Origin of the sequence: Pantoea sp. JGM49 (genome assembly GCF_018257655.1) — a bacterium.
In the GTDB taxonomy this organism is placed as follows: domain Bacteria; phylum Pseudomonadota; class Gammaproteobacteria; order Enterobacterales; family Enterobacteriaceae; genus Pantoea; species Pantoea communis.
The window spans coordinates 345518-403188 of the sequence record NZ_JAERJM010000004.1 but is presented as its reverse complement, the minus strand read 5'-3'; the positions used below and the strand labels follow the sequence as shown (position 1 = coordinate 403188).

The window sequence follows — 57671 nt, the reverse complement described above, 5'->3', positions numbered from 1 at the left end:
AAACACAGCCAAGCCAAGCGGGCAAAAAAAAGCCGGCGGATTAGCCGGCGTTGTACGAATCAAATGTGCTATGCAGTAATTCTAAAAAAGGAAGTAAGACAATATGGAGCGCAACGCCCATCGCTTGACGTTGCATTCACCTGCGAGAGAGAGTTTGCCCCTGTTAGGCGATCCACTTATTGATATCGATCAGGTTTTTCCCGCTTTTTTGCTTACAGCACCTTATTTAACAGCGGGTTAACGCTTATAACCTGAGACTTACATTACAACCAGTTGCGTCGTTTGAGCCATATCGCCACGCCCACCACCATCACCAGCAGTAGTACGCAGAACGCGGTAAAGCCCAGCGGCCAACTACCACCCGGAATACCGCCAAGGTTGACGCCAAACAATCCTGTCAGGAATGTCGCTGGCAGGAAAATCATCGCCATCAGCGACATGGTATAGGTGCGGCGGTTCATCGACTCTGCCAGTAAAGACGCGACTTCATCGGCCAAAATCCCGGTACGCGCTACGCCTGCATTGAGGTCATCCAGTCCGCGTCCCAGACGATCAGCAACGTCCTGCATACGACGACGGTCGTCATCATTCATCCACGGCAGTTTTTCACTTGCCAGACGGGCATATACATCACGTTGCGGCGCCATATAACGACGCATCACGATCAGTTGCTTACGCAGCAGCGCTAACTCGCCGCGTGCCGGAACCTGCTGATCCATCAACGCATCTTCCAGCTCGATAATTTTGTCGTGCATCTCTTCGATAAATTCGCTGGCGTGATCGGTGAGCGCATCGCAAACATCCACCAGCCAGCTACCGCCATCCACCGGGCCGTTACCGTTTTGCAAATCAGCCAGCACTTCGTCAATGGCATACACTTTGCGGCGACGCGTGGAGACGATCACTTTGTCGTTGATAAACACGCGCATGGCGACGAGTTGATCCGGTCGTGAATCGGCGTTGTGATTGACACTGCGCAGCACTATCATAAAACCGTCGCCCAGGCGCGTGACGCGTGGGCGCATGCTGTCGCCCGCTAACGCATCACGCACGGAATCGGGGATCAGCGGGGTATTTTGCAGCCACTCGGCACTTTGCCGTTGGGTGTAGTTCAGATGCAGCCAGCACGGACGCTCACAGTTGATGACATCTTTATCTTCAATCGGGATAACCCCGCCTTTGCCGTCGAGCTGGCAGGAGATAATGGCATCCGAAACTTTTAACGCTTTTCCTTCAATGACGTTCACTGACTCGCCTCACTTTCAAAATCAATACGATACAGTCTAGCGTGGCGCAGACGAGTTGCAATCATCAGGCTGTGAGCAAAGATGACAAGATAAAGGTGAGCATCCGCAGAAAGCGAGAGCGGCGACATCGTCATTGGATGCGTCTCCTTAATCCGTTGCTACGGTTATGGAGACGCACACAATCACACCACTCTGCTGATTAGCGTCGTTATATCAGTGCTTTTCGATCCACAGTTCGCGGCTGTAGGCGACATCTTCGGGATTGGTGATCGGATAACCTTTGACCCACGGTTTGATCAGTCGCCCGTTGGTATATTGGTAGATCGGGGCGATCGGTGCCTGATCGGCAATGATCTGCTCCGCTTTGTTGTAATCGGTATTGCGGGCAGCCACGCTGGTTTCCATGCTGGCTTTGGTCAGCACCGCATCATAATCCGCGCTGTGGAAACGGGCGATATTGCCGGTGTGTGTTGAGGTCAGCAAACTCAGGAAAGTGGAAGGTTCATTGTAATCCCCGACCCATGACGCACGAATCACGTCAAAGTTACCGCTGTTGCGGCTGTCGATGTAGGTTTTCCACTCCTGGTTTTGCAGCGTAACGTCCACTCCAAGGTTCTTTTTCCACATCGACGCCACGGCGATGGCAATCTTCTGATGGCTTTCCGAGGTGTTATACAGCAGCGTCAAATGCAGCGGCTTGCCGGGACCGTAGCCCGCCGACGTCAGCAGCGCTTTTGCCTGTGCATTCAATTCCTGCTGGCTGTGCTGTTGCAGATAACTTTGCTGAGGTGTAAAGCCTGCGGTGACATCCGGTGTAAAGTGCCAGGCCGGTTTCTCCCCGGTACCCAACACTTTCTCGGCAATAATGCGACGATCGATGCTCCATGACAGCGCTTTACGCACGCGCACATCGGCGGTCGGGCCCTTTTCGGTGTTAAAGGCGTAGTAATAGGTGCCCAACTGATCCGGCGTATACACCTGGCCCGGCAGCTCTTTTTTCAGCAGCGCATACATATTTTTCGGGAAAGATTCGGTGATATCGATATCGCCCGCGCGGTAACGTTTGGTGGCGCTGGACTCTTCATTGATGGGGATAAAGGTCACTTTGGTGAGTACGGAATGGCTGTTGTCCCAGTAGTGTTGATTGCGCACCAACACAATTTTTTCGTTCACCACGCGATCCTGCAATTGATAGGCGCCGTTGCCCACCAGTTTACCAGGCGACGTCCAGCTATCAGGATTTTGCTCAATCACCTTCTGCGATACCGGATACATCGCGGCATTGGCTACCATGCTCGGAAACCACGGCACCGGGCGTGACAATGTCACCTTGAGATGATTGGCATCGGTGGCTGTGACACCCAATTTATCGGCACTCATTTGCCCTTTGGTGATGGCATCCGCGTTTTCGATACCGCTCAGCGCGGCAAACCACGCAAAGGGAGAACTGTTTTTCGGCTCCACCAGGCGCTGCCAGCTATAAACGAAGTCCTGCGCTGTCACCGGTTCGCCATTTGACCAGCGCGCATCTTTACGCAGCGTGAAGATCCAGGTTTTGTTGTCGTTGCTGTGCCAGCTTTCTGCCACGCCCGGCACGATTTTGCCGTGTGCGTCCTGATTGGTCAGCCCTTCAAACAGATCGCGCATCACCTGAATTTCTGGCAGCCCCACGGCTTTAATCGGATCCAGCGAAGCGGGTTCGTCTTTAATATGGCGAACAATTTCCTGAGTCGGCGCTAACTGTGCGCCCGTTGGCACATTAGCAGCAAACACCGGTGAGAAAACACCAGCAATCATTACGGCGGCCAGCGTCTTGCGGAAAGTTAATGTCATCACCACTCCTTTACCCAAAAAAATGGCGACTGCGAAGGGGTCTGCGTCGCCAGCGTCTTTGGTGACTCTATCGCAAATTGCTGATTGATATATAGCTATTTCCCTGTCTGCTGTTTACCGTTATGTTGAGGCTGAATTGTCGGTCACATTTTTAAATCCTGAAGCGCCTTGCTATCCATGCGCTCATTGCACGATTTCAGAGAGGAATGTCATGTCGTCACATCATCCCCGCCCGCTGCGCGGCAAACTCGACGCGGTCTGGCAACAATATGGGCAATCGGTGCTCGGCGCACCGCTGCTGTGGTTCCCGGCCCCGGCGGACGATGCCGACAGTGGGTTGATCATTGCCGGCACGCACGGTGATGAAAATGCCGCCGTCGCGACCTTATCCGGTGCGATGCGCACGCTGCCGGAGCCACTGCGCCGCCATCATGTGGTGCTAGCGGTGAATCCGGATGGTTGCCAGTTGGGGCTGCGTGCCAATGCCAACGGCGTCGATCTCAACCGCAATTTCCCGGCCGCCAACTGGCAAAATGGCGACACGGTATATCGCTGGAACAGCGCAGCGGACGAACGTGATGTGGTGCTGTCGACGGGCAGCAACCCCGCTTCCGAGCCGGAAACGCGCGCGCTATGTCAGTTGATCCACCAAATCAAGCCGCGCTGGGTGGTGTCCTGGCATGAGCCTCTGGCCTGCATTGACGACCCGCACCACAGCCACCTTGCGCAGTGGCTGGCAGAACAAACGCAATTACCGGTGGTGAGCAGCGTCGGCTATGCCACGCCAGGTTCTTTTGGCAGCTGGTGCGACGATCTCGGCTTGTTGTGCATAACCGCCGAGATGCCGCCCATTTCAGTGGATGAAGCGACTGAAGTGTACCTTGATGCGATGATTAACCTGCTGCGCTGGCAGCCGCAGGCTTAAGCACGCCGTGTGAAAAATGCAGCGACGGCTCAACATCGGCAGCTAGCCAGGTTGGGCCGTCAAGATCGGCGAATTTTGCGATCGGTGTCAGCGGTAACGCCGCGCGGATCGCCCTTGAAGTACACAGCATACAGCCGAGCATCACTGCAAACCCTTGCTGACGTGCCTCTTTTGCCAGCGCCAGGGCTTCCGTCAATCCACCGGTTTTATCCAGCTTGATATTCACCATCTCATAGCGCCCTTTCAACTGCGCCAGATTCTCCCGGGTGTGACAACTCTCATCCGCACAGATAGGAAGTGGGTGGACAAAGTTCGCCAATGCGGCATCTTCGGCTGCCGGAAGCGGTTGTTCGAGCATCGCAATGTTTAAATCTGCCAGTAGCTGACAGCGCGCCGCCAGCCCTTCTGCCTGCCAGGACTCATTGGCATCCACAATTAACGTCGCTTCCGGTACGGCACTGCGAATCGCCACCAGACGTTCACTGATCAAATGATGATCGAGTTTTATCTTCAGTAGACGCGCACCATGTTGCCACAACGCTAACGCGCTGCTGGCCATCGCTTCCGGTGTATCGATACTCACCGTATGCGCCGTTATGATTTCCTCTGCCAACTCAACACCGCACAGCGCCTGCAAACTTTTATTCTGTTGCTGGCGTTCCAGATCCCATAAGGCACAGTCAAGCGCATTCCGCGCTGCACCGGCCGCTAATGCCTGTTGCAACTCCGCTCGCGTCATACCATTTTGTATCGCAGGCAACTGCGTGGCAATTTGTTGCAGCACTGAGTCTTCACTTTCGCCATAGCGTGCGTAAGGAGTCCCTTCACCTACCCCTTTCAGGCCGTCCTGTTCAATCTCGACCACCACAACATGCGCTTCCGTCCTGCTGCCGCGTGAAATAACAAACGGCGAATGTAACGGCCAGGCCTCTGGATAACTCTTCACTGTTCTCATTAATTCTCCTTAAATCCGTGGCTTAATTGCGATGTGCTTCTGCTATCGCGACGAAATGCGCTCGTAAACCCTTCAAAATTATGTCATAAACAAACGCTATATCTGCTCTGGCAGGCTTAATGCCAGACTTTTTCATCGCTAAAAGGAAATCGTATGTCTCAGAATGTTCACTTTCAGGGCAATCCGGTCCCGGTTGCAGGTCACTTCCCGCAGGCTGGCGAACAGGCAAAAGCTTTCTCTCTGGTCGCAAAGGACCTGAGTGACGTCTCCCTTTCTCAGTATGCAGGTAAACGCAAAGTTCTGAACATTTTCCCAAGTATTGATACCGGCGTGTGCGCGGCATCAGTGCGCAAGTTCAACGAGCGTTCTGGCGAATCCAGCAACACTGTGGTGCTGTGCATCTCTGCCGATCTGCCGTTTGCCCAGTCTCGTTTCTGCGGTGCAGAAAACGTGAGCAACGTGGTGACCCTGTCTGCGCTGCGCGGTGCTGAGTTCAAAGAAGATTACGGTGTGGCGATTGCTGATGGCCCACTGAAAGGCCTGACTGCCCGTGCAGTAGTGGTACTGGATGAAAACGACAAAGTGATTTACAGCGAATTGGTGAACGAAATCACCGAAGAGCCCAACTATGATGCGGCACTGGCTGCACTGAAGTAAGTATTAAGATGATGTGATAAGGGCGCACTTCATAAAGTGCGCCCTTTTTTATGGCAGTGAGATAAGCGCTGTAAAATTACTCGCTCTCGCCGCGCTTCTGCCCCAACCCGTATTCTCGCAGTTTATTGGCAATCGCGGTATGCGACACTCCCAGGCGTTTTGCCAGTTTGCGCGTGCTTGGGTAAGACAAGTAGAGCCGCGTCAGCACCGAACGTTCGAAACGGCTGGTGATCTCATCCAGCGAACCTTCCATCGCTTCTTCGCCCAGCGTCACGTCTAACGCCTGCTCAGGCAGAATGATGTCCTGAGGACGTAACTCGTAGCCTTCCAGCTGCGTCAGTGCGCGATACAGCGCATTTTTCAACTGCCGCACATTACCCGGCCAGTTATAGCGTGTCAGGAACGGTGCCAGCTGCGGTGACAAACGCGGACGCGGCAGTCCCTGCTCATCGGCAAATCGCGCCACAAACATCTCTGTTAGCGGCAGGATGTCCAGCGGGCGCTCACGTAAAGGCGGCAAATTGAGCGTCAGTACATTAAGGCGGTAAAACAGGTCTTCACGGAACTCACCCCGTTGCACCAGCTCGATCAGGTTCTTCTGCGTGGCACAAATGACGCGCACATCCACATGCACTTCATGTTCTTCACCCACGCGACGGAAAGTGCCATCGTTGAGGAAGCGCAGCAGTTTTGTCTGCATGCGCGGTGACATCTCACCAATCTCATCCAGCAGCACCGAGCCGCCATTGGCCTGTTCAAAGAAACCTTTCTTGCCTTCCAGCGCGTTCGGATAAGCGCCCGCCGCGTGACCAAACAGCTCACTCTCGGCCACATCATCCGGCAGAGACGCACAGTTAAGCGCCAGAAAAGGTTTTTTACCGCGTGCGCTGCGCAGATGGCAGGCGCGTGCCAGCATATCTTTGCCGGTGCCAGTATCGCCGACAATCAGCAGTGGCGCGTCGTGCATCGCCAGTTTACGAGCCTGATCGATCACCTGACGCATTTTTGGCGTCACCGCCACGATGTGGTCAAATTCCGACTCATCCGTCACGGTGAGATTTTGCAGCTGACGGCCCATACGGGCGGTGGATTTCAGCGTGATCATTGCGCCGACGGGCTGATCGCTCTGCCCCTCTTCTTCCGCCAGATAAATTGGTCGGGCTTCCATCAGGAAATCACGGCCCTGAATAACAACGTGATGTGCCTGGGCTTCCACACGCTCATTCTCGATCCAGCGCTGGAAATTGAAACCGGTGATCAGAGTCGCGGCGTTCTGATTACGCAGCTTCTGTTCATCGAGATTAAACAGGTTTTGCGCTGCCGGGTTGGCGAGTTCCACCTTGCATTTAAGGTCGATAGAGAACACCGGCTCCGGCATAGCAATGAGTAATGCACTTAACGCGCGATGTTCACGCTCAGAAGGCATGTAGCTAACGGTGCGCACATCTGTTACGCCAGGTGTACGACGGATTTCCGCCATCAGTGTACTGAAGGGTTCGAATTCAAGGGCAGAAAAGTTGAGATAGATGCGACCGAGCGGCGCAATTTCAATACCGCGCAGGTCGATGTTGCGCGCAACCAGCAGGTCGAGTAGCTCGCGCGCCAGACCGATGCGGTCCTGGCAGAAAACTTCCAAACGCATTGCGATGAGCCTTAGTCAGGTTTTGATTTTAGTGATAATACGCTAACTTGCAGCGCCTCAGAAGGGGGCTGTCATGAAAAGTTGACAGTTTGAGGCAGGTGACGCGAAGAAGTGTAGCGGAACGACGCACAATAATCCCGCCAAATATCACATTTAACAAAGATAGTTTCACCTTTCACCCAGTTAGCAGCGTGAAAGGTGAACAAAGAGATGTTATTTAGCAGCCTGCCCTGCTTTATCCCCACTCTTAGACAGGGATTCTTTCAGCTGAACCAGTAATTCCCGACGGAAATCCCCAAGACGCGGCTTATCATCTTCCAGCCAGGGCAGTGGACGGCATAATTCCATGGCTTTGATGCCTAATCTCGCGGTCAGCAAACCGGCACCGATACCCTGTGCAGCGCGTGCCGAAAGGCGGGCCGCGATATCCTGCGACATCCAATCCATCCCCACTTCACGCACCAGTTCTGAGGCACCGGCGAAGGCCATATTCAGCAATACCAGGCGAAACAGGCGGATGCGGCTGAAATAGCCCAACTCAATGCCATAAATAGCCGCAATACGGTTGACCAGCCGCAGGTTACGCCAGGCAATAAACGCCATGTCCACCAGCGCCAGTGGGCTCACCGCAATCATCAGTGTCGATTCCGCAGCGTGGCGGCTGATCTCACGATGCGCCTGACGATCCAGCACCGGTTGCACCAGTTGCGCGTAAAGCATCACTATTTCACGATCGTTATGAGTTTCATGCAGCGCCGCGTGCCAGCGCTGCAAAGCCGGATGCGCCTGATCGAGCTGCGCCTGCTGGGCCAGCTTTTCGCAAAATGCACGGCCTTTACCGATACCGTGGCTGTGCAGTAATTCCCGCCCGATATCCCGCTCTTCGGCTCGCTGGCGCAGTCGATAAAGACGACGCCATTCGCCAATTAATGCCCCGGCTCCGGCAATCACAATCAGGCCTCCAGCCACACCGGTGCCGAGTGAGAACCAATCACGCGTGATCCAGGCATCGTGCATCCACTGAGCGCCCTGCGCGACCACGCTGATGCCAAAAATCCCCAGACCCAGACCGACCAGCTTGCGCCAGAGACTGCGTTTGGGGCGTAGCGCGGCCTCAACCACTTTTTCACCTTCGCCCTCTGCCGGCGGCTCTGACTCTTGAGTGGCAAGAAACGCGCTCTCGCTTTCCTTACTAAAAGTTTGCGCCGCACGTAGCGGTTTCTGCGCCTCATCTTCGAGCGGTCGTGCAAAATCAATGCGCGGTTTTAATGGGGTTTCGTCGCTCATCGCAATTTATCTCCAAGTAAAAATTCCAGCGCGGCATCCATGCGAATGTGCGGCAGCGGCCGATCGACATCCAACTGCTGCGGCCGGAACTGTTCAAACTGAAATCCCTGCTGCTGCCAGAACTGATACCCGGGCAAACGTGGCGGCACTTCGCCGGGATAGAAGGTCAGCGCTTCGCCGTCATGAAGACGATGACCGCGCAGCGCGGGCAGCTTTTCGCCACGATGATCCACCAGCCCACTTTCGGTGGCCTGCACCGACGCCAGTCCAAGACAATCCATGCTGATCCCTTCAAACGCCGCGTTTTGCCAGGCATCCTGAACCAGCTGTTGTAACAGCGACACCATATTGGCGTGCTGATCGGCCGTGATATGGTCGGCTTTGGTGGCGGCAAACAAGAGTTTGTCAATCACCGGGGAAAACAGACGACGGAACAACGTGCGCTGCCCGTAATGGAAGCTTTGCATCAACTGCGTCAGTGCCAGCCGCATATCATTGAACGCCTGCGGCCCGCTGTTTAACGGTTGCAGACAATCCACCAGCACGATCTGGCGGTCAAATCGCAGAAAATAATTTTTGTAGAAACCCTTCACCACATGCTGGCAGTAGTAGTTAAAGCGTTGTTGCAGCACGGCAAAGTTACTGCCTGCGGGAGCCTGCAACAGCTTGCTGGCGTGAATCTCATCCAGCTGTGGCCAGGGGAAGAACTGCAGTGCCGGGGCACCTGCCATATCGCCCGGCAGCACGAAGCGGCCAGGCTGGATAAAGTGCAATCCCTCGGTTTTGCACTGATGCAGATAATCCGTCCAGGCCGCGGCAATATCCGCCAGACGATTTTCGTCCGCTGCAGCAAAAGGATCGAGATCCTGAGATAGGCTATGCCAGCGCGCCGCCCATTGCTGGCGATCGCCCTGCAGCAAGCCCATCATCTGTCGTGACCAGCTGAGGTAATCCTGCGCCAGCATCGGCAGATCGAGCAGCCATTCACCAGGGTAATCGACAATTTCCAGATAGAGCGTGGCGGTATCTTTGAAGTGGCGCAGCAGTGATTGCTCTGGCAGATAGCGCAGCGCCAGACGCATTTCACTGACGCCGCGTGTCGGCGTTGGCCAGATGGGAGGCGTGCCATAGAGTTGCGCCAGCCCTTCGTCATAGGTAAAACGTGGCGTGCCCAGCTCACGCTGCGGCACACGTTTGACGCCCAGCAGGCGCTCTTCACGCACAACGGAAAACAGCGGCAAACGGGCGCCGCTGTGTACATTGAGAAGTTGGTTCACCAGCGAGGTGATAAAGGCGGTTTTGCCGCTGCGGCTCAGCCCCGTTACGGCAAGGCGTAAGTGGCGGTCAACACCGCGATTCATCAACGCCGCCAGTTCATTTTGCAGTCTTTTCATCCATCTCCCTGACGAAACGTGCTGACAGGCGTTTGAATACCTTACTCAGCAACGGTTCCAGGGCGGCCGCCAGAAGCAGGCGCAACGGGCGACGCGCCACCGATTTCACTGCCCAGCCAGCTAATCCGCCGGGCCCATAGGTTACTGCACTGATGATGATGAATTTCCCCGCCGACTTCAACGCAGGTGTTGCGCGGCGGCGCAGAGCAGTCATACGCGAATTGTACATCTCCACTCCTTAAGAATATGCGGTGAAGCGGACCCGCAGTGGGCCCGGCGGAAAAAATCAGATTTGACGGAAGCGGCTGCGCACGCTGAAGGTCTCGGAGGTGACGTAGCGTTCGATATCTCGCACGTTACGCTCATCACTGTTCAACGATGTTTCCAGCTCATCCAGTAAATCAAGTGCAGTTGGCGTATGCTGGTCTGGTGCATCTGCGGGCTTTTCATCCAGCACAAAGCCCAGGATGAAGTACGCCACCACGGTAAACATGAACAACCCGAAAAACAGCGACAGCACCACAATCACACGTAACAGGCGCACCGGAATATCCAGATATTCCGCCAGACCGGCACAGACGCCGCGCACTTTGCCTTGCTGCGGGATGCGCCACAATTTGCGGCCATTCATCATGGTTGCCTCCAGTTTGGATGCTCCGCATCCAGAATGGCTTCGAGTGCTTCCACACGTTCACGCATGCGGCGCGCGTCTTGCGTCAGCTGTTGCAGACGCTGCATATCGCCTGATGACAGTTCCGCGCCACCGTTGCGTTTGTTGCTGTAGTGCAGCCATAACCAGATCGGCGCCACAAAGAGCACGAAGATCGTCAGGGGTATGGCGAGAAAAAGTGCGCTCATTGACTCTCCTTAATCATTAACACTCTGGTCGAGGGGCTCAGCGTCGAGCCCTACGTCCCTTACTCGCTGCGGTTCATTTTGGCTTTCAGCGCGGCCAGTTGCTGGCTGATTTCGTCGTCAGCTTTCAGCTCGGCAAACTCCTGGTCGAGACCTTTTGGCTTACCAAAACGCTGACTCTCCGCTTCCGCTTCCATGTGGTCGATACGACGTTCGAAGGACTCGAAGCGCGCCATGGCTTCATCCAGCTTACCGCTGTCCAGCTGACGGCGCACATCGCGGGAAGAAGATGCCGCCTGATGACGCAGCGTCAAGGCCTGCTGGCGTGCACGGGTTTCGCTGAGTTTTTTCTCCAGCTCACCGATCTCGCCTTTCATGCGATCCAGTGTTTCTTCAACCTGAATGGCTTCTTGTTTGAGTGCTGCAATCAGATCGGTTAGTTTCTGTTTTTCAATCAGCGCAGCACGCGCTAAGTCTTCTTTTTCTTTGCTGATGGCCAGCTCAGCTTTTTCCTGCCATTCAGCCTGCTGAATTTCGGCCTGCTCGATACGGCGCAGCAGCTGTTTCTTTTCTGCCAGCGCGCGCGCTGAGGTGGAGCGAACTTCCACCAGCGTGTCTTCCATTTCCTGAATCATCAGGCGTACCAGTTTCTGCGGATCTTCGGCGCGTTCCAGCAGGGAATTGATGTTAGCGTTCACGATGTCGGCGAAACGAGAAAAAATACCCATAATGATGTTCCTCTATTTGTCATGTGGTTGTGCGGTGCACGGTTTCTTAATACAAATGGCGTGCCAACTTTTAATTTATTGATTTTGCTCAATTTGCATATTTTACATTCGCACAAGCATCCATTAAGGTAGTGAAATTGATTAACCAGTGGCGAAATTCATCATGGCAAATGGCAACGATAACCTGTTGGGCGAATCGAATAACTTTCTGGAGGTGCTGGAGCAGGTTTCCCGTCTCGCGCCACTGGAAAAACCGGTATTGGTGATAGGCGAACGCGGAACCGGGAAAGAGTTGATTGCCAGCCGCCTGCACTACCTCTCCGACCGCTGGCAAGGGCCTTTTGTGTCGCTGAACTGCGCAGCGCTGAATGAAAACCTGTTGGATTCCGAACTGTTCGGCCACGAAGCCGGGGCGTTTACCGGGGCGCAAAAACGTCATCTTGGTCGCTTTGAACGCGCTGATGCCGGCACCTTATTCCTCGATGAGCTGGCGACCGCGCCGATGCTGGTGCAGGAGAAGTTGCTACGCGTCATCGAATACGGCCAGTTAGAGCGTGTTGGCGGCAACCAGTCGTTGCAGGTGAATGTGAGGCTGGTGTGCGCCACCAATGAGGATTTACCCGCGCTGGCTGCGGCAGGAAAATTCCGCGCCGACCTGCTCGATCGCCTCGCTTTTGATGTGGTGCAACTGCCGCCGTTGCGCGAACGCCGCAGCGATATCCTGGTAATGGCAGAACACTTTGCTATCCAGATGTGCCGCGAGCTCGGCCTGCCATTATTCCCCGGTTTCAGCGAACGTGCTCAGCTCACGCTGCTCACCCACAGCTGGCCGGGCAACGTGCGCGAATTGAAGAATGTGGTTGAACGCTCGGTGTATCGCCATCACAGTGCAGAAGAGGAACTGGATAACATCATTATCAATCCGTTCGCTCCGCGCAGCGCCCCGCCTGAAACCCTCCCCGAGCCCAGCTCCAGAGGCTTACCCTCCCTGCCACTCGATCTTCGTCAGTGGCAAAACCAGCAGGAACGCGACCTGGTCGAAGCCAGCTTGCAACAGGCAAAATACAACCAACGCCGCGCCGCCGAGCTACTGCGCGTTACCTACCATCAATTGCGCGCCATGATGAAAAAGCACGGCATTCAGGCGCGGGACGAAGATTGAACACCAAAGCGCGTGCTGCAAACGCTGCGGCGCCGAATTACTGCGGATGACGTACCAACAATTACGATAAATTATGAACAAGCACGGTATCCGGCACGTGATATGGATTAGCCTTAGCCACATAAGATGAAAATGTGCACCCTGGTGATTATTAGGGCGTACATCGTGGCTTTGCTGCTAGCGGAGAAGTCCCCACATCATCGTTTAACTGGTCGAAAGATTTTCCAACGACAGCTCAGGTGTGGGTCGGTTTTCCCTAAAGCTTTTGTGCTGATGCAAGGCGGCAAGTGCACTAATCCCCGGGAGCATACATCAGTATGTGACTGGGGTTAGTGCGCGCAGCCAACGCAGCAGCAGTGCAAAAGATGACGGGAAAAACGACACACAAAAAAAAGCCCGCACTAGGCGGGCAACTTAATACTGGAAGCAATGTGAGCAATGTCGTGCTCTTCTTCGGTAGAGCCACCGTCGAAGCGCAGAAGAATAATAATCATTCTTATTATCATCTGTAAAGCCCTAATTGAGAATTTTTCTCATTTCCACACTAACATTGTGATTACCCCTTCGCCAGATTGGCGAAAAACAGCGCAGAACCATCATGAATTTGGGGAGTGCGTGACGTTTGCGATACACTCACGCTATTGCCTCAGAATCGTTGAGTTCTATGCCAAAATTATTCTCCTCGCTGCTGCTCGGTCTCAGCGTATTGAGTGCGTCTGCGCTGGCCGCACCAACCAATAATATCCGTAATAGCGGTTTTGTTTATTGCGTCAATGGCACGGTCAATACCTTTAATCCACAAATGGTCAGCAGCGGCCTGGTTGTGGATACGCTGGCGGCACAGCTCTATGACCGCCTGCTGGATGTGGACCCTTACACTTATCGCCTGATTCCAGACCTGGCACAGAGCTGGGAAGTGCGTGACAACGGTGCCACTTATCGTTTTCATCTGCGCAAAGATGTCTCTTTCCAGCACACAAACTGGTTTAAACCCACGCGAAAAATGAATGCCGATGACGTGGTGTTCAGCTTTGCGCGCATGTTTGACCGCCAGCATCCATGGCATAACGTCAACGGCGGCAGCTATCCCTACTTCGATAGTCTGCAATTCTCGGACTCGGTACAAAGCGTTAAAAAACTGGACAACGACACGGTCGAAATCCGTCTCAACAGTCCGGACGCCTCTTTCCTCTGGCACATCGCTACGCATTACGCGCCAATCCTGTCACAGGAATACGCCGACAAGCTGACGGCGAAAGGCCAGCAGGAGCGTCTGGATCGCGAACCGGTGGGTACCGGACCGTTCCAGTTGAGCGAGTACCGCACCGGGCAATATCTGCGCCTGGCGCGTAATCCGCAGTACTGGAAAGGTGTGCCGCGTCTGCAACATGTGGTGATCGATCTTGGCGTGGGCGGAACGGGACGTCTTTCGAAATTGCTCACCGGCGAATGCGATGTACTGGCCTATCCGGCAGCCAGTCAGCTATCCATCCTGCGTGATGACCCGCGTTTACGTATGACGCTGCGCCCCGGCATGAACATCGCCTATTTAGCTTTCAACACGCGTAAACCGCCACTGGACCGCCCGGAAGTGCGTCACGCGCTGGCACTGGCGATCAATAACGAACGCCTGATGGAATCGATCTATTACGGCACTGCCGAAACCGCCGCCTCCATTTTACCGCGTGCTTCCTGGGCGTATGATAATGATGCGCGGGTCACTGAATACAATCCGGCGAAAGCTCGTGAAGCGCTGAAAGCGCTCGGGCTGGAAGATCTGCACTTGCGACTGGTGGTGCCTACCACCTCACAATCCTGGAACCCCAGCCCACTGAAAACCGCTGAACTGCTGCAAGCCGATTTGGCTCAGGTTGGCGTGCGCGTCACCATCGCGCCGGTGGAAGGCCGTTTCCAGGAAGCGCAGTTGATGGCGATGAATCATGATCTGACGCTGACCGGCTGGGCAACAGACAGTAACGACCCGGACAGCTTCTTTCGGCCACTGTTGAGCTGTGCAGCCATCCGCTCGCAGACCAACTTTGCGCACTGGTGTTCACCGGCCTTTGATGAATCATTGCAACGGGCGCTGTTGTCGCAACAACTTTCGGCGCGCATCGACAGCTACGATCAGGCACAGCAAATTCTGGCGCAGGAATTACCGGTATTGCCGCTGGCGTCATCGTTGCGTTTACAGGCATATCGCCATGATATTAAAGGTCTGGTGCTAAGTCCGTTCGGGAATGCCTCGTTTGCCGGGGTTTACCGTGATGAGAGCAGCGAGGAATAAGCATGATCATCTATATATTGCGTCGCCTGCTGTTGCTGCTGATCACCCTGTTTTTATTGTCGCTGGTGAGTTTCAGTCTTAGCTACTTTACGCCGAATGCGCCGCTGGAAGGTGCCTCACTGTTCGATGCCTGGTGGTTCTGGTTTAAAGGCCTGCTGCAATTTGACTTCGGTGTTTCCAGCACCAACGGCCAGCTGATCGACCTGCAACTGCGCGAGGTGTTCCCCGCCACGCTGGAGCTTTGCATTCTGGCCTTCATGCTGGCGCTGCTGGTGGGTATTCCGCTGGGAATTTGCGCGGGTGTGATGCGCAAAAAATGGCAGGATAAAGCCATCAGCGCACTGGCACTGCTCGGTTTCTCGATGCCGGTGTTCTGGCTGGCACTGCTGTTCACCCTGTTCTTCTCCCTGACACTGGGCTGGTTGCCAGTTTCCGGGCGCTTTGATCTGCTCTACCCGGTACAAAACGTGACCGGATTTGCACTGATTGATGCCTGGCTGAGTCCTTCACCGTGGCGCCATGAGATGTTGATGAGTGCCCTGACCCATATGATTCTGCCAGTGGTGGTCCTGGCGGTCGCGCCAACCACCGAGGTGATTCGTTTACTACGCAGCAGCACCAGTGATGTGATGGATAAAAACTACGTGAAGGCGGCGGCGACGCGCGGATTATCCCGCTTCACCGTGATTCGCCGCCATGTGCTGCACAACGCGCTGCCGCCAGTGATCCCCCGCCTGGGTTTGCAGTTTTCCACCATGCTGACGCTGGCGATGATTACGGAAGTGGTGTTCAACTGGCCGGGCATTGGCCGCTGGTTGATCAACGCCATTCGTCAGCAGGATTATGCGGCCATCTCTGCCGGTGTGATGGTAGTCGGCGGTCTGGTGATTCTGGTCAGCGTGCTGTCAGATATTCTGGGTGCGGCGCTTAATCCGTTGAAACACAAGGAATGGTATGCCCTTAGATAATATCTATGCAGAGACGAAGTTACCCAGCCCGTTTCGTCTGTTCTGGCAGCGTTTTTATCGTGATACCAGTGGCATGATTGGGTTGTACGGTTTCGGCGCCCTGCTGTTCCTGTGCCTGTTTGGCGGCTTGCTGTCGCCTTACGGTATCGACCAGCAGTTCCTCGGCTATCAACTGTTGCCCCCTTCCTGGTCGCGCTACGGGGATGTCTCCTTCTTCCTCGGCACCGATGATTTGGGCCGCGATGTATTGAGTCGCCTGCTGAGCGGCGTAGCGCCAACGGTTGGTTCGGCCATCATGGTGACGGTTTTAGCCGCGATCTGCGCCCTGATCCTGGGGGTGCTGGCTGGCATTACCCACGGTTTGCGCTCTGCGGTAATGAACCACGTGCTGGATACCTTGCTCTCCATCCCTTCGCTGCTGCTGGCAATCATTGTAGTGGCCTTTTTAGGCCCGCGTCTTGAACACGCCATGCTGGCCGTTTTGCTGGCGATCATCCCGCGTCTGGTGCGTGAGATCTATACTGCGGTACATAATGAGATGGAAAAAGAGTATGTGGTGGCGCTGCGTCTGGACGGCGCGCGTAACCTGAATATTCTGTGGAACGCGGTGCTGCCAAACGTGTTGCCACTGCTGGTAAGTGAATTTACCCGTTCGCTATCCATGGCCATTCTCGACATTGCCGCGCTCGGTTTCCTCGATTTAGGGGCGCAACTGCCCTCACCGGAATGGGGAGCGATGCTCGGCGATGCGCTGGAGCTGATTTATGTCGCGCCCTGGACTGTGATGCTGCCCGGCGTGGCACTGATGGTCAGCGTATTGATCGTAAACCTGCTGGGCGATGGCGTTCGTCGCGCCTTAGAAGCGGGAGCTGAATAATGCCGTTACTTGATATTCGCAATCTCACTATCGAGTTCATGACCTCAGAAGGTCCGGTGAAGGCCGTTGATCGCATTAATCTGACGCTCAGTGAAGGTGAAGTACGTGGGCTGGTGGGGGAATCCGGCTCCGGCAAAAGCCTGATTGCGAAAGCGATTTGCGGTGTAACCAAAGACAACTGGCGCGTCACCGCCGATCGTATGGTGTTCGATGATATCGATTTGCTGCGTTTGTCGCCGCGCGAACGACGCCGCATTGTCGGCCATAACGTGTCGATGATTTTCCAGGAACCGCAATCCTGCCTGGATCCCTCTGAAAGCATCGGCCGCCAGTTGATGCAGGCGATCCCACGCTGGACGTTTAAAGGGCGCTGGTATCAGCGTTTGTGGTTCTGGCGCAAAGCGCGTGCCATCGAGCTGTTGCACCGCGTGGGCATTAAAGACCACAAAGACATCATGCGCAGTTTCCCGTATGAATTGACGGAAGGTGAATGTCAGAAGGTGATGATCGCCATCGCACTGGCCAATCAGCCACGTCTGCTAATCGCCGATGAGCCGACCAATGCCATGGAACCGACCACGCAGGCACAAATATTCCGCTTGTTGAGTCGCCTCAACCAAAATAACAACACCACGATTTTGCTGATCAGTCATGACCTGCGCACCATGAGCCAGTGGGCGGATCGCATAAACGTGATGTACTGCGGTCAGACCGTCGAAACCGCGCAGAGTGAAGATTTAATGGATACGCCGCATCATCCTTATACACAGGCGCTGATTCGCGCGATGCCCGACTTTGGCAGTGCGCTGCCGCATAAAAGCCGCCTGAACACACTGTCCGGCGCGATTCCCTCACTGGAGCATTTACCGATTGGCTGTCGTCTGGGACCGCGCTGTCCCTATGCACAGCGTAAGTGTATTGAGACACCGCGCCTCACCGGCACTAAATCCCACCTGTTTGCCTGTCACTTCCCGTTAAATGTGGAGGGGCAATGAGCATGGAAACGCTGCTGGAAGTGCGCAACCTGAGTAAAACCTATCGCTATCGCACCGGTCTGTTTCGCCGACAGCATGTGGAGGCGGTAAAAGGGGTAAGCTTCACCTTGCGTGAGAAGCAGACCTTAGCGGTCATTGGCGAGAACGGCTCGGGGAAATCCACGCTGGCGAAAATGTTGAGCGGCATGGTGGCCCCGACGGCAGGCGAGATGCTGATTGACGACCATCCGCTGGAGTATGGCGACTACGGCTATCGCAGTCAGCGCATTCGCATGATTTTTCAGGATCCTTCGACCTCGCTTAATCCGCGCCAGCGCGTCAGTCAGATCCTCGATTTCCCGCTGCGCCTGAATACCGAACTGGATGATGAAGCGCGAGAGAAGCGCATTATTGCCACACTGCGCCAGGTGGGTTTGCTGCGCGATCACGCCGGTTACTATCCGCATATGCTGGCCCCCGGCCAGAAACAGCGTCTTGCGCTGGCTCGCGCACTCATCCTACAGCCGAAGGTAATTGTCGCCGATGAGGCCCTCGCCTCACTGGACATGACCATGCGTTCGCAGTTGGTGAATCTGATGCTGGAACTGCAGGAGAAGCACGGCATCGCCTATATTTATGTGACGCAACATATCGGCATGATGAAGCACATCAGCGATCAGGTGCTGGTGATGCATCAGGGTGAAGTGGTGGAACGCGGCGGCACGGCTGATGTGCTGGCCTCGCCACTGCATGACCTCACTAAGCGGCTGATCACCAGCCATTTTGGCGAAGCCTTAACCGCTGAAGCCTGGCGCAAAGTGCGTTGATTGTTCATCACATCGCGAAAACGCGGTGCGATTTACCGCATTTGAGAGAGACGTGCTAGAATCCGCACGTCGATTAACGTCGGTCGCCTACTATTTAATCATTGCGACCGCCAACAACAATGACCATAAGGATTACAGCTATGGGTTTTCTTTCCGGTAAGCGCATTCTGATTACTGGCGTTGCCAGTAAACTCTCCATTGCCTACGGTATTGCACAGGCGATGCACAAACAGGGCGCAGAACTGGCTTTCACCTACCAGAACGACAAGTTGAAAAGTCGTGTGGAAGAGTTCGCTAAAGATTTGGGTTCTGACATTGTTCTGCCGTGCGATGTGGCAGAAGACGAGAGTATCACTGCGCTGTTCACCGAACTGGCAAAAACCTGGCCAAAATTTGACGGTTTTGTTCACTCAATTGGTTTCGCACCTGGCGATCAGCTGGATGGTGACTACGTGAACGCCGTGACCCGTGAAGGCTTCAAAATCGCTCACGACATCTCTGCCTACAGCTTCGTGGCGATGGCGAAAGAGTGCCGTGCAATGCTGAACCCGAATTCAGCCCTGCTGACCCTGTCTTATCTGGGTGCTGAGCGCGCGATCCCGAACTACAACGTAATGGGTCTGGCTAAAGCGTCTCTGGAAGCCAACGTACGTTACATGGCGAACGCGATGGGTCCAGAAGGTACGCGTGTTAACGCCGTATCTGCGGGTCCAATCCGTACTCTGGCAGCTTCAGGCATCAAAGATTTCCGTAAGATGCTGGCTCACTGTGAAGCCGTTACGCCAATTCGCCGCACTGTCACCATCGAAGACGTGGGTAACTCTGCGGCCTTCCTGTGCTCTGATCTGGCGGGTGGTATCACCGGTGAAGTGGTACACGTTGATGGCGGCTTCAGCATTGCCGCGATGAACGAGCTGGAACTGAAATAAGTTCTGAAGGCGAGCCGGGTGCTCGCCTTTTTTCTTAGCGAAGTCTCAGCTGTCTTCACCGATTTTCGCCCTGTTCACTTTCGACTGACGTCTCCCGCAAACTCACCTCTTCCTGCTAGCTACCGCTTGAATTTTCAGGCGTATAGATTCATTCGATCTTAATTATTCCCCTTCATTCTTTTGCCACAGCCAGTGCTTCAGCGACGATAAGCTAGCCTTTTGGTGGCGATGCGCTTTTCAGATTTGCCCGTCGCGTACCCAGACCGTTTTTTGCGCAAGGAATGACCATGGAACAACGCCGTTCTCCCGGCCATGACCACTGGTTTTATGAAAGCCAGACTCGCCCGCACACCCACGCCACCACGCCATTAGTGCCCGAAGCCGCCTTTCTCGAAGATCGCTTTTTATTAGGTCTGCAACAGGAAGCCACTGCTCTTCAGCCCCTGTTTACTCGTTTCCAGCCGGCGTTACTGGCCGCGCGCGATCTGAGCCAGATTTTGCTGCCGGATACGCTGAGTAACTCACTCACGCATACCTTAACGCTCTACGATCGTCTCAGTACCGCGTTGACGGTGGCGCAGGTTGCCGGTGTGCAGAGACTGTGTAATCACTACTCGGCGCGCCTCAACCCCCTGCCGGGCCCGGATTCCTCTCGCGAGAGTAACAACCGCCTGACACAAATCACCCAGTACGCGCGTCAGTTGGCGATGCAACCGGCTCTGATCAATGTCACTGGTATCAGCGCCCTGGATGCCGTCGGGCTCACTGAGCCAGATATCGTCACTCTCAATCAACTGGTGGGATTTGTCAGCTATCAGGCGCGAGTGGTCGCGGCACTGCAAGCCATGATGGGCTTACCGGTACGCTGGATACCTGGCGTATCACCACCAGCGGATGCCGATCCGGCGCTTTTTGACCGCGACACCGCATGGCAGCACGCGCTCAAACCGGTTGAGTTACGCTATGCCAGTGCCGATCAATTGGCGGCGATAACCTTCTGTCAGGGCATCGAAGGATTAGAGGACGCGATTTGGTTGCTGGTGCATGACGCGCAGGCGCTGTATGGCTGGGCGACTTTGCAACAGCGCATCGGTGAACATCATGATGAGCAATCCGCGTTGGCGCTGGCAACCTGCGCGCGCATCCTGGGTTGTCAGCGCCCGTTCACGCGTCATGCCGCTTGCCAGCGCGAAGCGTTGCTTGCAGATGTTGATAAAGCGGGAGAAGTGCAGCCGGTGATTGGCGTTACCGCTCAGCTGGTTCGCATGCCAGAGCGTTTTAGCGCAGCACACTTGCAGCCATTGCTGAATGCGGGATGGGGAACCGAGCGCATTTTCGCTCTGTTGCAAGCAGTGGCGTTTGCCAGCTGGCAGGATCGGTTATGGATGGCGCTGGGTGAAACGCGTTAATCCGGCAGATGGCGCCGCGCTTCGTCAAAGAAATGTTGAGCCAGCGGCGATGCCCTGCCCGGCTCAGCAACCACCAACGCGGCCTGGCGTCCCATGGGTGCCATCGCAATCGGCCTCCGCGCCACATTTTGCAGCATTTCCGGCAGTAAATGTCCGCGCGGCGACACCATCACGCCTAATCCCACCTGCGCGCTCTGTAATAGCTGCATAATCGAGGCACTTTCCACAATCACTCGCGGTAGCAAACCGGTTTCGCGCAGTTGGCTATCCACGTAACGACGGAAATAGCGCGTGGGTTCCGCAAGGCACAGCGGAAGCTGCGCCAGTTGCGCAAGTGAAACCGTGTCGTGTTGAAGTAAATCCGGGAAGTGCTCAGGATTAAAAATCGCCTCCACGCCGGGATCTTTCAACAGCGCGGTCTGAAAGTGTAATTCTCGCAGAGCGGTGAGCTCGAAGAAACCAATGCCGCCGTCCACCGTATGGCTATTCAGTGCCTCCAGCAGTTGGTCCGCACTCATGGCGGAGACACGATAATCCAGCTGCGGATAGCGCGTTTCAACCGCTTTTAATAACGCCGGCAAGGCGACACTGCACTGTGGCATCACGCCCAGGCGCAGCGTGCCGTTGACGCCATGCTTCAGCGACTCGACTTCCAGCTTCAGTCCCGAGTAAACCGACACGATTTCACGCGCCCAGGTCAGCACCCGTTCCCCTTCCGGCGTAAAGCCGTCAAAGTTGTTGCTGCGATTGATCAGCGATAAACCCAGTTCGCGCTCAAGGTTTTTTAACCGCATCGATAAGGTCGGCTGACTGACAAAACTGGCCTCTGCCGCGCGGCCAAAATGGCGCTCGCGCTCAAGATTGCATAAATAAATCAATTGCTTGATGTCGATGTTAATATCCGCCCTGAAGTCACGATCGCGCTATGTTAGCAAACCCGCGCGGCTTTATCCGGTTCACAATGCAAAAAGCACAAAGGCCGCCGTTTGGCAGCCTTCGGTTGAAAGTTAATGCCCCACCCGGCGCTTATCTCCGGCACTCTTAATGGCTTAGCTCTTGAAGGGGCGAAGTCATCATCTCCCATCTCAGCCGTAGGGATTTAACATTGATTGCTAATTTTATTATTAGCGTGATAACTAAATATGTTATGCCACGCCTAAGGCACTTTTCACGTCGTTAGCAATTTTCTCCACCTGCGGACCGTAAATGACCTGCACATCGTGATCGCTGACCCGGTTAACACCGTTGGCGCCAGTGGTCAGCAACGTTTGATCGACCACTTCATTCATCTCTTTCACGCGCACCCGCAGGCGGGTGAAACAGCAATCGACGTCCTCTATATTGGCCTCGCCGCCCAACCCGCTGATGATCACCTTAATACGTTCATCGGCTGTCACCTGCACGGTTTGCGGCTCCTCATCCGATTCTCGTCCAGGCGTTTCCACTCGCATGCGCGTAATGACAAAACGGAAGCCGTAATAGTAGATCGGCGCATAAATCACCCCCAGCGCTACCGTCCACCACCATTGGGTTTTACTGCCACCGAGTATACCGAACACCACCAGATCGATCGCGCCGCCCTGCACGTTGCCGATCATTAAATGCAGCATCGACATCAGCAAAAATGACAGGCCGGTCAATAACGCATGCAGGATATAGAGCACCGGTGATACGAAGATAAAACAGAACTCCAGCGGTTCAGTGATGCCGGTGGTGAAGGAGGTCAACGCACCTGCCATCACCAGCGCTTTAACCCGCTGTTTATGCTCCGGGCGCGCGGTGTGGTAGATCGCCAGTGCAGCAGCAGGCAAGCCGAACATCATCACCGGGATTTTACCCTGAGCCAGGAATTGGGTGGCACTGCGCACCGTCTCATCAGGTATAGCGCCTGGATGGGTGAGCGAAGTGTTGAAGATATTCAGTGCACCAACAATGGTTTGCCCGTCCACCGTCGCCATGCCACCGATAGGGGTGAAACGCACTGTTTCATTGAGTATATGGTGCAAGCCAGTCGGGATAAGCAGACGTTCGCCGGTTCCCAGCAGAAACGCGCCGTACTGGCCGCTTTTCCCAATCATCTTGCCGACCCAGGCAATGCCTTCGCCGATCGTGGGCCAGATGAAGGCCAGCAGCACGCCAATCAGCGGCAAGACGATAACGGTGACGATGGGGACAAAGCGCCGCCCGCCGAAAAAGCTAATCGCCGTCGGCAATGGTTGCGTGTAAAAGCGATTATGCAGTGCCACGGTGACCAGCCCGGCAATCACGCCGCCAAGCACACTCATGTTGTAAGTAAAGATGCCCAGCATCTCGATGTACTCTGCCGAGGTCATCATCGCCGTGGTTTGATCCAGGCCTGCTTGCTGTAAGGCTTCTGGGGTCGTAGTAGCCGCCGTCAGCCCTTTGGCGGCCAGCGTAGCACTGATGCCCACATTCATCACGACATAGCCAATGACTGCCGCAAAAGCCGCAGTAGGCTTCTCCGCTTTCGCCAGACCGATGGCGCTGGCAACGGCGAAGAACACGGGCAGATTGGCAAATAAAGCCGCCGCCACTTTGCGGATAAAGCCAATAATCAGCTGTGGCACCTGTAGATTGGCAAAGGCATCACCGGTGACGGCGGGATTCTGCATCGCGGCAGCCAGACCGAGAAAGATACCGGCAGCGGCAATAACGGAGATCGGCATCATTAATGCTTTACCGAAGGCATGAATTTGGCTGGCAAGATTCTTCATGGTGCGCGCCCTTTCATCGATAGAAAGAGCAATTATTAGCCAGTTATTGGATTCTCACGTCGCAGCCCGGTCCTGCCAGCGGATAAAGTTTGAACTGCATCACGCTTCTGCGGGCTTGAACGCGATAAACGCCGCCTATCGCACCATTAAACCAATCAATTAGACAACTTTTGCTGTCAGTCGCACACTTCCTCACAACAGAAGTCATATTCTGATAACAATTCATAAACAATAAGCCTGCAACGACTATGAAATTTAAACGTAAAATTCAGCCTTATCGTGCCGCTGCTGGCGGCTGGGGTTCTTTGGAAGCAACCACCCGTTTCGTCCTTGATAGTAAAGCTGCGCTGAAAAACATGCGCAATTTGATGCGCATGAACAAAGCGCGTGGCTTTGACTGCCCGGGTTGTGCATGGGGTGATGACAACAAGAGCACCTTCAGCTTCTGTGAGAACGGCGCGAAAGCCGTGACCTGGGAAGCGACTCGCCGCGTGGTGGAGCCCGAGTTTTTCGCTCAGCACAGCGTGAGCACCCTGTATCAACAGAGCGACTATTTCCTTGAGTATCAGGGACGCCTGACGCATCCGATGCGCTATAACAGCGCCACCGATCACTATGAACCGATCAGCTGGGATGATGCGTTGGCGATGATTGCCCGTCACCTCAAGGCGATGGACCATCCCGACCAGATGGAGCTTTACACTTCCGGTCGCGCCAGTAACGAAGCCTCATGGCTCTATCAGCTGTTCGGCCGCGTGATGGGCACCAATAACTTCCCTGACTGTTCAAACATGTGCCACGAAGCCAGCGGCACCGGCTTGAAGCGCAGCATCGGCGTCGGTAAAGGCACCATCCGCCTGGATGATTTTGACCACGCTGATGCGATTTTCGTTATCGGTCAGAATCCGGGGACTAACCATCCACGTATGCTGCACAGCCTGCGCCACGCGGCCGATCACGGTGCGAAAATCGTTACCTTTAATACCTTGCGCGAGCGTGGGCTGGAACGTTTTGCCGACCCGCAGAAACCACTGGAAGTCGTCACCTCCATGGCGGGAACCATTAGTTCTGCCTATTATCAGCCCAATCTTGGCGGTGACATGGCAGCGATTCGCGGCATGGTGAAAACTCTGCTGGAAGTGCAACGCAAGCGTTTAGCTGCGGGTGAACCGGGCATCTTCGATCAAGAATTTATCGACGCCAACACCCATGGCATTGAGAGCTATCTGGCTGCCGTGGATAACACGCGCTGGGACGATATCGTGCGTCAATCCGGCCTGAGCGAAGCGCAGATTCGGGAAGCGGCCGCGATCTACCAAAGTGCTGAGCGTGTCATCATTACCTGGGCGATGGGCGTGACTCAGCATAAACACTCCGTTGATACGGTGCGTGAGATAACCAACCTGCAACTGCTGTTTGGACAGCTGGGTAAAAAAGGCGCTGGCCTGTGTCCGGTGCGCGGCCACAGTAACGTGCAGGGGAACCGCACCATGGGGATCGATGAGAAACCCAATAAGCCGTTCCTTGATGCCTTAGGCGCGCATTTCGGCTTCGAACCGCCGCGTGAACACGGTCATAACACCGTTGAAGCGCTGGGCGCGATGCTGCGTGATGAAGTAAAAGTGTTAATCGCTCTGGGCGGCAACCTTGCGGCTGCCGCACCCGATTCCCCGGTGACGGAGGAAGCGCTTCAGCATTGCGGTCTGACCGTGCACATCAGCACAAAACTCAATCGCAGCCATCTGGTGCCGGGCCACGAAGGTTTGATTCTGCCGACGCTCGGCCGTACTGAGCGCGATCGTCAGGCCAGCGGTAACCAGTTCATCACCGTTGAAGACTCTTTCAGCATGGTGCACGCCTCAGAAGGTGTGGGTATTCCTCTGGCAGACACCCAGCGCTCCGAAACCGCGATTGTGGCCGGTATTGCACACGCCACGCTGGGTAGCGACAAGATTGACTGGCTGGGCATGGCCGATGATTACAACGTGATCCGTGATCACATTGGCGCCACCATTCCTGGCTTTGCTGACTTCAATAACAAGTGTAATATTCCGGGTGGATTCTACCTGGGTAGCGCAGCAGCGGAGTTGCGTTTTAATACACCAAGCAAACGGGCGGAGTTCAGCGCGGCAGCCTTGCCAACCTCGCTGTTCCCACAGCTGGGCAGCGAAGTGGAGGTGCCGTTCACGTTGCAAACCCTGCGTTCGCATGACCAGTACAACACCACCATTTACGGCCTCGATGACCGTTATCGTGGTGTGTATGGTCAGCGTGAAGTGGTGTTTATCCACCCGGATGACATGGCATCACTCGGCTTCAGTGAAGGCCAATTGGTGGATATCGAAACACTGTGGAATGATGGCCTGACGCGTCGTGTGAGTGGCTTTAAGCTGGTGCCGTATAACATTCCGCGCGGTAATCTCGCGGCCTATTATCCGGAAACCAACCCGCTGGTGCCGCTCTCCAGCTATGGTGACGGCAGCGGGACGCCGACCTCGAAATCGGTGCCGGTAAAACTGGCGTTAACCGCCGCTGAACCGACCCAACGTATTGCCTGAGTCGTCAGCGTTATCAGAAGGTAAAAAGCCGCGTAATGCGGCTTTTTAGCCTGTTTTGGCCTTGCCGCGCGCCCCTGATTCGCGTAAAACTGTCCACCGCTCTTAGGCCACGAAACTAAATACATTATGTTCCAGGATAACCCGCTGCTCGCGCAGCTTAAAGAGAAGCTTCACGCGCAAACTCCGCGCGCCGAAGGTGTTGTGAAAGGCACGGAAAAAGGCTTTGGCTTCCTCGAAGTCGATGCCCAAAAAAGCTACTTCATTCCCCCTCCGCAGATGAAAAAAGTGATGCACGGTGACCGTATTTCTGCGGTGATCCACACTGATAAAGATCGCGAGAGCGCCGAGCCGGAAACCCTGATTGAGCCGTTCCTGACCCGCTTTGTGGGCCGCGTGCAGAAGAAGGACGATCGTTTGTCGATTGTGCCTGACCATCCGCTGCTGAAAGAGGCGATCCAGTGCCGCACTGCCCGCGACGTCACCCATGATTTTCAGAATGGCGACTGGGCCGTGGCGGAAATGCGCCGCCATCCGCTGAAAGGCGATCGCGGATTCTATGCTGAACTGACCGAATTCATTGTCACTGCGGACGATCATCTTGCGCCGTGGTGGGTCACCCTGTCGCGCCATAATCTGGAGCGCGAAGCCCCGAACGTTGGCTTCGGCGAAATGCTGGATGAGCACCTGCAGCGCGAAGACCTTACCGCGCTGAACTTCGTCACCATCGATAGCGCCAGCACCGAAGATATGGATGATGCGCTGTATGTTGAAGAGCAGGCTGACGGCAATCTGCAGCTGACCATCGCGATTGCCGATCCGACCGCTTACGTTGCGGAAGGCAGCGAGCTGGATAAGCTGGCTTCAAAGCGCGCGTTCACCAACTATTTACCTGGCTTCAACATCCCTATGCTGCCGCGCGAACTGTCTGATGACATCTGTTCGCTGCGCCCAAATGTGCGTCGTCCAGCGCTGGCCTGTCGCGTGACGCTCACGGCAGACGGCAGCGTAACGGGTGAAGTGCATTTCTTTGCGGCCTGGATCGAATCTAAAGCCAAACTGGTCTATGACGAAGTGTCAGACTGGCTGGAAAACGCCGGTAGCTGGCAGCCAGAGAATGAGGCGATCGCCGGGCAGATTCGCTTGTTGCATCGTGTGTGTCTGGCGCGCAGCGAGTGGCGTCAAACTCACGCGCTGGTGTTCAAAGATCGCCCTGATTACCGCTTTGTGCTGGGTGAAAAAGGCGAAGTGCTGGATATCATTTCTGAGCCACGTCGCATCGCCAACCGCATCGTTGAAGAATCGATGATTCTGGCTAACGTCTGCGCGGCCAAAGTGCTGCAGGAGAAGCTGGGCTTCGGTATCTATAACCTGCACACCGGCTTCGATCTGGCAAACGCAGAGCAAGCTGCTGGCGTGCTGGCCGGTCACGGTATTACCGTGGATCCTCAGGCGATCACCACGCTGGAAGGTTTCCGCCAGCTGCGTCGTGAACTGGATGCCCAGCCAACGCAGTACCTCGACAGCCGCATTCGTCGCTTCCAGAGCTTCGCTGAAGTCGGCACCGAACCGGGTCCGCACTTTGGTCTGGGCCTCGAAGCCTATGCGACCTGGACATCGCCGATTCGTAAATTCGGCGATATGATCAACCATCGCCTGCTGAAAGCCATTGTGCGCGGCGACAGCATTGCCCGTCCAAAAGACGAGTTCACCGCCATTATGAGTGAGCGTCGTCGCCTGAACCGCATGGCCGAACGTGATGTGGGTGACTGGCTGTATGCGCGCTTCCTCGCGCCGTCTGCCGGGACCGATCGCAAATTCAGCGCCGAGATCATCGACGTGTCTCGTGGCGGTATGCGCGTACGTCTGCTGGAGAACGGCGCCGTTGCCTTTATCCCTGCCCCGTTCATCCACGCGGTGCGTGATGAACTGGTGTGCTCACAAGAGAGCGGCACCGTGCAGATCAAAGGCGAAGTCGCTTATCGCGTGACCGACATTATCGACGTGACCATCGCCGAAGTGCGTATGGAAACCCGTAGCGTGGTGGCGCGCCCGGCTGCCTGAGCATGAATATCTGCGGGATAACAGCCGTTATCCCGCATTTTTCCCCCTAAGTTTTATCTGTTGTTAAATTTGCCTTCCGCTTCACACTTCTGATTCGAATCCCTGTCGTTAACAATTCATTACATTACTTTTAACTTGTTGTATCCGATCGCCTATTTTCCCGGTCTCTACAAGGAGTTAACTCATGAACAACGTCAAAACCGGATTGATCTGGTTAGCGGTGGCGTTAATTGGTGCGGGTGCGTTTGCCATGCTGGCGCTCAGCCGTGGCGAACACGTCAACGCCGTCTGGCTGGTTATTGCATCCGTTGCCTGCTACAGCATTGCTTATCGCTTCTACAGCCTGTTTATCGCTGAACGTATTTTCGAACTGGATGATCGTCGCCGCACGCCTGCAGAACGGCTGAATGATGGTCTCGATTATGTGCCCACTAACAAATGGGTGCTGTTTGGCCACCACTTTGCGGCGATTGCTGGTGCAGGTCCGCTGGTTGGCCCAATCCTCGCGGCGCAAATGGGCTTTCTGCCTGGCACCATCTGGATTCTGGTCGGCGTGATGATGGCCGGTGCGGTGCAAGATTTCCTGATCCTGTTCATCTCCACGCGCCGCGATGGTCGCTCGCTCGGCGAAATGGCACGTCAGGAGCTGGGTTCGTTTGCGGGCGTGGTCACCATGCTCGGTGCGCTTGGCGTGATGATCATCATCCTGTCAGCGCTGGCGCTGGTGGTGGTGAAAGCGTTAGCCAACAGTCCGTGGGGACTGTTTACCATCGCCGCAACCATTCCAATCGCGCTGTTTATGGGCGTGTATATGCGCTATCTGCGCCCCGGCAAGATCGCTGAAGTGTCGATTATCGGCTTTGTGCTGATGATGGCGGCGATCATTTACGGTGGCGATGTGGCTGCCGATCCTTATTGGGGACCGCTCTTCACACTGAAAGGCACCGAACTGACCTGGGTGCTGGTGATCTATGGCTTCGTCGCCTCTTCGCTGCCGGTGTGGCTGCTGCTGGCTCCGCGTGATTACCTGTCAACTTTCCTGAAGATCGGCGTCATCATTGGTCTGGCAATTGGCATTGTGTTTGCGATGCCGGAACTAAAGATGCCGGCAGTGACCAAATTTATCGACGGTAGCGGTCCGGTGTTCTCGGGTGCGCTGTTCCCGTTCCTGTTTATCACTATCGCCTGTGGCGCCATCTCCGGTTTCCATGCGCTGGTCTCCAGTGGCACCACGCCAAAACTGGTGGAGCGTGAAAGTCATATCCGATTCATCGGCTATGGTGCGATGCTGATGGAATCCTTCGTGGCGATCATGGCGCTGATATGTGCCTCGGTGCTCGATCCGGGCGTCTATTTTGCGATGAACTCACCCGCAGCACTGATCGGTACCACCGTTGAGAGCGCTTCGCAAGTGATTAACGGCTGGGGCTTTGTCGTGACGCCGGAGATGCTGAGCGGTATCGCGCGCGATGTGGGTGAAAGTACTGTCCTCTCGCGGGCAGGTGGCGCACCAACCTTCGCCGTGGGGATGGCGCACATCATCACCGAGGTATTTAACAGCCGGGTGATGATGGCGTTCTGGTATCACTTCGCCATCCTGTTTGAAGCGCTGTTTATCCTGACGGCGGTCGATGCCGGTACCCGCGCCTGTCGCTTTATGGTGCAGGATTTGGTTGGCACCGTGGTGCCCTCCATGGCCAACAACCGTTCCTGGCTGGGCAATATGGCGGGCACCACGGTGGCCGTAGCCGGATGGGGCTTCTTTGTCTACCAGGGTGTCGTCGATCCGCTGGGCGGCATCAATACCCTTTGGCCGCTGTTTGGCATTGGCAACCAGATGCTGGCCTCAATGGCGCTGATTCTCGGCACCGTGGTGCTGTTCAAAATGAAGAAACAGCGTTACGCGTGGGTGACGATTTTACCGACCGCCTGGCTGTTTGTGACCTCCATGACCGCCGGTTGGCAGAAGATTTTCCACGAGAAGCCCTCCATTGGCTTCCTTGCGCAAGCCAACAAGTTCCGTAAAGGAATTGATGAGGGGGTGATTATCGCCCCGGCGAAAACCGTGGCGGACATGCAAACCATCGTGTTTAGCAATCAAATTAACGCGGCCCTGTGTGGCTTCTTTATGCTGGTGGCCGTCACCATGTTGATTGCAGCGTTCTTTGTTATTCGCCGTGCCCTGGGCAGTCAGGTACCTACCACCCATGAGTCCGAAGTCTCCCTGCGTGAGGAGGTGCGGAATGTCTGAGTCCATTCATCGCTGGAAAAAACCGATTGGTGTCTGGCACATTCAGCATTGCTTACCGATCGCACCCCAGGCCACCGGGCAAACTCTTAATCGCTGGCAACAAATATGGCAGGGATTGAAGCAAAGTTTTCGCTTAATGGTTGGCGTTCACGACTATCAAACTTATCTGAAGCATATGCGTGAGCACCATCCCGGGCAAACGCCGATGGATGAGCGAGCCTTTCATCGCTACTGCCTTGAGGCCCGTTTTCCCAGCCAGGCAGGCAAGCTCGGCAAGTGTCCTTGCTGACATTTTTAAGCCCCGATTTTCGGGGCTTTTTCGTGCCATTCTTTAGTGAAAACAAAAATATATTTGGTTTGCATCTTGTGCTAACGCAGGAGGTTGAATACTGTTGCTAAAATAATGAGATACCGCCTGCTCAGCATTTCCCCGGAGGAAGTTTCCATGACCGATGAACAAGGGCAAACGTTGCTATACACCCTGTTTGGCACAACCAGCCCTCATTGGCGTTTAACTTCAGATAGCGATGCTTTGCATTTTGCCGAAGATGAGAATGCCAATACCAATTTGGCGGTTCCATTAACCCCCGCGCAGGCCAGTTTGCTGCGTGCGATGACGGTGATCACCTCCAGTATCAACCTGACCCTCTCCCTGCGCGGTGCGCCGGTGCCTATGCACTTTGTCGGCCGCAAGGTCAACCAATCAACATGGGCCGGCACCTCTTCTGCCTGGGGTGATACCTCCTCCGTAGCGCGTGATTTAACGCTGGGTTTATCCTTCGCTGAACAAGTGGTCTCCGAAGCAAATTCGGTGATTGTCATCCTCGATCAGCGTGGCAACATCCAGCGATTCAACCGCTTAAGCGAAGAGTACACCGGGCTCAAAGAGCAGGAAGTGATCGGCCGCAACGTGTTTCAGCTGTTTATGACCAAACAGGAAGCGCAGGCTTCGCGTCGCAACATTTCGGGCTTCTTTCGCGATGGCAACTCTTATGAAGTAGAGCGCTGGATCAAAACCAAAAAAGGCCAGCGACTGTTTCTGTTTCGTAATAAGTTTGTGCACAGTGGTAGTGGGAAAAATGAAATTTTCCTCATCTGTTCTGGAACCGACATCACAGAAGAGCGACGTGCTCAGGAACGCTTACGCGTCCTCGCAAATACTGATACGGTGACCGGTTTACCGAACCGCAATGCCATCCATCAACAGATTAGTCTGGCACTGGAATTAGCCAATGGCAGTCAAACTGGCGTGGTTTATCTCGATCTGGACAATTTTAAGAAGGTGAACGACGCCTACGGCCATATGTTTGGCGACCAACTGCTGCAAGCGGTCTCCCTCGCCATTCTCAGCTGTCTGGGCAAAGATCAGACGCTGGCCCGTCTTGGTGGGGATGAGTTCGTGGTACTGGCAGAACATACCAGCCAGGCTGCGCTGGAAGCCATGGCATCACGTATTCTTGAGCGCCTGCGTCAACCCTTCCGCGTCGGTTTGATCGAAGTCTACAGCGGCTGCTCGATTGGTATCGCCCTGGCCCCGCTGCACGGCGAGGATCGGGAAAGTCTGATTCGCAACGCCGATACCGCGATGTATCACGCCAAAGAGAATGGGCGCGGTAAATTCTGCGTGTTCGCTAACGAGATGAATCAGCGTGTTTTCGAATATCTCTGGCTTGATACCAACCTGCGTAAAGCGCTCGAGCTGGAGCATCTGGTGGTGTACTACCAGCCCAAATTAGATCGTGACGGCGAAGTGCGCAGCGCAGAAGCATTGGTGCGCTGGAATTCCGTCGAGCGCGGTCTGGTGCCGCCTGGCGACTTTATCTCGTATGCTGAAGAATCGGGCCTCATCGTGCCGCTCGGCCGCTGGGTGATGCTGAACGTTCTGCAACAAATTATTCAGTGGCGCAGCGAGGGAATTTACCTGCGCGTTGCCGTTAATGTTTCGGCTAAACAATTGATTGACCAAAGTATCTATACCGATTTAAAGCAGGCGCTGAGCGAAGCCGGCCTCACGGATTGTCCCATTGATATCGAGCTCACCGAAAGCTGCCTGATTGAGAACGAAGCCGGTGCACTCACGCTGATGAAGCAGTTCCAGGAACTGGGGGCTCAGGTTCATCTTGATGACTTTGGTACAGGTTATTCCTCGCTTTCCCAGTTAGCTCGCGTGCCCATTGATGCAATCAAACTGGATCAAAGTTTCGTACGTAACATCAACAAACAACCGGTGGCGCAATCTTTGGTCCGTGCCATTGTCGCCGTGGCCAAAACCCTCGATCTGCAAGTCATTGCGGAAGGGATTGAAACCAAAGCTGAGGAGAAGTTTGTGATGACCAACGGTGTCGATGGGCGTCAGGGTTATCTTTATGCAAAACCAATGCCCGCAGAACAGCTCGGGCATTGGCTGGCTAAGCATCCTGCCCGCGTTTAACGCTGCTCTCGATTATCCGGCTTTGCGCAGGGATGCGCTATGACGGTTCTGTAGTTGCACCAGTCGTTCCATGTAAGCAATGTCTTTAGGCTCCAGTGTAAAGGCGTAATCCACCCAATCTTCCGTAATATCCATCAGCTCGGCTCGCGAGAGTTGCAGTACGCGCTGGCGCGCTTTCAACATGGCACGCACACCATTCAGCTTCGGACGTAGCGTATCGATAAAGGTACGCGTAGTACGGTAAGCATCGCCTGGCTGGAAGACTTTATCTACCAGACCGCGCGTCTCATACCACTCTGCGCTATGTGATTCCCCTTCACAGATCAGCTCTTCGGCCAGCTTCATGCCGGAACGCCGTGCCACCAGTGAATAGCCGCCCATGCCAGGGAACAGATTGAACGCGATCTCCGGGAACCCCATCCGTGCAGAGTTCTGCGCCAGAATGAAGTGATGGGCCAGCGCGGCTTCAAAGCCACCACCCAATGCACTCCCTTCAATCATCGCCAGCGTCACCGCTCCGGTATCAAAACCCCGCGCTGCCGAATGGATGCAATCCACGCAGGCACGCGCATAGGCCCGCAGCGCTTCACGACGGTTGTTACGAATGCACTCTACAAAGAAACGTAAATCGCCACCGGCGTTGAACATCTGCGGCACCAGCGAACCCGTCACCCAAAAATCAATCGGCAAACCCGAACGCTGAGCGGCATAGCTCAGATTCATGATCTCCTCGATTAATTCGTGGTTGAAACTGGGGCGCGGTTGGGCACGCAGCATCATCCACATGGTGTGTCGACCCTCTTCATAGTAGGCCGCCAGCTGGGTGGTTTGTCCGACTTCGGTAAACAATCTGCAAGTTGGTTGGTTAATTACTGTCATAGTCTCATCCTCTAGTTATGTGATGCGTTAAACGCAACATCAGCGTAATCCAGAGTGAGGCCAGACCAAATGAGAGATTGATTTATAAAGTAAAATCCAGAGATATCCCCGACCATGGGGTCGGGGAAAGATAAGCAGGCTTACTTGATGGCAGCGCGCTGTCCTACCGCCACATGAAAACGCTTAACGCGTTTTGAATAGACGGCGGTGATAATCGGTACTAATACAGAAGTCACAATAACGGATGTCGCCACCAGTGCGGTGGCTGCGGGAGCGACCGGTTTAAACTGTGGCAGCATCTCGGCAATCAGCACCGGCGTCGCCACTGCCGCGCCTGCGGTGCTGGATGCTGCGATCCCAGCCGTGCCATCACCACCACCAATTAATCGGTCGGCAATAATGAGTGGGATACCGGTGATGATGATGACGGCAACACCGAGCAATACGCCCAATAAACCGGTTTGTGCGATCACCGCCAAATCGATGGTGTTACCCAAAGCGAAGGCAAAGAACGGGATTAAGGTATGTACGGCTTTGCCAAAGAATTCGCGCAATTCCGGGTCAAGATTGCCAAGCGCGAAACCGACAATAAAGGGCAACACCGCGCCAACAAACACGTGTGGCTCAAACGAAGCAATGCCTGCGGTCCCCAGGATCACCATGGTCATCAGCGGACCCGATTCCAGCGACATCAGCACAAACGCGCCTGCTTCTTCTTTTGAACCGTATTGCTGCATGATGGAGGCATAAAGGCCGCCATTGGTCATGTCCATCGCAGCAACCAAAGCTAGCGTGGATAAACCAGCAAACATACCGACTTCTACGCCATTTTCCGGCATCATGCGGGATGCCACGGCAGCCACTACCCAGGCAACGGCGATTTTGGTTAATACCAGGGTGCCGGATTTACGCAGCACGGTTCCGGTTGCGCTGAGTTTGATCGATGCCCCCATGCAGAAAAACCATACCGCCAGAATCGGCACAGTGCCCGTCATCAGGCCGTTAGTAAAAGAGCCAAAGTATTTTCCTGCGCCGGGTGAAAACGTGTGGCAAAGCGCGCCCAAAAACAGCGGGATTAACATCATACCGCCTGGAATCTTATCGATTGCACGTTTGATATGCATAGTTGTGTCACCTTTACTGAGCCAGAAGGAGGTACGTTATCGTTCGCCGGATGGCATGGCAGGCAAGATAACCACTGGCAGTCAGGGAAAAAGTGATCGAATCGATATTAATGAAACGGTGTTTTATTTTTATAGATTTGACATTTCTTTTTTATGATATGCATCGCCATACCAGTGCTAAATAGCAAAAAATTAAGGCGCCCTCTGGCGCCTCAATGAAGTTTCAATGTTCAATTCTGCCCGTACCATGCATTCTTGCCATGCTTACGCAGATAATGCAGATCGAGTAAATTCTGCGAAATCGGAGGCAATTCGCTGCGCAGTTGTTCGGTGTGAAGTGCCATGTAAGCCACTTCTTCCAGCACCACCGCACTGTGCACAGCTGCATCCGCGTCTTTACCCCAGGCAAAGGGGCCGTGCGAGTTGACCAGCGCAGCAGGAATGTCGGCGGGTTTAATGCGGCGTTGCGCAAAGCTTTCGATAATCACCTGCCCGGTGTTCCATTCATACTCTTGCTGTATCTCCTCACGCTTCATCGCACGCGTACAGGGAATGGTGCCGTAGAAATCATCCGCATGTGTTGTACCCAGAGCCAAAATGTCGCGTCCGGCCTGCGCCCAAATCGTGGCGTGGCGCGAGTGAGTATGCACAATGCCGCCAATCTCTGGCCAGGCAAGATACAGCGCGCGATGGGTGGCCGTATCGGATGACGGACGTAGCGCCCCTTCCACCACTTTGCCGCTGGCTAACTCCACCACCACCATATCGTCACGCTGCATTTTCTCGTATTTCACGCCCGAAGGTTTGATCACCAGCAGACCATGGTCGCGGTCAATGGCGCTAACGTTGCCCCAGGTGAAAGTGACCAGGTTATAGCGCGGTAAGTCAAGGTTGGCTTCCAGCACCTGCTGCTTGAGCAATTCCAGCATGATTATTTCTCCTGCGAACTGTGATAGCTGAATTGTGCTGAACAAGCAGAGAAAACGTTATGGATCGAATCGCTGTAAAAGCAGCGGAAAGTCGCTGAGACCGAAGAAGTGTGGCGTAAATTAAGAATTTTCTATCCTGGAGGAATTTAGCTTTGCTTCAGCTGGCTAAAGTCAGGAGCGGTACGGTTTCCACCGGTTAGTTCGCCCATTAAAGCGCTGTACGCGGGCATCAAAGTGAACAATGAATGACACGCAGGGATGACGTACTTCGTTGCGCAACATCTATACTTACAAGGTTGCCTCTGTACATACAATCAAGGAGAAAGAGATGACGACAACAATGAAACGTATGACCGTTGCGGTATTAGCTGCCACCCTGGTTGTTGCCTTGAGTGGTTGTTCGAACTGGTCAAAACGCGACCGTAACACCGCCATCGGGGCGGGGGCGGGTGCAATCGGTGGTTCTGTCCTGACTAACGGAAGTGCACTGGGTACAGTGGGTGGTGCAGCCGTTGGCGGTATTATCGGCCATCAGGTTTCTAAATAACGATAAAGATTCAGGCTACGCAGCGCATCTACAGCATCACGGGCCGCACAGTGTGCGGCCCGTTTTTATTAACCACCGGCTAATTTAACCTTCATGCCTTTGGCTTCAAGTAGTGCTTTCAAGAGATCACGTTTATCGCCTTGAATCTCGATCACGCCATCTTTGAGTGACCCACCACAACCACATTTTTTCTTCAGTTCTACTGCCAGCTTGTTGAGCGCATCGTCATCCAAATCGATACCGGTAATCAGGCAGACGCCTTTGCCTTTACGGCCGCTGGTCTGGCGTTGAATGCGCACTATGCCGTCCCCTTGCGGGCGCGGCGCTTTTTCTTCTTCCTGTGCGATTCGGCCAGTTTCAGTGGAGTAAACCAGTCGGTTGTCCTGAGCCATTAGGCCTCCTGTAAACTTTGCAGGATATTGTGCAGCGTTGCAGCCGGATCATTGGATTGGGTGATCGGACGCCCAATCACCATGTAATCCACGCCAGCCAGTTTTGCCTGCTGTGGCGTCATGATACGGCGTTGATCGCCCGCATCACTGCCTGCCGGACGAATACCTGGGGTCACCAGTGCGAAATCCTGACCTAACACCTGTTTAAAGTGCTCAGCTTCCTGAGCGGAACAGACCACGCCATCCAGGCCACACTCACGCGTCAGGCGAGCCAGACGTTCCGCCTGCTGAGCGGGAGAAAGCGTAATGCCGAGACCTCTGAGATCGTCTTCATCCATGCTGGTTAATACGGTTACCGCAATCAACAATGGCGCATCTTTGCCAAAAGGCAGCAGCGCTTCACGAGCCGCATTCATCATCCGCGCCCCGCCACTGGCGTGAACATTAACCATCCACACACCGAGATCGGCAGCCGCGGCTACCGCGTGCGCGGTTGTATTCGGAATATCATGAAACTTCAGATCGAGAAAAACGTCAAAACCACGCGACTGCAGTGTTTTCACCAGTGACGGGCCAAATAGCGTAAACATCTCTTTGCCGACTTTCAGGCGGCACTGGCTCGGGTCAATGCGGTCCACAAACTGCAGTGCGCTGTCGAGATTTTGATAGTCGAGCGCCACCAGAATCGGTGAAGTGGTTACAGGCATAACGTTTCCTCAAAGGCAGGCACCCGCGGGCGCAATGGACAAACGGCAAGCATTCTACCCGTGCATGCCCTTCCCGACAATCTCACAGCGCGCTTTAAACCGATGATCGACCGAAGGCTGCACAGTGCCACGACTCTCTCTAAGAATTCAAGATCATAGTATGTTGTAACTATCATGCGGTTATAATAAAAAAACGGCCGTTACTGGCCGTCAAGTCCGCGGATTGGTTTCACAGAAGACCATGCGCGGCAGGATGGGCAATGCCAATAAAGCGCATGCGCGGTAAATCCGCACTTTTGGCAGCGGTAGCGTGGTTTGGTGCGAATCTGTTCGCCCACCATATCGCGCAGCACCATCAGGCTCTCTTTGGCACGACCGTCTTCTGCTTCATGCAGGTGGAAATCCATCAAGCGATGGAACACGCGCATGGTCGGATGGCGCTGTAACTGGCGATTAATGTATAACTGCGCCGCTTCAGGCCCCTGCTGCTGTTCGAGGATATCAGAGAGGTAAAGTTCAGCGGCCGCGCCGGTATTCTCCTCAACGCAGCGTTGTAAAAATTGCGCCCAATCTTCAGGCTGATTCAGTCGCTGATAGCAGGTTTCGAGCATCGATAAGGTTTCGCTCACCAGCTCTTTATCTTGATCCAGTACGCGCTGCAGACGGGCCGTTGCTTTAGCGTATTCGCCCTGCTCCATAAAGATGCGGCCCATCATAATGGAAACGCGCGCGCTTTGGTGATCGGCCGATTCACCCTTTTTCAGTAAGCTCATGGCGCGATCAAGATCGTCACTGCTCAACGCCTGAAGCGCAAGCTCGCAGTAGAAATGGGCAATTTCGCCCTTGTGCTTCTCTTTGCCGAGCTTGACCAATCTTTCCGCCACTTCGATGGCTTTCTGCCAGTCACTGGTTGCCTGATGAATCTGTATCAGCTGTTGCAGCGCACCGATACGGAAGTCGGTTTCATCAATAAGCTGGCTAAACATGTCCTCGGCGCGATCGTAAAACCCGGCGGCCATGTAATCGCGTCCCAGTTGCTGGATAGCCAACAGGCGCTGTTCATAGCTCAGGGAAGCGCTTTCCATCAGGGATTGGTGGATGCGAATGGCGCGATCAACTTCGCCGCGTGAACGGAACAGATTGCCGAGCGTCAGGTGAGCTTCAACTGTGCCGCTGTCCTCCTTCAGCATATCCAGAAAGAGATCGACAGCTTTGTCCTGTTGATTGGAAAGCAGGAAGTTTACGCCGGCAACGTACTCACGTGACAGACGATTGGCTTCCTGTTGCTTATCCTGATGTGCACTGCGACGGCCCATATACCAGCCATACGCCGCAGCAACAGGGAGAAGCAAAAACAGCAATTCAAGCATCGAAACTTAATCCCGACGACCAGCAGTAGAAGAATTTGTCACAGCCGTTGATTGTTCGTTCTGCGCCTGCATGCGTTTCAGCTTGCGCTGCGCGTGAGCGAGAGAAACACGTATCCGCAACCAGAAAAGACCGCAAATTGCCCATCCAAGCAGGAATCCGGCACCAAACAGGCTCGCCAGCAATGTGGAGATGCGGAATTCACCCTGCGCCAGCAGATAGTTAAAAGTGACGATTTGGTCGTTATGCGCTCCAAGCGTGACGGAGATGATAAAAATGACCAAAACCACGAGAAAAATCAGCAAATATTTCACAATGCGTCCTGTCGTGAGGTTATCCAGTAGAAGTATGCCAAAAAAGTGCCGCCGATGCTGCTTATCAGCACATCACTTAGCGCATTTTCCGTAAGCGCAATCAATCATATGGGGGCGCGCGCAGAAATTACAATCCATCATCACGCTGCTTAATCTCCTGCTGCTCTTCGCGCGGCACCGTAAGCGGGCCACAAAAACGCTGCGCCAGCCATGTGGCAACCGTAACCAGCAGCCAGGAAATCAGGGTGGCCACCACCAAATCGCGCGGCCAATGCATACCCAGCAGTAAACGACTGCCCATGACCATGGTAGCCCAGGAAAACAGCACGACCACGGTCACGATGTGGCGCCTTGGCCAGAGTAAGCCAATCACCAGCAGCGCCCAACTGGCAGCAAACATGGTATGTCCGGAAGGAAAGGCAAAGCCGGTTTCAAACGCCCAGTGTTTTTTTAGCCATTGCGGCAACTGAGTGTCGTTAGCCACTAAAGTCGACACCAACTGACTGCGCCCCTGACGGTTTTGCTGATAAAACGCCCCTTCATCAATACCGTAACTCTTCTCCAGCCAAACCACATAGGGACGGGGTTCCTGCACCTGCTCTTTAATGAAAGATTTGGTGTACTGGCCAGCAAGAATAGCGCCGTTCATGAAGAGGATCAGTAAAATGGCGGGTTTAAGCCGGAAGCGTAAGCACCATAAAACCCAGGCGCTGAGGATAACGCTGGTCAAAATGCCCCATGGGCTGGTGACGGTTTCGGTCATCCAAAAGAGTACCCGTAAAAACGCGCTACTCTCACCTGGCTGCCATTGCCAGCCAGAGAGCCAGACAGCAACTGGCATGATTAATAACAAAAGCATTCCCAGGGTGGTGCGCTGCGCAATTTTTAACATCCGTTTCCTTTTAGATCCGCTGATATTCGCGTGGCTGGCATAACTTTAGCTGAAAAAAGAATAACATACCCGTTGCAGCTTAGATAATTGTGCTTTATCACTACAATAACTCTGACTGATTAACGGCCCGGGTACAGGTTGTGGCACAATATTGTCAGTTTTGTCGGGCCAATCGGGCCCGTGCGTTGTCATGATGATAGCGCATCCTCTGAAGGTTCTGGAGAGTCACATGCAGCTTAAACGGGTAGCAGAAGCCAAACTGCCCACGCCATGGGGAGATTTCCTGATGGTTGGTTTTGAAGAACTGGCAACCGGCCAGGATCATGTCGCGCTGGTTTACGGTGATGTTAGCGATCACAATCCAGTGCTGGCCCGCGTTCACTCCGAGTGTCTTACCGGTGACGCACTGTTCAGCCTGCGCTGCGACTGTGGTTTTCAGCTGGAAGCGGCGCTCACCGCTATCGCTGAAGAAGGTCGTGGCGTGCTGTTATATCACCGTCAGGAAGGCCGTAATATCGGTCTGCTGAACAAGATCCGCGCCTATGCCCTGCAGGATAAAGGGTACGATACGGTGGAAGCGAATCATCAACTGGGATTTGCCGCTGATGAGCGTGATTTCACCCTGTGTGCCGATATGTTTAAACTGCTGGGCGTCAATGAAGTCCGCCTGCTGACGAACAATCCACGCAAAGTCGAGATTCTGAGCGAAGCGGGAATTAATATTGTTGAGCGCGTGCCATTAGTGGTCGGGCGCAACCCCAAAAATGCCCACTACCTTGATACCAAGGCGGAAAAAATGGGTCATCTGCTGCCAAAAGCGTAACGCAGAAAGCAAAAAGCCGGGAAATCTCCCGGCTTTTTCTTTAGTTCAGCATATTACGTATCACATAATGCAATATGCCGTCGTTCTGGTAATAGGTCAGCTCATTGCCGGTATCGATACGACACCGGGTTTCCAGCGTCTCTTTTTTACCATCGACGCGCGTCAGGGTGACATTCACAGTACAACCCGGTTTCAACTGGGAAAGGTTTTCGACATCAATAAACTCCTCCCCGGTTAATCCCAGTGTTTTGCGCGTGACGCCAGCAGGGAATTCCAGCGGCAGGATCCCCATGCCGATCAGGTTAGAGCGATGGATACGCTCGAACGACTCAGAAATAACCACGCGCACACCTTGTAAACGTGGGCCTTTCGCAGCCCAGTCGCGGCTGGAACCTGAGCCATACTCCTTCCCGGCGACCACTGCCAGTGGCACACCTTCGGACTGATACTTCATGGCAGCATCGTAGATCGCCAGCTGTTCATTGCTGGGGAAGTGTTTGGTGTATCCCCCTTCCACGCCCGGCACCATTTCATTACGAATACGAATGTTGGCAAAGGTCCCGCGCATCATCACTTCGTGGTTACCACGACGCGAACCGTAGGAGTTGAAATCGGTGCGCTCAACACCATGCGACAGCAAATAGCGTCCAGCAGGACTTTCCGCTTTGATGCTGCCCGCTGGCGAAATATGGTCGGTGGTGACAGAGTCACCCAGCATTGCCAGAATGCGCGCGCCTTTAATATCCTGGACAGGCTCCGGTGTTTTGCCCATATCGTCAAAGAACGGCGACAGGCGGATGTATGTCGATCCCTCATCCCAGTCATAAGTCGCGGCTTCACTGACTTTGATTTGCTGCCACTCAGGCGTACCGTCGAAGACCTCGGCGTATTCCTTATGGAACATATCACTGGTCACTTTCTGCACTGCGGCGGCGATCTCTTCTGGTGATGGCCAGATATCCTGCAGAAAGACATCCTTGCCCTGCCGGTCCTGCCCGATGGGATCGTTCTGCAGGTTGAGTTTCATGTTACCGGCAAGTGCATAAGCCACCACCAGCGGTGGCGACGCCAGCCAGTTAGTTTTCACCAGCGGATGGATGCGCCCTTCGAAGTTTCGGTTACCCGACAGCACAGCACCGACGGTCAGATCGCCCTCTTTAATCGCGCTTTCAATTTCATCTGGCAATGGGCCCGAGTTACCGATGCAGGTGGTACAACCATATCCCACCAAATTGAAACCTAATTCATCCAGATAAGGTGTCAGTTGAGCCACCGCGAGATAATCCGACACCACTTTTGATCCCGGTGCCAGCGAGGCTTTCACCCAGGGTTTGCGCATCAAGCCACGCTCAACCGCATTTTTCGCCAGCAGGCCCGCGGCCATCAAGACGCTGGGGTTGGACGTATTAGTACAAGAGGTAATGGCAGAAATGACCACCGCGCCATCTTCCAGCTGATAGCTATCGCCGGTCTCGCTGTCGCGATACGTGACGGTCTTGTGCGCTTTCTGCGCATGGTTAACTTCAAGTTCGTTGCTGGCATCAAAGGCGGCGGGTACATCACCTAAAGAGACGCGATCCTGCGGTCGTTTTGGACCGGCAAGACTGGATTCAACATCTGCCATATCCAGCGCCAGTGAGCTGGTAAACCGTGGTTCGTCGCCCGGATTTCGCCACATCCCTTGTTGCTTCGCATAAGCTTCAACCAGCTCGACTTGTTCTGCATCGCGCCCGGTCAGCGTCATGTAACTCAGCGTAATCTCATCGATGGGGAAGAAACCGCAGGTTGCACCATATTCCGGTGCCATATTGGCGATAGTTGCGCGATCGGCCAACGGCAAATCGGCCAGGCCATCACCGTAAAATTCCACGAACTTACCCACCACACCATGCTTGCGCAGCATTTGCGTCACAGTTAAAACTAAGTCGGTCGCGGTGATGCCGGGACGCAGTTTGCCGGTGAGTTTGAAACCGACAACGTCGGGGATTAACATAGAAACGGGTTGCCCTAACATAGCGGCTTCGGCTTCAATACCGCCAACACCCCAGCCTAATACGCCCAACGCGTTGATCATCGTGGTATGGGAATCTGTGCCGACTAAGGTATCAGGATAAGCGACCTCTTTGCCTTCTAGCGTTTCATGCCAGACGGATTTCCCCAGGTATTCCAGGTTAACCTGATGGCAGATACCGGTGCCGGGCGGCACTACGCGGAAACGATTAAACGCTTTTTGCCCCCAGCGCAGGAAAACGTAGCGTTCGTGGTTGCGCTCCATCTCCAGACGCACATTTTCTTCAAAAGCATCTTCATCACCAAAATGGTCAACGGTCACCGAGTGGTCAATTACTAAATCGACCGGTGATAAGGGGTTAACTTTGGCCACATCGCCGCCGAGGCGTTTTACCGCTTCACGCATCGCCGCCAAATCCACTACCGCTGGCACACCGGTAAAGTCTTGCATCAACACGCGTGCTGGGCGATAGGCAATTTCCCGATCGGCATGGGCATCTTTCTGCCAGCCAACCAATGCCTGAATATCTTCAGCCGTCACCGAATCCCCATCCTGCCAGCGCAGTAGGTTTTCCAGCAACACCTTCATGGATTTGGGTAAGCGATCGATATTGCCCAGTTGCTGGGCGGCTTTAGGCAGGCTGTAGTAGTGATATTTTTTTGCCCGAACGTCCAGCGTATCCTGACTTTGCTCCCGTAACGTTAACGACATAGCTCCTCCTTTAATGGGCCTCTCTTTTAAACCTCAATAACCGCAAGGTTTAGCTTAAAGATAGACCACATTTTCGTTAACGATTTGATAACAACACGAAATGACACATAAAGGCACAAACAAAAATGCCCCGACGTTTGTCGGGGCATTAATAAAAGTCAGTACAATTTGAGTTATTGGATTATATCATTGCCCACACGGCCGCAGCCCAAAATGCAATGGAAAAGGCATAAACGCCAAACCATGAAAAAGTCGTGGTATTCATTGAGTCGCTCCCTCCCGTATTCCGGGCAAAAAAAGTCCACCGTCTTCAGCGTTGTACTGATGACACCGTTTTTTTAGAGCTGAGTGTTAAAGGACGGGCTTTTAAAATGCCCACCGGATAATCCGGTAAAGAGAGGAATAGATGTCTATATATAGAACAAAACGCAGACTGCGTTATTTCGACTTCGGATCCATGAAAGATTCGATAAAGTTACGCTGGTTGTCACTCAGTTCCCACGACGCAGGAATCGCCACAGGCTGTTCAGCGCTCTTGACTTCTTTCGCTTTGCACGTTGACGTGTTCGGCTGACGCGCAGAAACCGGAGACTTACGGCTGAGTGTATTTGCCCACATGGCTTAACCCCACATACGCCAGATCATCAATGCCACCACTACCCAGAACAGTGCTGAAGCAGCGAAGACGGTCAACCAAGCCTTGCGACGCACGTTACCAGAGCGCTCAACCTTGGCAGTTTTAGTACGAAAATCTTGTTGTACAGTCAGTCTAGTATTCATAGTTTTTGATAATCACTCTCAATAAAACGATTGTTGATAACGATTAAGATTTAGGACGAATCCTAAACTTGTTAAGTCCGAAAATCCAGTTATTTTTATTGAGCACAACGATTAACACTATTTATCAAAACCCAAAAGATTGATGAGATAAATTTAATTACTGATCAAGCTATTCATCTAATACATACATTGTAAATTTGGGTTAAAACAAATTTAGTACCATTCTAAATTTGAGTTTAATTTAAAGAGCCCCACGAAAAGGCCTTTCTCATCAGTTGATAACTGGAGTATGGGAATATTCCTGGCGGTCCGCAAAGCGGCAGCGTCAATTTTGTGTACTGTTTCTCATTTAATGACTAACAATGAAAAAACATGTGATCGATGTTTCATTTACAAAAAAATAATGAAGTTTTTTGAGAATCTTGTGGCGCTAACCAGAGAGAATTTCACAAGATGCCCACTGGACACCTCGTGAATATAATGAGTTAGGGGATTATTTGAAAGGTAACTTGATATCGCGGAACATCGCTTCGATATCTTCATTAGAACGTAATGCGACCGCGGCATCCACGACATCACGCGTCAAATGCGGTGCGAAACGTTGAATAAAATCATACATATAGCTTCGCAGGAATGTGCTGCGCCTAAAGCCAATTTTGGTTGTACTATTGGTAAAAATTTCTGATGCTTCGATTCGCACCAAATCCGGATCGGAAACCGGATCCACTGCCATACTGGCAATCACCCCTACCCCTAAGCCCAGACGCACATACGTTTTGATCACATCAGCGTCGGTGGCCGTAAAGACAATACGCGGCGTTAATCCTGCACGGTTAAATGCGGTATCCAGCTCTGAACGGCCGGTGAAGCCAAAGGTGTAGGTCACGAGCGGGAAATCAGCCAGCTCTTCAATCGTCACATTCGATTTGCCTGCTAGCGGATGGTCTGGCGTCACGACAATGGCGCGGTTCCAGTGATAGCACGGCAACATAATCAGGTCGTCGTAAAGATGCAGCGCTTCGGTCGCGATCGCAAAGTCAGCATTGCCCTTCGACACGGCTTCAGCAATTTGCGTTGGCGATCCCTGATGCATATGCAGCGATACGCGTGGGTAACGCTCGATGAAGCCTTTAATCACGCCAGGCAAGGCATAACGCGCCTGAGTATGCGTGGTCGCCACATACAGCGAGCCTTTGTCGGGCCAGGTATGTTCACCCGCGACAGATTTAATCGCATCGACCTTCGATAACACTTCACGTGCTATCCGGATGATCTCTTCACCCGCAGGCGTCACCTGAGTGAGATGTTTCCCGCTACGCGCAAAAATCTGCACGCCGAGTTCATCTTCCAGCATACGCACTTGCTTACTGATACCCGGTTGTGAGGTATAGAGACCTTCAGCGGTGGAGGAGACGTTGAGGTTGTGATTGACCACTTCGACGATGTAACGCAACTGCTGCAATTTCATAGTTATATCTTCCCGGTAGCGACAGAGGAGCATTCCCTGCAGGCGTGTTTCCGCCTTGATTAAGGGTTGAGGAGGGAAAGCGTGTCAGCGAAACGAAAAAAAGCTATAACCACTATATCAGTTAAAGAAAGAATGTAGAACGATTAGCTATAAGGATGATGAAAAGGCCAGCAGATGCTGGCCTTGAGGGAATTACTTCTTCGCTTCCTGCCACTTACCGTCGATATAGAACATCGACCAGCCAGTCGCTTTGCCCTCCTTCTCGGAGGAAACATACTGCTGCTTAGTTTTACGGCTAAAACGCACTAACGTTTTATTGCCTTCCGGATCCGCCGCTGGCGCTTCCGCCAGGTATTTCAGCTTCTCTGGCAGACGGTCAGCAAAACGTTGCAGCTCTTCCACCAGCGGCGCACGCGTTTCACGCGATTTCGGGAAGGTGTTGGCCGCCAGGAATACCCCTGCCGCACCGTCACGCAATACAAAGTAGGCATCTGATTTTTCACACGCCAGCTCAGGCAACGGTACCGGGTCTTCCTTCGGTGGTGCAACTTCACCATTGCGCAGAATCTTGCGAGTATTTTTACACTCGTCGTTGGTGCAGGCCATGTATTTGCCGAAGCGCCCCATTTTCAGGTGCATTTCGGAACCACACTTTTCACACTCTACGATCGGGCCGTCATAACCTTTGATGCGGAATTCGCCCTGTTCGATTTCGTAGCCGTCACATTCCGGGTTGTTACCACAGACGTGCAGCTTACGCTGATTGTCTATCAGGTAGCTGTCCATCGCGGTGCCACACTTCTGGCAACGACGACGGGCACGCAACGCATTGGTTTCAGCATCATCGCCTTCCAGTACGTTGAGAACCTCATTTTCCGGAATCAGATTGATGGTCTGTTTGCAGCGTTCTTTGGGTGGCAGCGCATAACCGGAGCAGCCGAGAAATACGCCGGTACTGGCGGTACGGATACCCATTTGCCGGCTACAGGTCGGGCAGTCGATCGAGGTCAGCACCATCTGGTTCGGCTGCATGCCGCCCTCTTCTGGCTCTTTCTCGGCCTGACCTAACTGCTGACTGAAATCGCTGAAGAAGGAATCCAGCACCGCTTTCCACTGCGCTTCATTATTGGCGACCTGGTCAAGGCTGTCTTCCATGCGCGCGGTGAAGTCATAGTTCATCAGTTCACGGAAATTCTGTTCCAGACGATCGGTGACAATTTCACCCATCTTCTCAGCATAGAAGCGGCGGTTTTCTACCCGCACGTAACCGCGATCCTGAATGGTGGAAATAATTGAGGCATAGGTCGATGGACGGCCAATACCCCGTTTTTCCAACTCACGGACTAAGGAAGCTTCGCTGAAGCGGGCTGGCGGCTTGGTGAAGTGCTGGCTTGGCATCAGCTCCTTCAGGTCAAGCATGTCGCCGACATTAACCAGTGGCAGCGTCAAATCTTCATCGTTTTTACGCAGCGCTGGCATCACTTTTGTCCAGCCATCGAAACGCAAAGTGCGGCCTTTCGCTTTCAGTTTAAAGTCTGCTGCACCCACCGTCAGGGTGGTGGAGTCATACTGCGCCGGCACCATCTGGCAGGCCACAAACTGACGCCAGATCAGCTGGTACAGTTTCTGCGCATCAGCTTCCATATCTTTCAGCTGTTCTGCCTGGATGTTGACATCCGAAGGTCGAATCGCTTCGTGAGCTTCCTGCGAATTATCTTTACTGGCGTACGTGATTGGCGACTCTGGCAGATACTTCTTACCAAAACTCTTCTCCACAAAGCCGCGTGCCATCGCCACCGCATCCTGACTCAGGTTGGTGGAGTCAGTACGCATATAGGTGATGTGACCCGCTTCGTAGAGACGCTGCGCCATCATCATGGTTTTCTTCACGCCAAAACCAAGACGAGTACTCGCCGCTTGCTGCAGCGTCGAGGTAATAAAAGGCGCAGAGGGTTTGCTGCTGGTCGGTTTGTCTTCACGATCCAGCACTTCGTAACGCGCTTTTTCCAGCACGGATACCGCAGCATGAGTTTGCTCGCGATTAACCGGACGGAACGCTTTATCACCCTGATGCGTGACCTGCATTGCCAGCGCGTCGCCTTTCGGCGTAGAGAAATCCGCATCGATTTCCCAATACTCTTCCGGCACGAACGCTTTGATTTCGTGCTCGCGCTCAACCACCAGTCGCACAGCCACAGACTGAACACGACCCGCCGACAAGCCACGGGCAATTTTCTTCCACAGCAGCGGGGAAACCATGTAACCCACCACGCGGTCCATAAAGCGACGCGCCTGCTGCGCATTAACACGTTCAATATTCAGTTCGCCCGGTTTTTCAAACGCCTGACGAATCGCATTTTTGGTGATTTCGTTGAACACCACGCGGCTAAACCGCTTGTCATCGCCACCGATCACTTCCCGCAGGTGCCAGGCAATGGCCTCCCCTTCGCGATCAAGGTCCGTTGCGAGGTAGATGTGGTCAGCATCGGCGGCAAGGCTTTTCAATTCGGCTACGACTTTTTCTTTACCCGGCAGAATCTGATAGTCCGCTTCCCAGCCATGCCAGGGATCGACCCCCATGCGGCTGACCAATGCGGCCTTCTCATCCTTCTTAACCTTTTTTCCTGTTTTCGCCTTTTCCCCGTCGGTAGTTTTACGGGCAGTTGAACCGCTGGTCGGCAAATCACGGATATGACCGACGCTGGATTTCACCACGTAGTCATTACCGAGGTATTTATTGATTGTTTTGGCCTTTGCCGGGGACTCAACGATTACGAGTGCTTTACCCATATGTACCTTTACCTAATTGAAACGTCCTGATAAACGGGAGAGGATTCGGTGCCCCAAAACCCAACGGGTTCAATATTGCTGCCAGCTTTTCACATTTCAAGGCAGCGGGGATAATCTCAGGTCAGATTGCATCGACTTATGCAACTTTATGATTAGAAGCGGGTTTTCCATCTGACAGCACCACACATCCGGGTGTGATCTCCCTGAAAGCTGAATCGCCCACACTCTACCTGATAAAATCCGTTACGCAACTTAATTAGCATTCTGATTAATTTTGCGCCAGTTTTGCTGACGGACGTTGATTTGATGAACAGCGCAACTCGCTAGTAATATAGAAGGAGAACGATTGCTGTCAAAAAAGAGGTGAACAATGTCAGTAGAAACGGAATCCATTTCACGCCAGGCGTTACTGGAAATAGCCAATCAAATGATCAAGCAGCACGACGATTATTTAGCCGGGATGGAAGCCAATGACGTGATTCAGCAGGGCGAGATATTGGTGTTTCGTGGGCCTTATTTCTTAGATGAAGAAGGCCTGCCGAGCGCGAAAACCACCGCTGTGTTTAACGTGTTTAAATCCCTTGCCGTTGAGCTCTCCTCACGCTATCACCTGGCATAAAAAAGCCCGGCATTTGCCGGGCTTGCTCACAACAGTGGCTTATCACCACGCTGCCATATTTTCAGAATTAACCGCTCGGCCGCCAGACTGGCGCTGTTGGTGAAGCGATCCATCATTTTCTTCTTCCGCGCATAGTGCACGCCCAGCACATTGAACCGATCCATCTGCTTGATAATCAGCGCATCGCTGGTGCCGATCTCATCAATCAGCCCCAAATCCAGCGCCTGGCGTCCATACCAGTGTTCCCCGGTGGCCACTTTTTCCAAATCCAGTGTCGGACGCATCTGCTGGACAAACTCTTGGAACAGCAGATGGGTTTCGTTGAGATCTTCCTGGAATTTTTCACGTCCCTCATCGGTGTTCTCACCAAACAAGGTCAGCGTGCGCTTATATTGACCCGCGGTGTGCAGTTCAACGTCGATATCATTGCGTTTCAGCAGACGGTTGAAGTTGGGAATCTGCGCGACCACACCAATTGATCCAATGATAGAGAATGGCGCCGCGACGATGCGATCCGCGACACAAGCCATCATATAACCCCCGCTCGCCGCCACTTTATCGACGACGGCCGTTAACTGCAGGCCCGCATCACGCAGACGCTGCAGCTGAGAAGCGGCCAGGCCATAACCGTGCACCACGCCACCCGGGCTTTCCAGACGCAGCAAGACTTCATCACCCGGCACAGCCACCGCCAGCACCGCGGAGATCTCCTCACGCAAAGAACTGACTTCGCCCGCATCCATACTGCCTTTAAACTCCAGCACATAGAGTGTCGGTTTAGCGGCTTCGCTCACACCAGCTTTGGCATTGCGCTTCTCGGTTTTGGCTTTTTGCTTCTCTTCTTTTTTATGCTGCTTCAGCCACACTTTTTGCGCCTGTGGCTTCATCTTCGCCAACTGCAGGTCTTCCTTCATTTCACGATAATCATCGTCGAGATGAGTAAAGCGCAGTTGACCACCGCTGTGGCGTTTACGCATCGCGGCATTGAGCACAATCAGAACAATAGCTGCGAACGCCACCACCACGGTGACGGCCTTGGCCAGAAATAATCCATAACTGGAGAGTAAATCCATTCTGCCGCCTTATTAAACAGTGAATTACAAACAATGGCTGAGTTTACCCGCTTTAACGACTTTCGTCGCCTGAAATGCCCGCAGGCGGCACAGAATGCGAGGCGCGGTGATTGCACCTGGCGACAAATTGAGGCATAAAGCCCAAAACCCTCTGACTTGCCAAAGGACATCGCTGTGCATTATCAACCGAAAAGCGATCTGCTGGAAAATCGCATTATCCTCGTCACCGGCGCTTCTGACGGCATTGGTCGCGAAGCGGCGCTGACCTATGCGCGCTATGGCGCACGCGTCATTTTGATGGGCCGCAACGCCGAAACGCTGCAGCAGACTGAACACGCCATCAATCAGCTGAATAAGCAGCCCGCATCCCATTTGCTGCTGGACTTGTCGCATGCCACGCCAGAAAGCTGCGCTGAGGTGGCCGATCAGATCGCCTCCCTGGTGCCACGGCTCGATGGTGTACTGCACAATGCCGGGATTCTGGGTGAGATCGTCCCACTGGCGGAACTCGATCCTGCCGTCTGGCGCAAGGTGATGCAGATCAATCTTGACGCCATCTTTTATTTAACTCAGGCCTTGCTGCCGCTGCTGCTGAAATCAGACGCCGGTTCACTGGTGTTTACCACGTCGAGCGTCGGCCGTACCGGCCGTGCAGGCTGGGGGGCCTATGCGGTGTCGAAATTCGCCACCGAAGGCATGATGCAGGTACTGGCGGATGAGTATAAAAATCGTCATCTGCGGGTAAATTGCATCAATCCTGGTGGCACTCGCACTAAAATGCGCGCCAGTGCTTTCCCGGAAGAAAATGCCAGTTTACTGAAAACGCCTGCTGATTTGATGCCGCTTTACCTTTATTTGATGGGTGATGACAGCCGTCGCAAAACCGGGATCAGTTTTGATGCCCAGCCGGGACGTAAACCGGGGCCAGCCAGCGCATGAGTGATCGTCATCAGCAACGACAGCAGCGTTTAAAAGAACAGGTTGATGCGCGGATTGCTGCCGCGACAGAAGCGCGCGGCATTTTGATGGTGTTCACCGGCAACGGCAAAGGCAAAACCACCGCCGCCTTTGGTACGGCTTTACGCGCTTGCGGGCACGGTAAAAACGTTGCCGCCGTGCAGTTTATTAAAGGTGAATGGCCAAATGGTGAGCGCAATTTGCTGGAACAGCATGGCGTGGAATTTCAGGTGATGGCCACCGGCTTTACCTGGGATACTCAAAATCGGGAGACCGATACTGCCGCCTGCCAACAGGTTTGGCAGGCGGCAAAGCGTATGCTTGCCGATGAGCATGTGGATTTAGTGATCCTCGATGAAATCACCTACATGGTTAGTATGGATTATCTGGATCTGGATGAACTGGTGCGCGTGCTGGGACAACGTCCGGTTCAACAAAGTGTGATTATCACCGGTCGAGGCTGCCATCGAACCTTGCTCGAGATGGCGGATACCGTGACCGAGATGCGCCCGGTTAAGCATGCATTTGATGCAGGCATTCAGGCTCAGCAGGGAATAGATTGGTAAAACAGTGACGCCGCTGCATGCGGCGTCACGGGCATATCAGGAACCGCGCTTGTTAGTTCCACTGGTCCGCGTGCTGCTGTTGCGGCTGCTACTGCTGCCGCCGCGACGTGGGCTGCCGCTTACATTACTATGACGTTTTACCGCGCGACGAATCTGATTGGCTTTAGTACGACGACGGTCTTTTTCAACCGCGACTTTCGTCACCGTCTCTTCCGGCATATCCACCAGCGTACGCAGGTAGTTAACCGCCGGTAATTCCATCTCCATCCAGCCACCGCGAGGTAACCCTTTTGGCAACTGAATATCGCCATAACGGACGCGCATCAGGCGGCTAACCTGCACACCTACGGCTTCCCACAAACGGCGGACTTCACGGTTACGTCCTTCGGTCAGGGTGACGTTATACCACTGGTTGATGCCTTCACCGCCAGCAAACTTAATGGTTTTGAACGATGCCGGGCCATCTTCTAACTGCACACCTTTACTGAGCTGACGAATTTTATCGTCATCCACTTCGCCGAATACACGCACCGCATATTCACGCTCAACTTCACGGCTTGGGTGCATCAGACGGTTCGCCAGTTCACCATCGGTGGTGAACAACATCAGACCACAGGTGTTAACGTCCAGACGACCCACAGCGATCCAGCGTGAACCGCGCAGACGCGGCAGACGGTCGAATACCGTTGGACGCCCTTCAGGATCGTTACGGGTACAGAGTTCGCCTTCTGGTTTGTAATACGCCAGCACGCGGCAGACTTCAGTGGCGGATTCAGCAATCGAAACCAGATGGCCATCAATACGAATTTTCAGGGATTTATCATTTTCAATGCGATCGCCCAGCGTCGCCAGTTTGCCATCGACGCTGACGCGTCCGGCTGAAATCATCGTTTCGATTTCGCGGCGTGAACCGTGACCAGCACGCGCTAATACTTTTTGTAGTTTCTCACTCATGGAGATGCCTCGTTGTCGCCTTCCCAGGCGTCGTGGTAAGAAGAGGTACGATACGGGGATTACCAGTTCCCATATCAGAATCTGTTACCGCTGAGCATAGCGCATGCCATCTCAGGCGGCCCGCGATTTTACACTAACGCAAGTTTCGTTAACACCTTTTCCTTTGCTGCCGATAATAAAGGCCAAAGGCTGCGTCACCCGTTTAGTGCCATATGCCTAAACATTTACTCTGCTTATAGATACACCAACCACACTTCTCTTCTTTATGCGCCAAGTGACTGAATTTTTATCATTTACTCTTGGCTCTATATGCCTGGTTATTACCCCCACTTTAGACCCGTGATACATTAGCGCTTTTCAAGACTGGTCTGCTAGGATTGCGCACCACGCTTAAGGATAACCCCAAACATAAAATCTAAACCCAAACTGCAAAACAGGATAAAAAACTAATTAATCGGGATAAATAAGGCTCATTAGTCCAGTAATTTTAAATTACCAGTTAATTGGCACTGCAGGTTGGATTAAGTCTGTATTTTCGCATTATTTGATTCAGATTAAATTTGATGAATTGTTCTGATAAAAAAATTGTGTAAAATTTAAGCCTGAAACAGAGTGTGCCGTATTTATAAAAGCGTAACCTTTACTATTTACACTCGTTTCTCTAACAAGCCATTAACGAAATCACTGTGGCATTGTTGATAATATAAACCGGCGCACGCAGGAATTGACGCGTTTATTCATTCACGGAATGAATTTAATTTGCATGTCGAAAGTCTTCACCAGGGATTTTCCTGACATGCTTAAAAGAAGATGACTATCATGAAAACCTCTCTGCTTTGGCCTGCCCTTGCGGCGCTGGCACTGAGCGGCTGTTCCGTGGGCCATACTGAGTATAGTCGAGCGGCGCTTGAACACGTGGATATGAGCGTGACAGGCATCCCGACGGTATTGGGTCTGGGTATCCTCGGTACAACCATCCCTTTAACACCAGAGTACAGCCTGACAGCTGCGCACGTCGCCACCACTGCCGTACAGCGTGTGAAGGCTTATCATCCTTATTGCGACGTCGCCATTATCTATCATAAGAATAGCCCGGAAACGCTGGCAAAATTCCGCACCAGCAAAGTCGGTGAACCCATTAAGATGTACGGCTACAGCTTTATTTCAGCCATGCCCGTGGAATCAAGTGGTGTTAATTTAGCGCGCACCGCTATTACCAATAAATGGAATAAAAAACCGTGCATGGCAATGGCATCAAATGCTGGCGTTGTACAGGGAATGTCGGGGGGCGCGGTATATAATGCTGACCAGACAATTGGCGGAGTGATTGTGGGCTACAGCCATGAAATTTCCAATGTGCGCAGCAAACAAGTCATTCTGAAAGATGTTTCGCTGTATATTCCGTACGGTGATTTTAAACATTGGCTGGAAAAGAATATAGGCCAGACGACGTTAACGCCGCCTGACCACGCGTGATTAGAGGAACGGGCGCGTGTCGCCGACCCCTTCACGAACCACAACCGGTACATCGCTGGTGAGATCGATCACCGTCGTCGGCTGCTGCCCTAACGTGCCGCCATCAATGATCAGATCCACCAGCTTACCGATGCTGTGCTGAATCTCTTCCGGATCCGATTCCGTGAAGTCATTACCGGGCAACATCAGCGAAGTAGACATCATCGGCTCATTCAATCTCTCCAGTAACGCCAGCGCCACCGGATTGGAAGGTACGCGCAAACCAATAGTTTTACGCTTGTCATTCATCAAACGACGCGGCACCTCTTTGGTCGCTTTGAGAATGAAGGTGTAACTGCCCGGCGTATTGTTTTTCAGAATACGAAACGCGGTATTGTCCACCTGCGAATACGTCGAGAGCTCAGACAGATCGCGACACATCAACGTAAAATTGTGGTTGCCATCTAACTGCCGGATACGGCAGATACGCTCCATCGCGTTCTTCTCTTCCAGTCTGCAGCCTAGCGCGTAACCCGAATCGGTGGGATAGACAATCACGCCACCTTTATTAAGATAATCGACCGCCTGATTGACCAGACGCGGTTGCGGGTTATCTGGATGAATGTGAAAAAATTGACTCATAAAAACCTCATGTCACCTGTCTGCAATAGCCACGGCGGGCGCTAACGCGGGAAAGCGTTCCCAGATGGGTTCAACGCCGCCCGGCAGCCATAACTTGCGCCCCAGTTCTATCCACGGACAGGGTTGGTGAAAATCTGATCCCTGCGATCCCGCCAGCTGATTGTCGCGCGCATAAGTCGCGAGCTGCGTGCGCTCGTTGGGTGCCTGCTGACACTGTGCCACTTCCATTGCATCACCACCGACCTCGGCGAAATGGGCAATCAGTCGCTTAAGCCACTTTGCAGACAATCCATAGCGACCCGGATGTGCGAGTACCGCAACGCCGCCAGAATGATGAATGGCATCAATAGCTTGTTTAATTGTACACCATTGCGGCGGCACATAGCCGGTTTTCCCACGGGCAAGATAGTTCTTGAACACTTGCGCCATGTTATCGGCTTTACCCATCTCGACCAGATAACGGGCGAAATGACCGCGGGTGATGACACCGCCCTGAGCCAGGCGTTGCGCCCCAGCCAACGCATCAGGAATGCGGGCACGTTCGAGACGCTCTGCAATCAGCTGAGCCCGTTCAACGCGGCATTGATGCTGTTGCTCAAGAAACGAGGTCAGTGCTGGATGCTGGCAATCCACATTTAAACCTACGATATGAATTTCGTGGTTTTCCCACAATGTAGAGGCCTCTAATCCGGCCAGAATACGAATCGGTAGATTCTGTTGCTGCACAGCGGCTTGCGCTTCTGCCACGCCAGCAACGGTGTCGTGATCGGTAATCGCCAGTACCCCTACTTTCATTTCGACGGCACGTTGCACCAACTCGGTAGGGGTCAGCAAACCGTCAGACGCCTGGGTATGGCTGTGTAAATCGTAAAGGGGAAAACGGGCAATATCCGACAAGGTAACTCCAGCAGCAACTTAACTCGGCTGGCATGATAACGATTTTGACCCTGACTGAAAAAGGGTATTGACTTTTTTCACCTGAACCAGTTAACTAGTACACAAGTTCACACGTAACGGGTATCTCATCATGGCTAATTTTGGTACGCATGCAAAAGGTTGGTGGCGCGATAATCCTTTAAACGGGCGACGTCGTCGTGCACAACATGCGTAACCATTGTGCAGATACCTGAGCCCGCCACCGAGCGGGCTTTTTTTTGAGCGAAATTCAGAGATGACAATAATGGCTAATGCGAAACCTACATTGAAGTTGATTACCGGTACCGCGCCCTACCGCGAAGATCCGGCCGCAGTGTTCCATCAAATTTGCGGCGCACGTCCGGCAACTCTGCTGCTTGAATCTGCCGACATCGACAGCAAAAAGAATCTGAAAAGCTTACTGATTGTGGATAGCGCCCTGCGCATCAGCGCACTGGGCAACGTGGTGACATTACAGGCGCTGTCAGAAAACGGTCGCACCATTCTGCCACTGCTGGATGAAGCACTGCCGCAGGATGTCAGCATTGAAGCGCGTCCGGATGGCCGCGTGCTGCATTTCCCGCTGCCTCAGGGGTTGCACGATGAAGATTCACGTCTGAAAGCATTGTCTGTTTTCGATGCGCTGCGCCTGATTCCGCAACTGGTGAACAGCCCAGAGGAAGAGCGTGAAGCGATGTTCCTCGGCGGATTGTTTGCTTATGACCTGGTGGCCGGATTTGAAGATTTACCCGAGCTGCGTAATGAGCAAAGCTGCCCGGATTACTGCTTCTACCTGGCAGAAACCCTACTGGTGATTGATCACCAGACGCGCAGCGCTCGTCTGCAGGCGAGCTTGTTCAGCCCGTCCACCAGCGAATTCCAGCGCTTGCAGAGCCGTGTTGAGCAGCTGCGTGGTCAAATGACGCAGCCTGCCCCGGCTTTGCCGGTTCAGCGCGTTGAGCAAATGGCGTTGAGCACCAACCAGAGCGATGAAGAGTATTGCAATGTGGTGCGTGAAATGCAGGAAGCGATTCGCATTGGCGAAATCTTCCAGGTGGTACCATCACGCCGCTTCTCGCTGCCGTGCCCTTCTCCGCTGGCCGCTTATGACACGCTGAAGCACAGCAATCCCAGCCCATATATGTTCTTTATGCAGGATCAGGACTTTGCGCTGTTTGGCGCTTCACCAGAAAGCTCACTCAAGTATGACGCCACTTCACGTCAGATTGAGATCTACCCGATTGCCGGTACGCGTCCACGTGGCCGACATGCCGATGGTTCACTGGACCGCGATCTCGACAGCCGTATCGAACTGGAAATGCGCACCGACCACAAAGAGCTGGCGGAACACCTGATGCTGGTGGATCTGGCGCGTAACGATCTGGCTCGCATCTGCGTGCCTGGTAGCCGCTATGTGGCAGACCTGACCAAAGTAGACCGTTACTCTTTCGTGATGCATCTGGTCTCTCGCGTGGTTGGCACGCTGCGTGACGATCTTGATGTCCTGCACGCCTATCGCGCCTGCATGAACATGGGCACCTTAAGCGGCGCGCCAAAAGTGCGTGCCATGCAGTTGATTGCTGAGAAAGAAGGCACGCGTCGCGGCAGCTACGGCGGTGCGGTAGGTTATTTCACCGCACACGGCGATTTGGATACCTGCATCGTGATTCGCTCCGCTTGGGTGGAAGATGGTGTTGCAACCGTCCAAGCCGGTGCCGGTGTGGTACTGGATTCTCAGCCTCAGGCTGAAGCGGATGAAAGCC

Annotated in this window: 52 protein-coding genes and 1 other annotated feature (1 of these 53 cut by a window edge); of the genes, 22 read left to right on the top strand and 30 right to left on the bottom strand. The window is 53.7% G+C overall.

Annotated features, from left to right (window positions below; all coding sequences use genetic code 11):
- Positions 1 to 263: 263 nt before the first annotated feature.
- The 3 genes from zntB to JK231_RS10000 form a co-directional block, all read right to left on the bottom strand.
- On the bottom strand, positions 264 to 1247 hold the full coding sequence (gene zntB / locus JK231_RS10010) for a zinc transporter ZntB (protein ID WP_034821343.1): 984 nt from the start codon (positions 1245 to 1247) through the stop codon (positions 264 to 266).
- Entirely contained in the window at positions 1244 to 1381 is a 138-nt protein-coding gene (locus JK231_RS10005) for a hypothetical protein (RefSeq protein WP_176505718.1), read from the bottom strand. Before JK231_RS10005 ends, zntB begins: the two co-directional genes overlap by 4 nt.
- 79 nt (positions 1382 to 1460) lie before the next feature.
- Positions 1461 to 3080 carry a peptide ABC transporter substrate-binding protein gene (locus tag JK231_RS10000; protein WP_211728462.1) on the bottom strand — a complete coding sequence of 540 codons (1620 nt, stop codon included), beginning with the start codon at positions 3078 to 3080 and terminating at the stop codon, positions 1461 to 1463.
- 211 nt (positions 3081 to 3291) lie between these two features.
- Here JK231_RS10000 and mpaA point away from each other — a divergent pair, with 211 nt between their 5' ends.
- Complete coding sequence (mpaA, locus tag JK231_RS09995) at positions 3292 to 4005, top strand: murein tripeptide amidase MpaA (protein ID WP_211728461.1); 714 nt, start codon at positions 3292 to 3294, stop codon at positions 4003 to 4005.
- Here the strand turns inward: mpaA and ycjG are convergent.
- The gene (ycjG, locus tag JK231_RS09990) at positions 3974 to 4960 is read right to left on the bottom strand and encodes an L-Ala-D/L-Glu epimerase (protein WP_211728460.1); all 987 of its coding nucleotides are present in this window, start codon (positions 4958 to 4960) and stop codon (positions 3974 to 3976) included. The genes mpaA and ycjG overlap by 32 nt on opposite strands.
- A 153-nt stretch (positions 4961 to 5113) precedes the next feature.
- Here ycjG and tpx point away from each other — a divergent pair, with 153 nt between their 5' ends.
- A complete protein-coding gene (gene tpx, locus JK231_RS09985; RefSeq protein ID WP_034821364.1) occupies positions 5114 to 5617 on the top strand; it encodes a thiol peroxidase in 504 nt (167 codons plus the stop codon).
- A gap of 76 nt (positions 5618 to 5693) precedes the next feature.
- On the opposite strand, the gene tyrR is transcribed toward tpx, so the two are convergent.
- The 7 genes from tyrR to pspA all read right to left on the bottom strand — a co-directional run bounded on the left by tyrR (position 5694) and on the right by pspA (position 11523).
- Positions 5694 to 7259, bottom strand: coding sequence for a transcriptional regulator TyrR (gene tyrR, locus JK231_RS09980; RefSeq protein ID WP_034821366.1), 1566 nt, complete (start codon positions 7257 to 7259; stop codon positions 5694 to 5696).
- Between the two features lie 213 nt (positions 7260 to 7472).
- Positions 7473 to 8546, bottom strand: a complete 1074-nt coding sequence (locus JK231_RS09975; RefSeq protein ID WP_211728459.1) for a YcjF family protein — start codon at positions 8544 to 8546, stop codon at positions 7473 to 7475.
- A complete protein-coding gene (locus JK231_RS09970) occupies positions 8543 to 9940 on the bottom strand; it encodes a YcjX family protein (protein WP_211728458.1) in 1398 nt (465 codons plus the stop codon). Before JK231_RS09970 ends, JK231_RS09975 begins: the two co-directional genes overlap by 4 nt.
- Positions 9921 to 10169 carry a phage shock protein PspD gene (gene pspD / locus JK231_RS09965; RefSeq protein ID WP_097117020.1) on the bottom strand — a complete coding sequence of 83 codons (249 nt, stop codon included), beginning with the start codon at positions 10167 to 10169 and terminating at the stop codon, positions 9921 to 9923. Before pspD ends, JK231_RS09970 begins: the two co-directional genes overlap by 20 nt.
- 57 nt (positions 10170 to 10226) lie before the next feature.
- Positions 10227 to 10574, bottom strand: a complete 348-nt coding sequence (gene pspC / locus JK231_RS09960) for an envelope stress response membrane protein PspC (protein ID WP_211728457.1) — start codon at positions 10572 to 10574, stop codon at positions 10227 to 10229.
- Complete coding sequence (gene pspB, locus JK231_RS09955; protein ID WP_034821383.1) at positions 10571 to 10798, bottom strand: envelope stress response membrane protein PspB; 228 nt, start codon at positions 10796 to 10798, stop codon at positions 10571 to 10573. The genes pspC and pspB overlap by 4 nt, the downstream gene beginning before the upstream one ends.
- A 59-nt stretch (positions 10799 to 10857) precedes the next feature.
- Positions 10858 to 11523 (bottom strand): phage shock protein PspA, encoded by a 666-nt coding sequence (pspA, locus tag JK231_RS09950; protein WP_034821385.1) that lies wholly within the window; start codon positions 11521 to 11523, stop codon positions 10858 to 10860.
- A 163-nt stretch (positions 11524 to 11686) separates the two neighbouring features.
- Here pspA and pspF point away from each other — a divergent pair, with 163 nt between their 5' ends.
- The 8 genes from pspF (at position 11687) to JK231_RS09910 (ending at position 20956) form a co-directional block, all read left to right on the top strand.
- Entirely contained in the window at positions 11687 to 12685 is a 999-nt protein-coding gene (gene pspF, locus JK231_RS09945; protein ID WP_211728456.1) for a phage shock protein operon transcriptional activator, read from the top strand.
- A gap of 664 nt (positions 12686 to 13349) precedes the next feature.
- Positions 13350 to 14972, top strand: coding sequence for an ABC transporter substrate-binding protein SapA (gene sapA, locus JK231_RS09940; protein ID WP_211728455.1), 1623 nt, complete (start codon positions 13350 to 13352; stop codon positions 14970 to 14972).
- A gap of 2 nt (positions 14973 to 14974) precedes the next feature.
- Entirely contained in the window at positions 14975 to 15940 is a 966-nt protein-coding gene (gene sapB, locus JK231_RS09935; protein WP_034821411.1) for a putrescine export ABC transporter permease SapB, read from the top strand.
- Positions 15927 to 16817, top strand: coding sequence for a putrescine export ABC transporter permease SapC (gene sapC / locus JK231_RS09930; protein ID WP_211728454.1), 891 nt, complete (start codon positions 15927 to 15929; stop codon positions 16815 to 16817). Before sapB ends, sapC begins: the two co-directional genes overlap by 14 nt.
- Positions 16817 to 17812 (top strand): putrescine export ABC transporter ATP-binding protein SapD, encoded by a 996-nt coding sequence (sapD, locus tag JK231_RS09925; RefSeq protein ID WP_045814412.1) that lies wholly within the window; start codon positions 16817 to 16819, stop codon positions 17810 to 17812. Before sapC ends, sapD begins: the two co-directional genes overlap by 1 nt.
- A 2-nt stretch (positions 17813 to 17814) precedes the next feature.
- On the top strand, positions 17815 to 18618 hold the full coding sequence (gene sapF / locus JK231_RS09920; protein WP_160867428.1) for a putrescine export ABC transporter ATP-binding protein SapF: 804 nt from the start codon (positions 17815 to 17817) through the stop codon (positions 18616 to 18618).
- A gap of 140 nt (positions 18619 to 18758) precedes the next feature.
- Positions 18759 to 19547: an enoyl-ACP reductase FabI gene (gene fabI, locus JK231_RS09915; RefSeq protein WP_007892455.1), complete on the top strand. Its 789-nt coding sequence runs from the start codon at positions 18759 to 18761 to the stop codon at positions 19545 to 19547.
- 287 nt (positions 19548 to 19834) lie between these two features.
- Complete coding sequence (locus tag JK231_RS09910) at positions 19835 to 20956, top strand: oxidoreductase (RefSeq protein WP_160833596.1); 1122 nt, start codon at positions 19835 to 19837, stop codon at positions 20954 to 20956.
- Here JK231_RS09910 and JK231_RS09905 read toward each other — a convergent pair.
- Together JK231_RS09905 and JK231_RS09900 are read right to left on the bottom strand one after the other, a co-directional pair.
- Positions 20953 to 21849, bottom strand: coding sequence for a LysR family transcriptional regulator (locus tag JK231_RS09905; protein WP_097117015.1), 897 nt, complete (start codon positions 21847 to 21849; stop codon positions 20953 to 20955). The genes JK231_RS09910 and JK231_RS09905 overlap by 4 nt on opposite strands.
- A gap of 252 nt (positions 21850 to 22101) precedes the next feature.
- The gene (locus JK231_RS09900) at positions 22102 to 23691 is read right to left on the bottom strand and encodes a PTS transporter subunit EIIC (RefSeq protein ID WP_211728453.1); all 1590 of its coding nucleotides are present in this window, start codon (positions 23689 to 23691) and stop codon (positions 22102 to 22104) included.
- A 248-nt stretch (positions 23692 to 23939) separates the two neighbouring features.
- Between JK231_RS09900 and JK231_RS09895 the strand changes: the two genes are divergently transcribed.
- The 5 genes from JK231_RS09895 to pdeR all read left to right on the top strand — a co-directional run bounded on the left by JK231_RS09895 (position 23940) and on the right by pdeR (position 32992).
- Positions 23940 to 26249: an FdhF/YdeP family oxidoreductase gene (locus tag JK231_RS09895; RefSeq protein ID WP_211728452.1), complete on the top strand. Its 2310-nt coding sequence runs from the start codon at positions 23940 to 23942 to the stop codon at positions 26247 to 26249.
- 126 nt (positions 26250 to 26375) lie between these two features.
- Positions 26376 to 28310 (top strand): exoribonuclease II, encoded by a 1935-nt coding sequence (locus tag JK231_RS09890; protein WP_160833599.1) that lies wholly within the window; start codon positions 26376 to 26378, stop codon positions 28308 to 28310.
- A gap of 184 nt (positions 28311 to 28494) precedes the next feature.
- On the top strand, positions 28495 to 30561 hold the full coding sequence (locus JK231_RS09885; protein WP_211728451.1) for a carbon starvation CstA family protein: 2067 nt from the start codon (positions 28495 to 28497) through the stop codon (positions 30559 to 30561).
- On the top strand, positions 30554 to 30850 hold the full coding sequence (locus tag JK231_RS09880; protein WP_058959794.1) for a CstA-like transporter-associated (seleno)protein: 297 nt from the start codon (positions 30554 to 30556) through the stop codon (positions 30848 to 30850). The genes JK231_RS09885 and JK231_RS09880 overlap by 8 nt, the downstream gene beginning before the upstream one ends.
- Before the next feature lie 156 nt (positions 30851 to 31006).
- Entirely contained in the window at positions 31007 to 32992 is a 1986-nt protein-coding gene (gene pdeR, locus JK231_RS09875) for a cyclic di-GMP phosphodiesterase (protein WP_034821445.1), read from the top strand.
- 12 nt (positions 32993 to 33004) lie between these two features.
- On the opposite strand, the gene JK231_RS09870 is transcribed toward pdeR, so the two are convergent.
- The 3 genes from JK231_RS09870 to araD form a co-directional block, all read right to left on the bottom strand.
- On the bottom strand, positions 33005 to 33871 hold the full coding sequence (locus tag JK231_RS09870) for a crotonase/enoyl-CoA hydratase family protein (protein WP_034821448.1): 867 nt from the start codon (positions 33869 to 33871) through the stop codon (positions 33005 to 33007).
- Positions 33872 to 34011: 140 nt separating this feature from the next.
- Positions 34012 to 34995, bottom strand: coding sequence for a 2-keto-3-deoxygluconate transporter (gene kdgT / locus JK231_RS09865; protein WP_211728450.1), 984 nt, complete (start codon positions 34993 to 34995; stop codon positions 34012 to 34014).
- 230 nt (positions 34996 to 35225) lie between these two features.
- Positions 35226 to 35924 (bottom strand): L-ribulose-5-phosphate 4-epimerase, encoded by a 699-nt coding sequence (gene araD / locus JK231_RS09860; protein ID WP_211728449.1) that lies wholly within the window; start codon positions 35922 to 35924, stop codon positions 35226 to 35228.
- A gap of 328 nt (positions 35925 to 36252) precedes the next feature.
- Between araD and osmB the strand changes: the two genes are divergently transcribed.
- Positions 36253 to 36471, top strand: coding sequence for an osmotically-inducible lipoprotein OsmB (gene osmB, locus JK231_RS09855; protein ID WP_034821457.1), 219 nt, complete (start codon positions 36253 to 36255; stop codon positions 36469 to 36471).
- Positions 36472 to 36539: 68 nt separating this feature from the next.
- Here osmB and yciH read toward each other — a convergent pair whose 3' ends face one another.
- From yciH to pgpB, 5 genes are all read right to left on the bottom strand, one after another.
- Positions 36540 to 36863, bottom strand: coding sequence for a stress response translation initiation inhibitor YciH (gene yciH, locus JK231_RS09850; protein ID WP_211728448.1), 324 nt, complete (start codon positions 36861 to 36863; stop codon positions 36540 to 36542).
- Positions 36863 to 37570: an orotidine-5'-phosphate decarboxylase gene (pyrF, locus tag JK231_RS09845; RefSeq protein ID WP_211728447.1), complete on the bottom strand. Its 708-nt coding sequence runs from the start codon at positions 37568 to 37570 to the stop codon at positions 36863 to 36865. The genes yciH and pyrF overlap by 1 nt, the downstream gene beginning before the upstream one ends.
- Before the next feature lie 200 nt (positions 37571 to 37770).
- Positions 37771 to 38940: a lipopolysaccharide assembly protein LapB gene (lapB, locus tag JK231_RS09840; RefSeq protein ID WP_058959800.1), complete on the bottom strand. Its 1170-nt coding sequence runs from the start codon at positions 38938 to 38940 to the stop codon at positions 37771 to 37773.
- A 6-nt stretch (positions 38941 to 38946) separates the two neighbouring features.
- On the bottom strand, positions 38947 to 39252 hold the full coding sequence (locus JK231_RS09835) for a LapA family protein (protein WP_038646699.1): 306 nt from the start codon (positions 39250 to 39252) through the stop codon (positions 38947 to 38949).
- Between the two features lie 127 nt (positions 39253 to 39379).
- Entirely contained in the window at positions 39380 to 40144 is a 765-nt protein-coding gene (gene pgpB, locus JK231_RS09830) for a phosphatidylglycerophosphatase B (protein ID WP_211728446.1), read from the bottom strand.
- A gap of 229 nt (positions 40145 to 40373) precedes the next feature.
- On the opposite strand from pgpB, the gene ribA reads away from it, so the two are divergent.
- Entirely contained in the window at positions 40374 to 40967 is a 594-nt protein-coding gene (ribA, locus tag JK231_RS09825; protein WP_034821474.1) for a GTP cyclohydrolase II, read from the top strand.
- A gap of 40 nt (positions 40968 to 41007) precedes the next feature.
- Here ribA and acnA read toward each other — a convergent pair whose 3' ends face one another.
- The 5 genes from acnA to topA all read right to left on the bottom strand — a co-directional run bounded on the left by acnA (position 41008) and on the right by topA (position 48727).
- Positions 41008 to 43689: an aconitate hydratase AcnA gene (gene acnA / locus JK231_RS09820; RefSeq protein ID WP_097117005.1), complete on the bottom strand. Its 2682-nt coding sequence runs from the start codon at positions 43687 to 43689 to the stop codon at positions 41008 to 41010.
- Positions 43690 to 44127: 438 nt separating this feature from the next.
- Positions 44128 to 44307 carry a hypothetical protein gene (locus JK231_RS09815; protein ID WP_097117004.1) on the bottom strand — a complete coding sequence of 60 codons (180 nt, stop codon included), beginning with the start codon at positions 44305 to 44307 and terminating at the stop codon, positions 44128 to 44130.
- Positions 44308 to 44310: 3 nt separating this feature from the next.
- Positions 44311 to 44469 carry a YmiA family putative membrane protein gene (locus JK231_RS09810; protein ID WP_071845610.1) on the bottom strand — a complete coding sequence of 53 codons (159 nt, stop codon included), beginning with the start codon at positions 44467 to 44469 and terminating at the stop codon, positions 44311 to 44313.
- A 493-nt stretch (positions 44470 to 44962) separates the two neighbouring features.
- The gene (gene cysB, locus JK231_RS09805) at positions 44963 to 45937 is read right to left on the bottom strand and encodes an HTH-type transcriptional regulator CysB (protein ID WP_034821485.1); all 975 of its coding nucleotides are present in this window, start codon (positions 45935 to 45937) and stop codon (positions 44963 to 44965) included.
- 192 nt (positions 45938 to 46129) lie between these two features.
- The gene (gene topA, locus JK231_RS09800) at positions 46130 to 48727 is read right to left on the bottom strand and encodes a type I DNA topoisomerase (protein WP_211728445.1); all 2598 of its coding nucleotides are present in this window, start codon (positions 48725 to 48727) and stop codon (positions 46130 to 46132) included.
- 370 nt (positions 48728 to 49097) lie between these two features.
- Between topA and JK231_RS09795 the strand changes: the two genes are divergently transcribed.
- On the top strand, positions 49098 to 49346 hold the full coding sequence (locus JK231_RS09795) for a YciN family protein (RefSeq protein WP_097117002.1): 249 nt from the start codon (positions 49098 to 49100) through the stop codon (positions 49344 to 49346).
- 26 nt (positions 49347 to 49372) lie between these two features.
- On the opposite strand, the gene sohB is transcribed toward JK231_RS09795, so the two are convergent.
- On the bottom strand, positions 49373 to 50419 hold the full coding sequence (gene sohB, locus JK231_RS09790) for a protease SohB (RefSeq protein WP_211728444.1): 1047 nt from the start codon (positions 50417 to 50419) through the stop codon (positions 49373 to 49375).
- Between the two features lie 174 nt (positions 50420 to 50593).
- On the opposite strand from sohB, the gene JK231_RS09785 reads away from it, so the two are divergent.
- Both JK231_RS09785 and cobO read left to right on the top strand, forming a co-directional pair.
- Positions 50594 to 51358, top strand: a complete 765-nt coding sequence (locus tag JK231_RS09785; RefSeq protein WP_211728443.1) for a YciK family oxidoreductase — start codon at positions 50594 to 50596, stop codon at positions 51356 to 51358.
- On the top strand, positions 51355 to 51942 hold the full coding sequence (gene cobO / locus JK231_RS09780; RefSeq protein WP_058959807.1) for a cob(I)yrinic acid a,c-diamide adenosyltransferase: 588 nt from the start codon (positions 51355 to 51357) through the stop codon (positions 51940 to 51942). Before JK231_RS09785 ends, cobO begins: the two co-directional genes overlap by 4 nt.
- 36 nt (positions 51943 to 51978) lie before the next feature.
- Here cobO and rluB read toward each other — a convergent pair whose 3' ends face one another.
- Complete coding sequence (gene rluB / locus JK231_RS09775) at positions 51979 to 52896, bottom strand: 23S rRNA pseudouridine(2605) synthase RluB (protein ID WP_034821500.1); 918 nt, start codon at positions 52894 to 52896, stop codon at positions 51979 to 51981.
- Positions 52897 to 53715: 819 nt separating this feature from the next.
- Here rluB and JK231_RS09770 point away from each other — a divergent pair.
- Positions 53716 to 54372, top strand: coding sequence for a serine protease (locus JK231_RS09770; RefSeq protein WP_034821503.1), 657 nt, complete (start codon positions 53716 to 53718; stop codon positions 54370 to 54372).
- On the opposite strand, the gene JK231_RS09765 is transcribed toward JK231_RS09770, so the two are convergent.
- The gene (locus tag JK231_RS09765) at positions 54373 to 54993 is read right to left on the bottom strand and encodes an L-threonylcarbamoyladenylate synthase (protein ID WP_045814395.1); all 621 of its coding nucleotides are present in this window, start codon (positions 54991 to 54993) and stop codon (positions 54373 to 54375) included.
- 12 nt (positions 54994 to 55005) lie between these two features.
- Positions 55006 to 55890 (bottom strand): PHP domain-containing protein, encoded by an 885-nt coding sequence (locus tag JK231_RS09760; protein ID WP_211728442.1) that lies wholly within the window; start codon positions 55888 to 55890, stop codon positions 55006 to 55008.
- Positions 55891 to 56044: 154 nt separating this feature from the next.
- Positions 56045 to 56149, top strand: a sequence feature (Trp leader region).
- A 24-nt stretch (positions 56150 to 56173) separates the two neighbouring features.
- On the opposite strand from JK231_RS09760, the gene JK231_RS09755 reads away from it, so the two are divergent.
- On the top strand, positions 56174 to 57671 hold the 5' portion of the coding sequence (locus JK231_RS09755; protein ID WP_211728441.1) for an anthranilate synthase component 1. The gene runs 65 nt beyond the window's last position; only the first 1498 of its 1563 coding nucleotides appear in the window; its start codon is at positions 56174 to 56176; its stop codon lies beyond the right edge, outside the window.

Bases quoted from the DNA above. Each gene is read 5' to 3' on its own strand.
- JK231_RS10000 (WP_211728462.1), bottom strand. From the start codon at position 3,080: ATGACATTAACTTTCCGCAAGACGCTGGCCGCCGTAATGATTGCTGGT.
- cobO (WP_058959807.1), top strand. From the start codon at position 51,355: ATGAGTGATCGTCATCAGCAACGACAGCAGCGTTTAAAAGAACAGGTT.
- JK231_RS10005 (WP_176505718.1), bottom strand. From the start codon at position 1,381: ATGACGATGTCGCCGCTCTCGCTTTCTGCGGATGCTCACCTTTATCTT.
- sapC (WP_211728454.1), top strand. From the start codon at position 15,927: ATGCCCTTAGATAATATCTATGCAGAGACGAAGTTACCCAGCCCGTTT.
- kdgT (WP_211728450.1), bottom strand. From the start codon at position 34,995: ATGCATATCAAACGTGCAATCGATAAGATTCCAGGCGGTATGATGTTA.
- JK231_RS09895 (WP_211728452.1), top strand. From the start codon at position 23,940: ATGAAATTTAAACGTAAAATTCAGCCTTATCGTGCCGCTGCTGGCGGC.
- pyrF (WP_211728447.1), bottom strand. From the start codon at position 37,570: ATGCCTGTAACCACTTCACCGATTCTGGTGGCGCTCGACTATCAAAAT.
- JK231_RS09890 (WP_160833599.1), top strand. From the start codon at position 26,376: ATGTTCCAGGATAACCCGCTGCTCGCGCAGCTTAAAGAGAAGCTTCAC.
- rluB (WP_034821500.1), bottom strand. From the start codon at position 52,896: ATGAGTGAGAAACTACAAAAAGTATTAGCGCGTGCTGGTCACGGTTCA.
- pdeR (WP_034821445.1), top strand. From the start codon at position 31,007: ATGACCGATGAACAAGGGCAAACGTTGCTATACACCCTGTTTGGCACA.
- sapD (WP_045814412.1), top strand. From the start codon at position 16,817: ATGCCGTTACTTGATATTCGCAATCTCACTATCGAGTTCATGACCTCA.
- pspA (WP_034821385.1), bottom strand. From the start codon at position 11,523: ATGGGTATTTTTTCTCGTTTCGCCGACATCGTGAACGCTAACATCAAT.
- JK231_RS09885 (WP_211728451.1), top strand. From the start codon at position 28,495: ATGAACAACGTCAAAACCGGATTGATCTGGTTAGCGGTGGCGTTAATT.
- JK231_RS09970 (WP_211728458.1), bottom strand. From the start codon at position 9,940: ATGAAAAGACTGCAAAATGAACTGGCGGCGTTGATGAATCGCGGTGTT.
- yciH (WP_211728448.1), bottom strand. From the start codon at position 36,863: ATGGCTCAGGACAACCGACTGGTTTACTCCACTGAAACTGGCCGAATC.
- JK231_RS09815 (WP_097117004.1), bottom strand. From the start codon at position 44,307: ATGTGGGCAAATACACTCAGCCGTAAGTCTCCGGTTTCTGCGCGTCAG.
- mpaA (WP_211728461.1), top strand. From the start codon at position 3,292: ATGTCGTCACATCATCCCCGCCCGCTGCGCGGCAAACTCGACGCGGTC.
- pspC (WP_211728457.1), bottom strand. From the start codon at position 10,574: ATGATGAATGGCCGCAAATTGTGGCGCATCCCGCAGCAAGGCAAAGTG.
- sapF (WP_160867428.1), top strand. From the start codon at position 17,815: ATGGAAACGCTGCTGGAAGTGCGCAACCTGAGTAAAACCTATCGCTAT.
- pspF (WP_211728456.1), top strand. From the start codon at position 11,687: ATGGCAAATGGCAACGATAACCTGTTGGGCGAATCGAATAACTTTCTG.
- ribA (WP_034821474.1), top strand. From the start codon at position 40,374: ATGCAGCTTAAACGGGTAGCAGAAGCCAAACTGCCCACGCCATGGGGA.
- acnA (WP_097117005.1), bottom strand. From the start codon at position 43,689: ATGTCGTTAACGTTACGGGAGCAAAGTCAGGATACGCTGGACGTTCGG.
- sapA (WP_211728455.1), top strand. From the start codon at position 13,350: ATGCCAAAATTATTCTCCTCGCTGCTGCTCGGTCTCAGCGTATTGAGT.
- JK231_RS09910 (WP_160833596.1), top strand. From the start codon at position 19,835: ATGGAACAACGCCGTTCTCCCGGCCATGACCACTGGTTTTATGAAAGC.
- JK231_RS09770 (WP_034821503.1), top strand. From the start codon at position 53,716: ATGAAAACCTCTCTGCTTTGGCCTGCCCTTGCGGCGCTGGCACTGAGC.
- JK231_RS09975 (WP_211728459.1), bottom strand. From the start codon at position 8,546: ATGAGCGACGAAACCCCATTAAAACCGCGCATTGATTTTGCACGACCG.
- JK231_RS09810 (WP_071845610.1), bottom strand. From the start codon at position 44,469: ATGAATACTAGACTGACTGTACAACAAGATTTTCGTACTAAAACTGCC.
- JK231_RS09900 (WP_211728453.1), bottom strand. From the start codon at position 23,691: ATGAAGAATCTTGCCAGCCAAATTCATGCCTTCGGTAAAGCATTAATG.
- JK231_RS09765 (WP_045814395.1), bottom strand. From the start codon at position 54,993: ATGAGTCAATTTTTTCACATTCATCCAGATAACCCGCAACCGCGTCTG.
- pspB (WP_034821383.1), bottom strand. From the start codon at position 10,798: ATGAGCGCACTTTTTCTCGCCATACCCCTGACGATCTTCGTGCTCTTT.
- araD (WP_211728449.1), bottom strand. From the start codon at position 35,924: ATGCTGGAATTGCTCAAGCAGCAGGTGCTGGAAGCCAACCTTGACTTA.
- tpx (WP_034821364.1), top strand. From the start codon at position 5,114: ATGTCTCAGAATGTTCACTTTCAGGGCAATCCGGTCCCGGTTGCAGGT.
- JK231_RS09795 (WP_097117002.1), top strand. From the start codon at position 49,098: ATGTCAGTAGAAACGGAATCCATTTCACGCCAGGCGTTACTGGAAATA.
- pgpB (WP_211728446.1), bottom strand. From the start codon at position 40,144: ATGTTAAAAATTGCGCAGCGCACCACCCTGGGAATGCTTTTGTTATTA.
- lapB (WP_058959800.1), bottom strand. From the start codon at position 38,940: ATGCTTGAATTGCTGTTTTTGCTTCTCCCTGTTGCTGCGGCGTATGGC.
- topA (WP_211728445.1), bottom strand. From the start codon at position 48,727: ATGGGTAAAGCACTCGTAATCGTTGAGTCCCCGGCAAAGGCCAAAACA.
- osmB (WP_034821457.1), top strand. From the start codon at position 36,253: ATGACGACAACAATGAAACGTATGACCGTTGCGGTATTAGCTGCCACC.
- sapB (WP_034821411.1), top strand. From the start codon at position 14,975: ATGATCATCTATATATTGCGTCGCCTGCTGTTGCTGCTGATCACCCTG.
- pspD (WP_097117020.1), bottom strand. From the start codon at position 10,169: ATGTACAATTCGCGTATGACTGCTCTGCGCCGCCGCGCAACACCTGCG.
- fabI (WP_007892455.1), top strand. From the start codon at position 18,759: ATGGGTTTTCTTTCCGGTAAGCGCATTCTGATTACTGGCGTTGCCAGT.
- tyrR (WP_034821366.1), bottom strand. From the start codon at position 7,259: ATGCGTTTGGAAGTTTTCTGCCAGGACCGCATCGGTCTGGCGCGCGAG.
- ycjG (WP_211728460.1), bottom strand. From the start codon at position 4,960: ATGAGAACAGTGAAGAGTTATCCAGAGGCCTGGCCGTTACATTCGCCG.
- JK231_RS09870 (WP_034821448.1), bottom strand. From the start codon at position 33,871: ATGACAGTAATTAACCAACCAACTTGCAGATTGTTTACCGAAGTCGGA.
- cysB (WP_034821485.1), bottom strand. From the start codon at position 45,937: ATGAAATTGCAGCAGTTGCGTTACATCGTCGAAGTGGTCAATCACAAC.
- JK231_RS09880 (WP_058959794.1), top strand. From the start codon at position 30,554: ATGTCTGAGTCCATTCATCGCTGGAAAAAACCGATTGGTGTCTGGCAC.
- sohB (WP_211728444.1), bottom strand. From the start codon at position 50,419: ATGGATTTACTCTCCAGTTATGGATTATTTCTGGCCAAGGCCGTCACC.